This is a genomic window from Latilactobacillus fragifolii (assembly GCF_905332535.1).
GTDB lineage: Bacteria > Bacillota > Bacilli > Lactobacillales > Lactobacillaceae > Latilactobacillus > Latilactobacillus fragifolii.
On the sequence record NZ_CAJOCF010000005.1, the window covers coordinates 57672 to 115342 of the forward strand.

59 protein-coding genes, 1 pseudogene and 1 riboswitch (2 of these 61 cut by a window edge) are annotated in these 57671 nt (G+C 42.4%); of the genes and pseudogenes, 46 read left to right on the top strand and 14 right to left on the bottom strand.

Annotated features, from left to right (window positions below):
• The 3 genes from J7Q78_RS07425 to J7Q78_RS07435 all read left to right on the top strand — a co-directional run.
• On the top strand, positions 1-126 hold the end of the coding sequence (locus tag J7Q78_RS07425) for an MATE family efflux transporter (RefSeq protein ID WP_208422630.1). The gene continues 1236 nt to the left of window position 1, outside the view; 126 of the gene's 1362 nt are visible here — the last part of the coding sequence; its start codon lies beyond the left edge, outside the window; it ends in the stop codon at positions 124-126.
• Positions 119-925 (top strand): DNA/RNA non-specific endonuclease, encoded by an 807-nt coding sequence (locus tag J7Q78_RS07430; protein ID WP_208422629.1) that lies wholly within the window; start codon positions 119-121, stop codon positions 923-925. The genes J7Q78_RS07425 and J7Q78_RS07430 overlap by 8 nt, the downstream gene beginning before the upstream one ends.
• Positions 926-1197: 272 nt before the next feature.
• A complete protein-coding gene (locus J7Q78_RS07435; protein ID WP_208422628.1) occupies positions 1198-1833 on the top strand; it encodes a pentapeptide repeat-containing protein in 636 nt (211 codons plus the stop codon).
• A 78-nt stretch (positions 1834-1911) separates the two neighbouring features.
• Here J7Q78_RS07435 and J7Q78_RS07440 read toward each other — a convergent pair whose 3' ends face one another.
• On the bottom strand, positions 1912-2451 hold the full coding sequence (locus J7Q78_RS07440; RefSeq protein ID WP_208422627.1) for a dihydrofolate reductase family protein: 540 nt from the start codon (positions 2449-2451) through the stop codon (positions 1912-1914).
• A 138-nt stretch (positions 2452-2589) separates the two neighbouring features.
• Between J7Q78_RS07440 and J7Q78_RS07445 the strand changes: the two genes are divergently transcribed.
• The 18 genes from J7Q78_RS07445 to dhaM all read left to right on the top strand — a co-directional run bounded on the left by J7Q78_RS07445 (position 2590) and on the right by dhaM (position 18664).
• Positions 2590-3555 (top strand): hypothetical protein, encoded by a 966-nt coding sequence (locus J7Q78_RS07445; protein WP_208422626.1) that lies wholly within the window; start codon positions 2590-2592, stop codon positions 3553-3555.
• Between the two features lie 12 nt (positions 3556-3567).
• The gene (locus J7Q78_RS07450) at positions 3568-4266 is read left to right on the top strand and encodes an NAD-dependent protein deacylase (RefSeq protein WP_407929560.1); all 699 of its coding nucleotides are present in this window, start codon (positions 3568-3570) and stop codon (positions 4264-4266) included.
• A gap of 4 nt (positions 4267-4270) precedes the next feature.
• Positions 4271-4558 carry a chorismate mutase gene (locus tag J7Q78_RS07455; protein WP_208422624.1) on the top strand — a complete coding sequence of 96 codons (288 nt, stop codon included), beginning with the start codon at positions 4271-4273 and terminating at the stop codon, positions 4556-4558.
• 132 nt (positions 4559-4690) lie between these two features.
• Positions 4691-5203 carry an NUDIX domain-containing protein gene (locus J7Q78_RS07460; protein ID WP_208422623.1) on the top strand — a complete coding sequence of 171 codons (513 nt, stop codon included), beginning with the start codon at positions 4691-4693 and terminating at the stop codon, positions 5201-5203.
• Positions 5200-5523 (top strand): hypothetical protein, encoded by a 324-nt coding sequence (locus J7Q78_RS07465; RefSeq protein ID WP_154243144.1) that lies wholly within the window; start codon positions 5200-5202, stop codon positions 5521-5523. The genes J7Q78_RS07460 and J7Q78_RS07465 overlap by 4 nt, the downstream gene beginning before the upstream one ends.
• Before the next feature lie 10 nt (positions 5524-5533).
• On the top strand, positions 5534-6379 hold the full coding sequence (locus tag J7Q78_RS07470; protein WP_208422622.1) for a DUF72 domain-containing protein: 846 nt from the start codon (positions 5534-5536) through the stop codon (positions 6377-6379).
• A 130-nt stretch (positions 6380-6509) separates the two neighbouring features.
• Positions 6510-8543, top strand: coding sequence for a methionine--tRNA ligase (metG, locus tag J7Q78_RS07475; protein ID WP_208422621.1), 2034 nt, complete (start codon positions 6510-6512; stop codon positions 8541-8543).
• 160 nt (positions 8544-8703) lie between these two features.
• A complete protein-coding gene (locus J7Q78_RS07480; protein WP_208422620.1) occupies positions 8704-9480 on the top strand; it encodes a TatD family hydrolase in 777 nt (258 codons plus the stop codon).
• Positions 9477-10046, top strand: coding sequence for a ribonuclease M5 (gene rnmV, locus J7Q78_RS07485; protein ID WP_208422619.1), 570 nt, complete (start codon positions 9477-9479; stop codon positions 10044-10046). The genes J7Q78_RS07480 and rnmV overlap by 4 nt, the downstream gene beginning before the upstream one ends.
• Position 10047: 1 nt before the next feature.
• Entirely contained in the window at positions 10048-10941 is an 894-nt protein-coding gene (rsmA, locus tag J7Q78_RS07490; protein WP_208422618.1) for a 16S rRNA (adenine(1518)-N(6)/adenine(1519)-N(6))-dimethyltransferase RsmA, read from the top strand.
• Between the two features lie 84 nt (positions 10942-11025).
• Positions 11026-11277 carry a Veg family protein gene (locus J7Q78_RS07495; RefSeq protein ID WP_004270360.1) on the top strand — a complete coding sequence of 84 codons (252 nt, stop codon included), beginning with the start codon at positions 11026-11028 and terminating at the stop codon, positions 11275-11277.
• A gap of 224 nt (positions 11278-11501) precedes the next feature.
• On the top strand, positions 11502-14063 hold the full coding sequence (locus J7Q78_RS07500; RefSeq protein WP_208422617.1) for a YhgE/Pip domain-containing protein: 2562 nt from the start codon (positions 11502-11504) through the stop codon (positions 14061-14063).
• Between the two features lie 48 nt (positions 14064-14111).
• Entirely contained in the window at positions 14112-14555 is a 444-nt protein-coding gene (locus J7Q78_RS07505) for a MarR family winged helix-turn-helix transcriptional regulator (RefSeq protein WP_235688081.1), read from the top strand.
• A gap of 123 nt (positions 14556-14678) precedes the next feature.
• The gene (gene ispE / locus J7Q78_RS07510; RefSeq protein ID WP_208422615.1) at positions 14679-15536 is read left to right on the top strand and encodes a 4-(cytidine 5'-diphospho)-2-C-methyl-D-erythritol kinase; all 858 of its coding nucleotides are present in this window, start codon (positions 14679-14681) and stop codon (positions 15534-15536) included.
• A 190-nt stretch (positions 15537-15726) separates the two neighbouring features.
• Entirely contained in the window at positions 15727-16563 is an 837-nt protein-coding gene (purR, locus tag J7Q78_RS07515) for a pur operon repressor (RefSeq protein WP_004270382.1), read from the top strand.
• 140 nt (positions 16564-16703) lie between these two features.
• Complete coding sequence (gene dhaK, locus J7Q78_RS07520) at positions 16704-17699, top strand: dihydroxyacetone kinase subunit DhaK (protein ID WP_208422614.1); 996 nt, start codon at positions 16704-16706, stop codon at positions 17697-17699.
• Between the two features lie 12 nt (positions 17700-17711).
• Positions 17712-18296, top strand: coding sequence for a dihydroxyacetone kinase subunit DhaL (dhaL, locus tag J7Q78_RS07525; RefSeq protein WP_208422613.1), 585 nt, complete (start codon positions 17712-17714; stop codon positions 18294-18296).
• A complete protein-coding gene (gene dhaM, locus J7Q78_RS07530; protein ID WP_208422612.1) occupies positions 18293-18664 on the top strand; it encodes a dihydroxyacetone kinase phosphoryl donor subunit DhaM in 372 nt (123 codons plus the stop codon). Before dhaL ends, dhaM begins: the two co-directional genes overlap by 4 nt.
• Before the next feature lie 37 nt (positions 18665-18701).
• Here the strand turns inward: dhaM and dhaS are convergent, their stop codons facing one another.
• Positions 18702-19277: a dihydroxyacetone kinase transcriptional activator DhaS gene (gene dhaS / locus J7Q78_RS07535; protein ID WP_208422611.1), complete on the bottom strand. Its 576-nt coding sequence runs from the start codon at positions 19275-19277 to the stop codon at positions 18702-18704.
• A gap of 52 nt (positions 19278-19329) precedes the next feature.
• A pseudogene (locus tag J7Q78_RS07540) lies at positions 19330-19961 on the bottom strand (L,D-transpeptidase).
• 133 nt (positions 19962-20094) lie between these two features.
• Between J7Q78_RS07540 and glmU the strand changes: the two are divergent.
• Entirely contained in the window at positions 20095-21483 is a 1389-nt protein-coding gene (glmU, locus tag J7Q78_RS07545) for a bifunctional UDP-N-acetylglucosamine diphosphorylase/glucosamine-1-phosphate N-acetyltransferase GlmU (protein WP_208422610.1), read from the top strand.
• Positions 21484-21891: 408 nt separating this feature from the next.
• A complete protein-coding gene (locus J7Q78_RS07550) occupies positions 21892-22863 on the top strand; it encodes a ribose-phosphate diphosphokinase (RefSeq protein ID WP_154243130.1) in 972 nt (323 codons plus the stop codon).
• A 175-nt stretch (positions 22864-23038) separates the two neighbouring features.
• Here the strand turns inward: J7Q78_RS07550 and mscL are convergent, their stop codons facing one another.
• Positions 23039-23428 (bottom strand): large conductance mechanosensitive channel protein MscL, encoded by a 390-nt coding sequence (gene mscL / locus J7Q78_RS07555; protein ID WP_208422609.1) that lies wholly within the window; start codon positions 23426-23428, stop codon positions 23039-23041.
• Between the two features lie 182 nt (positions 23429-23610).
• On the opposite strand from mscL, the gene J7Q78_RS07560 reads away from it, so the two are divergent.
• Positions 23611-24351, top strand: a complete 741-nt coding sequence (locus J7Q78_RS07560) for a TerC family protein (RefSeq protein ID WP_154243128.1) — start codon at positions 23611-23613, stop codon at positions 24349-24351.
• Positions 24352-24400: 49 nt separating this feature from the next.
• Here the strand turns inward: J7Q78_RS07560 and J7Q78_RS07565 are convergent, their stop codons facing one another.
• The 4 genes from J7Q78_RS07565 to J7Q78_RS07580 are packed head-to-tail and all read right to left on the bottom strand — an operon-like array spanning position 24401 to position 28512.
• The gene (locus J7Q78_RS07565; protein WP_208422608.1) at positions 24401-25453 is read right to left on the bottom strand and encodes a YdcF family protein; all 1053 of its coding nucleotides are present in this window, start codon (positions 25451-25453) and stop codon (positions 24401-24403) included.
• A gap of 11 nt (positions 25454-25464) precedes the next feature.
• Positions 25465-26292 carry a sugar-phosphatase gene (gene yidA / locus J7Q78_RS07570; protein ID WP_208422607.1) on the bottom strand — a complete coding sequence of 276 codons (828 nt, stop codon included), beginning with the start codon at positions 26290-26292 and terminating at the stop codon, positions 25465-25467.
• A 15-nt stretch (positions 26293-26307) separates the two neighbouring features.
• On the bottom strand, positions 26308-27657 hold the full coding sequence (locus J7Q78_RS07575; RefSeq protein ID WP_154243119.1) for an HD domain-containing protein: 1350 nt from the start codon (positions 27655-27657) through the stop codon (positions 26308-26310).
• A 24-nt stretch (positions 27658-27681) separates the two neighbouring features.
• Positions 27682-28512, bottom strand: coding sequence for a lipoyl protein ligase domain-containing protein (locus J7Q78_RS07580; protein WP_154243118.1), 831 nt, complete (start codon positions 28510-28512; stop codon positions 27682-27684).
• Between the two features lie 165 nt (positions 28513-28677).
• Between J7Q78_RS07580 and J7Q78_RS07585 the strand changes: the two genes are divergently transcribed.
• A complete protein-coding gene (locus J7Q78_RS07585) occupies positions 28678-29118 on the top strand; it encodes a DUF1934 domain-containing protein (protein ID WP_208422606.1) in 441 nt (146 codons plus the stop codon).
• 88 nt (positions 29119-29206) lie between these two features.
• The gene (gene rpoE, locus J7Q78_RS07590) at positions 29207-29767 is read left to right on the top strand and encodes a DNA-directed RNA polymerase subunit delta (RefSeq protein ID WP_328798347.1); all 561 of its coding nucleotides are present in this window, start codon (positions 29207-29209) and stop codon (positions 29765-29767) included.
• Positions 29768-29852: 85 nt separating this feature from the next.
• Here rpoE and J7Q78_RS07595 read toward each other — a convergent pair whose 3' ends face one another.
• The gene (locus J7Q78_RS07595) at positions 29853-30809 is read right to left on the bottom strand and encodes an ROK family protein (protein WP_154243115.1); all 957 of its coding nucleotides are present in this window, start codon (positions 30807-30809) and stop codon (positions 29853-29855) included.
• Positions 30810-31080: 271 nt separating this feature from the next.
• Here J7Q78_RS07595 and J7Q78_RS07600 point away from each other — a divergent pair, with 271 nt between their 5' ends.
• The 4 genes from J7Q78_RS07600 (at position 31081) to J7Q78_RS07615 (ending at position 35595) form a co-directional block, all read left to right on the top strand.
• Positions 31081-32673, top strand: coding sequence for a CTP synthase (locus J7Q78_RS07600; protein ID WP_154243114.1), 1593 nt, complete (start codon positions 31081-31083; stop codon positions 32671-32673).
• Between the two features lie 414 nt (positions 32674-33087).
• Complete coding sequence (locus tag J7Q78_RS07605; protein WP_154243113.1) at positions 33088-34347, top strand: UDP-N-acetylglucosamine 1-carboxyvinyltransferase; 1260 nt, start codon at positions 33088-33090, stop codon at positions 34345-34347.
• 152 nt (positions 34348-34499) lie between these two features.
• Positions 34500-34763 (top strand): type B 50S ribosomal protein L31, encoded by a 264-nt coding sequence (locus J7Q78_RS07610; RefSeq protein WP_154243112.1) that lies wholly within the window; start codon positions 34500-34502, stop codon positions 34761-34763.
• 154 nt (positions 34764-34917) lie between these two features.
• Positions 34918-35595 (top strand): Rnf-Nqr domain containing protein, encoded by a 678-nt coding sequence (locus tag J7Q78_RS07615; RefSeq protein WP_235688083.1) that lies wholly within the window; start codon positions 34918-34920, stop codon positions 35593-35595.
• A 49-nt stretch (positions 35596-35644) separates the two neighbouring features.
• On the opposite strand, the gene J7Q78_RS07620 is transcribed toward J7Q78_RS07615, so the two are convergent.
• On the bottom strand, positions 35645-36886 hold the full coding sequence (locus J7Q78_RS07620; protein ID WP_154243111.1) for a multidrug efflux MFS transporter: 1242 nt from the start codon (positions 36884-36886) through the stop codon (positions 35645-35647).
• A gap of 27 nt (positions 36887-36913) precedes the next feature.
• Positions 36914-37648, bottom strand: a complete 735-nt coding sequence (locus tag J7Q78_RS07625) for an SMI1/KNR4 family protein (protein WP_208422604.1) — start codon at positions 37646-37648, stop codon at positions 36914-36916.
• A gap of 145 nt (positions 37649-37793) precedes the next feature.
• Here J7Q78_RS07625 and J7Q78_RS07630 point away from each other — a divergent pair, with 145 nt between their 5' ends.
• From J7Q78_RS07630 to J7Q78_RS07675, 10 genes are all read left to right on the top strand, one after another.
• Entirely contained in the window at positions 37794-38357 is a 564-nt protein-coding gene (locus J7Q78_RS07630) for a LemA family protein (RefSeq protein WP_154243109.1), read from the top strand.
• Between the two features lie 13 nt (positions 38358-38370).
• Positions 38371-39270, top strand: a complete 900-nt coding sequence (gene htpX, locus J7Q78_RS07635; RefSeq protein WP_154243108.1) for a zinc metalloprotease HtpX — start codon at positions 38371-38373, stop codon at positions 39268-39270.
• Positions 39271-39397: 127 nt separating this feature from the next.
• Positions 39398-40636, top strand: a complete 1239-nt coding sequence (locus J7Q78_RS07640; protein ID WP_208422603.1) for a DUF3114 domain-containing protein — start codon at positions 39398-39400, stop codon at positions 40634-40636.
• A gap of 122 nt (positions 40637-40758) precedes the next feature.
• A complete protein-coding gene (locus tag J7Q78_RS07645) occupies positions 40759-42138 on the top strand; it encodes a UDP-N-acetylmuramoyl-tripeptide--D-alanyl-D-alanine ligase (protein ID WP_208422602.1) in 1380 nt (459 codons plus the stop codon).
• Between the two features lie 250 nt (positions 42139-42388).
• The gene (locus J7Q78_RS07650; protein WP_154243105.1) at positions 42389-43939 is read left to right on the top strand and encodes a DEAD/DEAH box helicase; all 1551 of its coding nucleotides are present in this window, start codon (positions 42389-42391) and stop codon (positions 43937-43939) included.
• 139 nt (positions 43940-44078) lie between these two features.
• On the top strand, positions 44079-44432 hold the full coding sequence (gene acpS, locus J7Q78_RS07655) for a holo-ACP synthase (RefSeq protein ID WP_208422601.1): 354 nt from the start codon (positions 44079-44081) through the stop codon (positions 44430-44432).
• A 4-nt stretch (positions 44433-44436) separates the two neighbouring features.
• Positions 44437-45579 carry an alanine racemase gene (gene alr, locus J7Q78_RS07660; RefSeq protein WP_208422600.1) on the top strand — a complete coding sequence of 381 codons (1143 nt, stop codon included), beginning with the start codon at positions 44437-44439 and terminating at the stop codon, positions 45577-45579.
• Between the two features lie 77 nt (positions 45580-45656).
• Positions 45657-45917 carry a hypothetical protein gene (locus J7Q78_RS07665; protein ID WP_154243102.1) on the top strand — a complete coding sequence of 87 codons (261 nt, stop codon included), beginning with the start codon at positions 45657-45659 and terminating at the stop codon, positions 45915-45917.
• A gap of 21 nt (positions 45918-45938) precedes the next feature.
• Positions 45939-46304, top strand: a complete 366-nt coding sequence (locus J7Q78_RS07670) for a type II toxin-antitoxin system PemK/MazF family toxin (protein WP_154243101.1) — start codon at positions 45939-45941, stop codon at positions 46302-46304.
• Positions 46305-46406: 102 nt separating this feature from the next.
• A riboswitch (PreQ1 riboswitch) is annotated at positions 46407-46451 on the top strand.
• A gap of 6 nt (positions 46452-46457) precedes the next feature.
• The gene (locus J7Q78_RS07675; protein ID WP_208422599.1) at positions 46458-46985 is read left to right on the top strand and encodes a QueT transporter family protein; all 528 of its coding nucleotides are present in this window, start codon (positions 46458-46460) and stop codon (positions 46983-46985) included.
• A 44-nt stretch (positions 46986-47029) separates the two neighbouring features.
• Here the strand turns inward: J7Q78_RS07675 and cbpA are convergent, their stop codons facing one another.
• The 3 genes from cbpA to J7Q78_RS07690 form a co-directional block, all read right to left on the bottom strand.
• Entirely contained in the window at positions 47030-47707 is a 678-nt protein-coding gene (cbpA, locus tag J7Q78_RS07680) for a cyclic di-AMP binding protein CbpA (RefSeq protein ID WP_076790056.1), read from the bottom strand.
• Positions 47708-47956: 249 nt separating this feature from the next.
• Positions 47957-49336: a L,D-transpeptidase family protein gene (locus tag J7Q78_RS07685; protein ID WP_208422598.1), complete on the bottom strand. Its 1380-nt coding sequence runs from the start codon at positions 49334-49336 to the stop codon at positions 47957-47959.
• A 208-nt stretch (positions 49337-49544) separates the two neighbouring features.
• A complete protein-coding gene (locus tag J7Q78_RS07690; RefSeq protein ID WP_407929561.1) occupies positions 49545-50528 on the bottom strand; it encodes an L-lactate dehydrogenase in 984 nt (327 codons plus the stop codon).
• Positions 50529-50750: 222 nt separating this feature from the next.
• On the opposite strand from J7Q78_RS07690, the gene pth reads away from it, so the two are divergent.
• From pth to J7Q78_RS07720, 6 genes are all read left to right on the top strand, one after another.
• The gene (pth, locus tag J7Q78_RS07695) at positions 50751-51308 is read left to right on the top strand and encodes an aminoacyl-tRNA hydrolase (RefSeq protein ID WP_208422667.1); all 558 of its coding nucleotides are present in this window, start codon (positions 50751-50753) and stop codon (positions 51306-51308) included.
• A gap of 87 nt (positions 51309-51395) precedes the next feature.
• Positions 51396-54926 carry a transcription-repair coupling factor gene (gene mfd, locus J7Q78_RS07700; RefSeq protein ID WP_208422597.1) on the top strand — a complete coding sequence of 1177 codons (3531 nt, stop codon included), beginning with the start codon at positions 51396-51398 and terminating at the stop codon, positions 54924-54926.
• Positions 54927-54947: 21 nt separating this feature from the next.
• Entirely contained in the window at positions 54948-56540 is a 1593-nt protein-coding gene (locus tag J7Q78_RS07705; RefSeq protein ID WP_208422596.1) for a putative polysaccharide biosynthesis protein, read from the top strand.
• Positions 56540-56806: an RNA-binding S4 domain-containing protein gene (locus J7Q78_RS07710; protein ID WP_154243094.1), complete on the top strand. Its 267-nt coding sequence runs from the start codon at positions 56540-56542 to the stop codon at positions 56804-56806. The genes J7Q78_RS07705 and J7Q78_RS07710 overlap by 1 nt, the downstream gene beginning before the upstream one ends.
• A 155-nt stretch (positions 56807-56961) precedes the next feature.
• The gene (locus J7Q78_RS07715; RefSeq protein WP_208422595.1) at positions 56962-57360 is read left to right on the top strand and encodes an FtsB family cell division protein; all 399 of its coding nucleotides are present in this window, start codon (positions 56962-56964) and stop codon (positions 57358-57360) included.
• Positions 57361-57479: 119 nt separating this feature from the next.
• A protein-coding gene (locus tag J7Q78_RS07720) for a S1 domain-containing RNA-binding protein (protein WP_004270775.1) crosses the window boundary here: on the top strand, positions 57480-57671 show its 5' portion. It continues 249 nt past the right edge of the window; 192 of the gene's 441 nt are visible here — the first part of the coding sequence; the start codon lies at positions 57480-57482; its stop codon lies beyond the right edge, outside the window.

A 57671-nucleotide genomic window follows, 5' to 3' on the forward strand; every position in this document is an offset into this window, starting at 1 on the left:
GCCAGTTTAGCTAACCCCCTCGCTTGGCTTGGTTCATGCTTGGTACTATTGAGTTCCTATTTCAAGACAATGCACCAATTGAAACACCGTGAAGCAGGTAAAAATAGGGAGGAACAGGATGTTTAAAAAGTATTTAGTGGTCGGCTTATCATTGACCATGTTGGCATTAGGTGGCTGCCAGGCGACCCAATCCAGTCAACCGGTGCACGAGAATGCACCAACGATTGCGAATAAAAAACAAGTTGCAAAAACAGCGGCAACTTTGGCTAAGAAGACGTTTAAGTCAGGTGGTAACGCCTATTTAGAAGTGAACCATAATCAGTCAACATTGGACGTGCGCCAGTGGCAAACTGAACGCATCAAGTACGGCGCGTTGGATGATTTAAATCGGACAACGACTAACACGGCTTTCTTATCCAAAGAAACCTTAGGCCACTCAAACACTCGTCACCGTCAAACGTGGCAACCGACCGGCTGGCATAATCAACCTGTGATGATTGATGGACAACGGGTCTTTCCTGAAAGCCGCGGGCATTTGATTGCATATGCGATTTCATTTAATTTCAACCGCGATGGCGTTTTTCAAAAAGGAGAACTCGGCAGTAGCAACAATCCTAAGAACTTAGCGACACAAACGGTCTTTAGTAATCAACGAACAATGCAGATTTTCGAAGACCAAGTGCGCCAAGCACTCATGCAAAATAAAAAGGTGATTTACCAAGTGACAACGGTGTTCCGCGGCAATGAATTAATGCCTCGCGGTTACTGGGTCCAAGCCATTTCAACCGATAAAAAGTTAAACTTTAACGCGTATGTCTGGAACGTACAGCCTAAGATGCAATTTGACTATGCAACCGGTCGCGGTCGTTATGATCGGACGATGACGGTGGTCGATCAATATGCCGGCAACGCTTATCAGAATTAAGCACAATCGCCAAAAAAGGCCGTCTCAATTAATTTTGAGACGGCCTTTTTGGCGATTGTGAAAATATATTTTGTTAGGGCAGTGAAGGCGCAAAAGTCGTTACCGAATTCAGCACGTTATGGTAACGCATTGCCGCTGCTAAGTATCGGTAAGGTTGGTATCATGCACTGCTAGTGAAGGGGCCGTTGTCTGCTTCGCAGATTTTAGCAAATTGAGGTCGTCGGCGACCATCATTTTCTGTATACTAATAACAACAGACAGGAGATAGGCAGATGACAGATAAAAAAGCACAGGGCCCGCGGCTCAATCCACAACTTGAGACGGCCCAACGCACCCCATTTGAACCAGATGAGACTTACGATGGCTTGTTTTTTGAAGAACTAACGTTGAACCAAGCTGAACTTGAAATGGTGTTTTTCAAGGGTTGCTTATTTAAAGATTGTCAGTTTGAACAGGTTGATTTTACCAACTGTGATTTTCAAGATATTCAATTCGAACATTGTGCGCTGTTAAACTGTTCATTGGCCAACGATGCTTTTCAACGTGTCGCATTTAATGGGTGCCAGTTAATTGGGACTGATTTTGCTGAGGCTGGTTTGAATGATGTCACGTTCGATACTTGCCAAGCAGACTACACCGGCTTTAATTTTACGCGGATGCGGCATGTGGACTTTAAAGATTGTCATATGCAAGAAGTCTCACTCGGGCAAGTTGATTGGCAGTGGCTGACAATGGTTGGCAATCAATTGGACGGGATGGACATGACTGGCACGAATTTGAAAAACCTTGATATCAGTCAGAATCAATTCGAAAAAGCGACCTTCACGCTCGAATTATTGCGTGGGGCGACCATCAGTACGGAACAGACATTGGTTATTATGAGTGCCCTCCGGATTAATGTCCGCTAGCTCGTTATTAGTTTGACGGCGGCATAACATACAAAAGGTGGCGACCAGTTAGTTGGTCGCCACCTTTTTGCCGCTATTTTAATAGTTAATCTTGTACGTTAATTCGACAAAATGACCGATTTGACGGCTATTGATAAGCGTCAATGGCATATCGGTCAGATGCGTGCTGACAAGTGAAATGCCGTCACCTAAGAGAACTGGGGCAATAGTGATGATGAGTTCGTCGACCAGATGCGCTTTAAGCAATGTGGTGAAGATTTCCGCACCACCCACGAGCCAAATATTGCCGCCAGCCTCTTTTTTTAATTGACGCATGAACTCGGGGATATTCCCAGCAACGACATGTGTTCGATCTTCTGTATCATGCAATGTTTTGGAGAAGACATAGCTTTTTTTATCTTGGTAAGGATAGGTGCCGGCTAATTTAAGACTTTGTTCATACGTCTTACGACCCATCACGACGGTATCGACAGTCTGTTGAAAAGCTTGAATCGCAACATCAGATTCGGATGAATCGAGTGCAGCTAGCCAGGCAGTACTACCATCTTTTTCAGCGATGAAACCATCCAGACTCTGAGCAAGGTATAAAATTACTTTTCGCGAATTTGGTTCTGTCATAGTCAACACGTCCTTTAAATTAAGATTACCTTTATTATAACAGTTTTAAACGTTTTCACATATTCTAAACCGTTGGTAATTTTGCTGGATTTAGCTTATCATGAGAATCAAAGTTGTTTAGTTTAAAGGAGATTAATAATGACAATGAATGAATTTTCCCCAGAAATCGAAAGCTTAATTGAACAAGTCCAAAAAAACTATCCGCAACCGATCAAAATTCGCGTTGCCGATGAAGCATCCGGGATGTTGAAGCACGATCAGGCACAACGGGTGTTAAACAATGATGGCAGCCTCGCGATTTTAATTACCGATGCGACAGCGGCTGATTATGCGCTATCACATGAATTATTACATTTACTACTATTATCAATCGGATTTCCACAAATCATGACCGATGTCACAACCCAGGATGCCCAACTTGATGAACAATTGGTTGTGACCGGCACAACATTGTATAATGCAGCGGTGCATATGGTAATTCAAAAAGAACAAGCAGCACACGGCTTTGTGACCACCGAAGCGAAACAAGCCTATCTTGAAGGACTCCGCGATAACTTAACCTTGGAAAAAGACGATCCCGAAAATAAATGGGTCATTTTCCGCGTGTTAACACTGTTAGATGCGCTCATCTTCTTTGATGGCGGTAATCAACAATTGTTAAAGCAATGGACGGCTGATTATCCAATTGCGTTGGCCCAAGCCGAAATCCTCTATCGGGTTTTGGCGCGTAAAACAATCGATTCACCATTCACGTTACGGCGGGCTGTGATTAATTTGTGGGTTGCGTTTGACCGTGTGTTATCAACCCTTGGTTTTGCTGAAACCAATCTCCAGCAACTCTTGACGTTGACGCCGGTTTTAAGTGAACGTCAACTACGATTAGAAGTGCGCCAAGTCTACGATATTTTACATTCCGAAAATTTATTTGCGACGGCAACGAACCAAAAAGCGTATGTCGGGATTGGTAAGAGTGATCAACAAAATGCATTTGTCTTAGGGCTTCCAGAGGACAAGGCAACACCGGAATATTTCAAACGGTTATACGATTTACCAGTGCAAGCCTTTTTAGATGAAATTGGGATGCCTTATTCATTACGTTCATAAAAAGGAGTGATGGTGATGACCTTTAAAACGATGTTGCAAGCGGCCCAGCATGTTGTGTTTTTAACGGGGGCGGGGGTGTCAACGGCTTCTGGCATTCCAGATTATCGGTCTAAGACGGGGCTCTATCAGCATACGGCTAATCCGGAATATCTATTAAGTCACACGAATTTGATTACCCATCCAGCTAGCTTTTACGAATTTGTCACGCAGCAGATGTATTTTCCAAATGCGAAACCCAATATTATTCACCAAGTAATGGCGACATTTGCGAATCAAAAGGGCCAGATTATTACCCAGAATGTTGATGGCCTCCACACTAAAGCACGGGCGCGCGATGTCATTGAATTTCATGGTAGTTTATACCGTGTCAGCTGCCAAAAGTGTGGCCAATCAGTGCCTTATCAGGCCTATTTAAAGGATATGTATCATCAAGATTGTGGTGGGATTTTGCGGCCAAATATCGTTTTATATGAAGAACCGATTGATCCGACGGTGATTGAACAGGCCATTCAAGCGATTGAAGCGGCGGATTTAATTGTGGTGGTTGGGACATCATTTCGTGTGTCCCCCTTTGCAAGTTTAATTGAATATCGGCGCCCAGATGCTCAATTAGTGGCGATTAACCAAGAAATATTGCAGTTTGAAATGCCAGTCACCATGATTCAAGCGGATGCGGCAACCGTTTTTGCCACACTAGCAACTAAGGAGTGAGCACATGTTAACGGAACACTATCAAAAAATTGATGTAATTGATGCCCAATTAGCGGCCTTATTTGAAGCGCGGATGCAAACCATCAAGCAGATTGCGACGATTAAGCACGAACAAGGAATCGGCTTGACCGATATCCAACGCGAAAAAGCGGTGCTAGATGCGCGCCTGGCTGCAGTTGAGGATCCGGCACTCGAAGCATACGTAAAAGATTTGTACCAAACACTGATTTTAATTTCGAAACAGTACCAAGCAAGATTGATGAAGGCGATGAAAGAAGCAGACGAAAAATAAGATGGAAAGAGCGAATCGGAGACGAGATGCTCTTTTTTTAATTAATGCGCAATGGCCGACCGCGCCAGTCAGCATGCTTTGGCTTAATATGCTAAAATGAAACTAATTTATGAGATGTGAGGCGCTTGAACTGTGACTAAACGACGCTATAATTTAGCGGTAATTCGCTATCGCGGGACATTACTATTATTGAATCGGCTTAAGCCGCCATTTGCTGGGCTTTGGAATGGTATTGGGGGTAAAACAGAACCCGATGAGACGCCAGTCAGTGGCATGCAGCGGGAGTTATTTGAAGAAACCGGACTACAGACCAACCAATACACCCTTCAAAATGTAGGCTGGATTGATTGGCATATTGATGGTGCACCGATTGCGCCGATTGATATTTTTCTAGTCGATATTTTACCAACGGTGCAACTACCACTTTATCCGGTGGGGATGCGCGAAGGGGTACTACAATTATTTGAGCCAGAGTGGGTACAAGCTGCTGATAATCAAGGGATAGTGGCCGACTTACGGGCCATTTTACCAACCGTTTTAAGCGGTCAGCTCAATCGGTATCACACGGATTTTCATGAAGAGCAGATGGTTTTCTTCGAAGCAAGTCCAATTACTAAGCCAAGAGAAGGAGCGGAAACACTATGATGACAAAGGATCAAACGATGATGGTCTTGATGGTTTTAAAGAAGAAGTTGCAAGGCATTCGATTTTTTAGAGTCGTCGAAGAACTATTTTCGTTGTACATTATTTTTAAATTCTTAACGGCAACTGATCAGGTGGATCTTTTAGGAGTGGCGTTTTCTGAAGAACGGGCCATCAGCTTAATGTTATTACTGTTGGTCATCGACTTTAGCCTATCACGGATTCGGTTAAATTATAAACGCATGGGGCAACAATTAATTGTGACCTTAAAGGATTTAACGGAACAAGAAGCTTTGTTTATTCAACAATTTCAACGGTTCTAGAGGTGCGGATATGATTACAATTGGCTTAACCACCTGGTCCGAACATCAGTCACTAATGCCGACCAAAAAGCAATTAACATTAAACGATTATGCCCAGTTTCTACCAGTCGTCGAAGTCGATAGCTTTTATTATGGCTTACGAGCGCCAACGGTTAGCGCTAACTGGTTGACGCAGGTACCAACTAGTTTTCAATTCATTGTTAAAGCACACCAGGCAATGACGCGCCAAGAAGACTATTCCGAGTTCACGCGTACTGAAAAAGAATTGTTTGTGCGTTACCGTCAATCGATTGAACCATTGATTGAAGCTGGTCAATTACAGGCGGTCTTATTTCAGTTTCCGCCATTTTTCCAACTTAATCAGGAAAATAGTCAGTATTTACGGCAAATTCGAATATGGTTACCGGATGTGCCAATTGCTGTCGAGTTCCGGCATCAATCGTGGTACGATGCCGCCTTTAAGCAACAAATGTACGCCTTTTTGCACCAGTTAAACATGACACACGTTATCACAGACGAGGCGCAAACCCCAACCAACAGTGTGCCGTTTGAACCGGTTGTCACCAATTCGGCGTTTGCAATGTTGCGCTTGCATGGCCGCAATATGGCCGGCTGGCAAAACCCAGGGGCGCAATGGCGCAAGCAGCGAACGCTGTATCGTTATCGTCAAGATGAATTACAATTTTTTGTAGCTGCTGTTCGGCAGATTGAAAATCAAGCGGAACAAGTTGCTGTCATTTTTAACAATAATTCTGGTGGAGATGCTGCGGATAATGCTTTGCAATTACAACAATTACTTGGACTAGAATTTCCGGATCTAGCCCCGAAAGCCCCCGAACAGATGGATTTATTTTAATGCAGGCTTAGTGTGAGTTGTCGTTTAAATGACTGCTCTTTTGTGCTATACTTTGATTACTTATATGGCATTATTTAAGCAAGTCGAGAATTGTTGCAATTCTCGTTTTTTTAATTAAGGAGCGAACCTCATGGCAGAGACAAAACCAACATTTTACGTAACGACCCCAATCTATTATCCATCTGGTAAATTAACGATTGGTAACTCATATACAACCATTGCCGCCGATGTCATCGCGCGTTACAAACGTTTGATGGGATTTGATGTCTTCTTCTTGACGGGGACGGACGAGCACGGTTTGAAACTCGAACAAAAAGCAGCTGAAAAAAACATGGCCCCTCAAGCATACGTTGATGGGATGGCCAAAGATATCAAAGCATTATGGCAAACACTGGAAATTTCAAACGACAAGTTCATTCGCACAACGGATGAATATCATGTCAAAGCGGTTCAAAAAATCTTCGACAAGTTATTAGCACAAGGCGACATTTACCTTGGTCAATACGAAGGGTGGTATTCTGTTTCTGATGAAGAATACTTTACTGAATCACAATTAGCAGAAGTTTATAAAGACGACGCAGGGCATGTTATCGGTGGGAAAGCCCCATCTGGTCATGAAGTCCAACGGGTCGCTGAAGAAACCTATAAGTTTAAGATGAGCAAATATGCTGATCGCTTATTGGCTTATTATGAAGAACATCCCGATTTCATCGAACCAGCATCACGGCGTAACGAAATGATCAACAACTTCATTAAACCAGGATTGGAAGACTTATCGGTTTCGCGGATCTCATTTGATTGGGGGATTCACGTTTCAAGTAATCCCAAACACGTGGTGTACGTGTGGTTAGATGCGTTAACAAACTATATTACGGCGCTTGGTTATGGTTCAGATAACGACGAATTATTCAACAAATACTGGCCAGCTGACGTGCATTTGGTTGGGAAAGAAATTGTGCGTTTCCATACGATTTACTGGCCAATTTTCTTGATGGCGCTTGACTTGCCATTGCCAAAACAAATTTTTGGGCATGGTTGGTTATTAATGAAAGACGGCAAAATGTCTAAATCAAAAGGCAATGTGGTCTATCCTGAAATGTTAGTGGAACGTTATGGCTTAGATGCTTTACGTTATTATTTAATGCGTGCGATTCCATTTGGCAATGATGGGACGTTTACCCCGGAAGACTTTGTCAGCCGAATTAACTACGATCTTGCCAACGATTTAGGAAACTTATTGAACCGGACCGTTGCAATGATTAATAAATACGATAATGGCGCAGTGCCAACGTATCAAGCTGACGTAACGCGATTTGATACGGATCTACAAAAGACAGCCGGCGAAACAATTGAACAATACACGAGCTTAATGGATCAATTGAAGTTTTCGGATGCCTTAGATACTGTTTGGCAATTAATTAGTCGCGCGAATAAGTACATCGATGAAACAGAACCATGGGTTTTGGCAAAAGATGACAGCCGCAAAGCTGAACTCGATAGTGTCTTAGCTCACTTGGCTGAGAGCTTACGGATTGTGGCCCTCTTATTGCAACCGGTGATGACGCATGCGCCACGTGACATATTTGCCCAATTAGGGCTTGTTTTTGATCAAACTGCGCAACGCGAATTGGTTTATGGGACTTTCCCAGCCAACATTCAAGTGGTTGCTAAAGGAACGCCAATTTTCCCACGGTTAGACTTGGATGAAGAAGTGGCGTACATTAAGGAGCAAATGAGCCAAGCGCAACAAGCTGGCTTAGTGAACGAAAAAGTGAAGGCCAAACAACAAGCAGCTGAATTCGACCCAAAAGCAACAACGTTAATCAATGAAAAAGATGCCATCAAGTTTGAAGATTTTGACCAAACAGAAATTCGAGTGGCTGAAATTAAGGCCGTTGCCAAGGTTGAAGGCGCTGATAAATTGTTGAAATTCCGGTTAGATGCTGGTGATGAAGGTGATCGCCAAATCGTTTCTGGAATTGCTGAATTCTATCCAGACTATGAAGCTTTAGTAGGCAAGAAAGTTTTAGCCGTAACGAACTTGAAACCACGTAAATTACGTGGTGAATTGAGTCAAGGGATGTTGTTATCAGCAGAACACAATGGCCAAGTTGCGTTGGCCATTGTCCCAAATAACTTGGTGAATGGCTCACAAATCGGGTAATTTAAAATAACAGCAACGTCAAAAGGGCTAAAAGGCATTTACATTCTGTAGGCCTTTTAGCCCTTTTCTGAGCCTTTGCTAAATGGTCATGTGAAGAAGACCTTTAGCGTGGGTTTGAAACGGGTTTGCTGTCAAACGAGGACCCTAAAAGGAGATTAAAATGCAAATTTTTGATTCACATACGCATTTAAACGATACCCCGTATGCGGGGCAAGAAGCAGATTTTATCGCGCAAGCGGCTGAACTGGGCGTTGTTGAAATGGCGATTGTTGGTTCAGATTCAATTTTAAATGAGGGCGCGTTACGCTTAGCGGCGCAATATGAGCCACTGTCAGCGATTATCGGTTGGCATCCTGAATCAGCCAAAGATTACCACAAGGCTGAAGAAACCTTACTGATTGACCAATTACAACGACCAGAAGTGGTGGCATTAGGTGAGATTGGTTTGGATTATCATTGGGATACTTCACCCCGTGAGGTGCAACAAACCGTTTTTGCACGGCAGATCGAAATTGCTAAATCCTTGCATTTGCCAATTTCAGTGCACACGCGGGATGCGTTAGAAGATACTTATAAGATTCTAAAAGAAACTGATGTCCGCGATTGTGGTGGGATCATCCACAGTTTTAACGGTAATGTTGAATGGATGAAACGCTTTATGGATCTTGGCATGCAGATTTCATTTAGTGGTGTGGTCAGTTTTAAAAATGCGCACGATGTCCATCAAGCAGCCCAAGCATGTCCCTTGGACGTGATGCTAGTTGAAACCGATGCCCCATATTTAACGCCGACCCCTTATCGCGGGAAGCAGAATCAACCAGGCTACACACGTTATGTGGTAGAAGCGATTGCTAGACTCAAAGATGAGGCACCAGAAGAAATTGCGGCAGTAACGTATGCGAATGCCCACCGGATTTTTAAGTTAGGAGTACTATGAAAAAAAAAATTCAAGAAGTCATTGTCGTTGAAGGGCGTGATGATACGAAACGGTTGCGGGAAGTTTTCCCAGATGTTGCCACCATCGAAACTCGCGGCTCAGCGATTAATGAAGAAATTATCGAAAAAATTGCACTTGCCCAAGAAAAACGGGGGGTGATTGTCTTTACCGATCCCGATTTTCATGGGGAGAAAATTCGTAAAATTATCTCCCAAAATGTGCCTGGTGTCGAACACGCCTTTTTACCACGGACAGAAGCTCAACCTGAAAAAGCGGGCGGTAGTTTAGGCGTTGAACACGCAAAGCCAGCGGCGATTATCCAAGCACTTGAGCATCTATTGACCCAGGATGAAGAAGCAAACGAACAAATCAGCCAATCTGATCTATTGATGGCTGGCTTGATTGCAGGGCCCGATGCGAAGCGGCGCCGTGAATTACTAGGCGAGATTTTACACATCGGTTATACCAACAGTAAACAACTCTACAAGCGGCTTAAGATGTTCCAAGTGACACAAGCTGAATTTGGTGCCGCACTACTACAAATTAAACAGGAATTAGGAGATTAAGATGGAAGATATTGCAAATCCCGAGCGTACCCGAAAAATTCTCAAACGCTACGGCTTTAAGTTTAAAAAGAGCTTAGGCCAAAACTTCTTAACCAACATTGCCATTTTGAAACAAATCGTTGCAGCTAGTGATATTACCAAAGATGACGATGTGATTGAAATCGGCCCAGGGATTGGTTCTTTAACGGAACAAATTGCCAGAAAAGCACATCAAGTGCTAAGCTTTGAAATTGATGAGCGCTTAATGCCGGTCTTGAAAGATACCTTGAATCACTACCATAACGTTACGATTTTAAATCAAGATATTCTTGAGGCGGATTTAAAAACAATTATTGCGGAACAGTTCGATGGCAAGCACCAGCTTAAAATTGTTGCCAACTTGCCGTATTACATCACCACACCGATTATGTTGCACTTGCTTGAAGCGGGGCTACCAATTGATCGGATGGTCTTAATGATGCAAAAGGAAGTGGCTGAACGAATCAATGCTGAACCAGGTTCAAAAGCTTACGGCTCATTAAGTATCGCCGTTCAATGCCACTCAGAAGTGAATTTAGCCTTTATTGTACCTAAGACGGCCTTCATGCCACAACCGAACGTCGATTCAGCAATCGTTGAGTTAGTTGGCCGCAAAGAACCGCTTGTGACAGTTGCCAATCAAACGTTATTTGATCAATTGGTCCGTGGGGCATTTGCACAACGCCGAAAGACGTTATGGAATAATTTGCAAAATCAATTTGGTAAACAAGATGAGGTCAAAGCAGCTTTAACGACAGCTTTAGAAGCAGTCGCAATCGCACCGAGCACACGTGCAGAACAATTGAGTATTCAACAATTTGCCCAATTGAGTGACGCTTTGAATAAGCAACCCATTTTTGGCAAAAAAATTAAGTAAGTAATTGCCAAATCGTTGGTACAATGGTATAATTGCAAAATTTTCGTTTATATGGTATACTATTCCTCGAAGAGGTGAAGCATAATGCCAACCACACTTGCCAATATTAAGAACGGTCTCGATGGGCATATCGGAGACAAGTTAATGGTTGTCGCTCAAGCTGGGCGCAAAAAAGTTACAAAGCGAAAGGGAATTCTCAAAGAGACCTTTCCAGCAGTATTTGTAGTTGATTTAGATCAGGATGAAAATGCTTTTGAACGTGTTTCATACAGCTATGCTGATTTGTTAACGAAATCGATTGAGATTGAGTTTGATGAAGAACCAATTGTCTTATAGTTAAAATAGAAGAATCGAGTAACACCCAACAAATCAGTTGGGTGTTTTTTTTTGCTCAAAAAGGTGATTGCTGGATTGTGACATACTTCATAGGGTTGATTAATTATTGACATTCGCTTAATAAAACAATATCATATAGAATGTTTATGACGTATACAAAAAGGAGAAAGAACATGTTTGGCAATTGGAGAGAGAGCAAAGTGCAGTTGGGCGGATTTATTATAATGATCTGTTTAATTCCCATTTTATTATTATTAATTATATTTAATTTTATTAAGTACGAACAGACAACTAATATTAAACATATGAAAGTTGCAATTGTAAATCAAGATCAAGCCGCAACATTTCAAGGGAAAAAAGTGGCAGTTGGTCAACAGGTATTAAAAACGTTGCGCAATGACCCCCAAGTCGATTGGCAATTTGTTAGTGCTAAGGATGCCAAAGCAAACTTAGCGAGCGGCCGATATGCGATGCAAGTCGTCTTACCGAAAGACTTTTCGAAAAATGCGACAACTGCGTTAGATAAGTCACCTAAGGTTAGCTTGTTGAAAGTGGAAACATCTCAGAAAAATAACTACATGGCTGGCATGATTACCACCCAAGTTGTGAACCAGATGAAAGGCAGTGTCGTCCAAAAAATTCAAGAAGCTTATAATCAAGCCTTGTTGGGGGCGATCGGTACATTAGGCAGTGGTGTACAGGACGCGAGCAACGGTGTTAAAAAATTAAACGCAGCCGCCGGTCAATTATCAAATGGTAGCCAACAAATCTATGATAATCTGAATGTGTTGCATAGCGGGACACAACAATTGGCAGCTGGTAGTGCGCCTTTGGCAAGTGGAGTGCAGCAATTAACAACCGGTTCAAGTCAGCTTGCAACTGGGCTTGTTGATTATACAAAGGGGGCAGAACAACTTAACACAGGCCTCAATCAATTAGTAGCGAATAATCAAACCATTCTAGCCGGTGGGCAACAAATTAGTGGTGGTGTCACTCAATTGACGGACGGCACACAGCAGTTGAGTGAGAAGTTAACGGCAGCCGCCGATGAAATTGAAGCGAGTCTTGACGGGAATCAGGAGCAATTGACGCGATTAAAGACGGGCTTAAAGGATTTAAATACTGGTATTCAAGCACTAGATCAAAAAGTGAACCATTCTAATAACGATAATTCGGCAATCATCAAGGCGGACTTATTGAAGATTGCCGATCATGCTAACAATACCGGGACGCTTTTACAAGATAGCGGTGCTAATTTAAGTCAGATTAACGATAAAGTTTACAATACCGCTAAGCCGGATAGTGTAGCAAACAGTTTACAAGATGCGGGAAAGCAATTGCAATCATTACAAGATTTAGTCCTTCACAATAATAAGTTGGCAATATTTTTAATCCAGAATCCAACCGTTTTAAAATCGTTACTCGCCATTGGGGATGCAGCTAAGGCGGACTTAGTCAATGCGGGGAGTCAACTGCAATCTTCCGGGGCGAATATGAAAGCCATTCAAGCCAACTTAGGCACAATGGGGAACGATATGCGCGATACCGGCGTTCAATTGCGGGCCGTTTCAGATGAATTGGCAAAGACGGCTGATAATATGGCCCAATTAAAAGCAGGGATTGCCAAGATGGCAAGTCAAGAGCAAGCGCCATTAGCGTTAAATGGCGCTGCTCAAGCCATTGACACATTGACAGCGGGGTTAGCCAAAGTCGATACTGGTCTGAAACAAAAAGGAAACCCAAGCAATCCTAATACTTTAGGTGCTATTCAGGCCGCAGATACCATTCATGATGGGTTAGTACAGATTCAAGCTGGATTAAAAGGCCAAAACGGTCAGCTTGGTTTAATGCCAGGGTTAACTACCTATCTCAACGGTGTTTCAACTGCGACTGCGGGGAGTAATCAATTAGTTGCAAATAACAATAAGCTTCATGCCGGTGGACAACAGCTAACGAGCGGTTTACAAGCATTAAATCAAAAAGTACCAACCCTTGTTTCGGGGATCACACAATTAAACGATGGTTCAGGTTTATTGGTTGATGGTGCTGGTCAATTAACAACGGGTTTAGGCCAAGCTGGTGCCGGGATTAACTTGTTAAATATTAAGTTGAGCGATGGTAGTAAGCAAGTTGCCCACCTTTCAACGGGTTCAGCAAATGTCGAACATTTCGTACAACCTGTTAAAGATCAATTATTATCAGATACAAATCATGGCGCATTAATTAACACCTTTGCACCACTGGTATTAACGCTTGTCTTCTTCGTCGGGGCAATGTTAACGCAATTAACACTTTATCGCTACGGTGAAACATTAGCAGACAGGGGACTTAAACAACGGATGCTAGTCGTTGCCGGAGTAGTGATTGCCCAAGCAATATTAATTGATAGCTTTGCAACCATCTTTGGGTTGATAATTGCCCAACCGGTTGCCTTCTTTGGCTTAAGCATCATGACGAGTGCGGTCTTTACGCTTGCGTGTTTAGCATTGGATAAGCGCTTTGGAACGATGGGGATTTTAATCGCCTTCGGGTTATTGTTCTTACAACTCATCATCACAGGCGGACTCTTCCCGAACGACATGTTATCAGGCTTCTATCAAGGAGTAGCACACTTTTTACCAGGAACCTACACGATTAGTGGGTTTGAACAAGCTGTTAATGGTAACAATGCCCAATTCGGATTAGTCTTAATCATTTTATTTGTCTTTTGTGCAGTCTTCTTCGCCGGGTTATTCGGTGGTCAGTTGAAACAAAAGTTAACGCAAACCCCAAATAGTCAAGCTTAAGAATTTGTGGTACAGTTAAGGAAAGCAAATAAAAAGGTGGGAAATATTGTGGAAGATAGTCAATTGTTGGATGAATATGTTGAACTTTACATGTCGGCGATTAAATATGTCGAAGACTTGGTTTCTGAACCAACGCAAGCTTACCAATTGTCTTTTGAACAATATCTGATTATGAAAGAAATTGCTGATGATAATTCAGTGAGTCTAATTGATATTGCCAAAAAACGTGGCGTAACACGCGGTGCAATTTCTCGACAAATTCGTGTTTTACTTAAATTAGACTATATTACCCAAGAAATTGATCCCAACGATCGCCGCCGTTTAATTTTAAATTTAACGCCAGCTGGTGCAAAAACAGTTGCCGAATTAAATCCGAAGATTCATAATCGTTTTGCATCATGGATTGAGACGTTTGGTAAAGAAAATGCCAAGCAAATGCTTAACTTAATGAATGAATTTAGACATAAGATTATGGTAAAAGATAATCAATAATATGGACAAAAGAGCACTGACATTCAGATGTCAGTGCTTTTTTATCCGTTGTTAAAAGGTTGGTTTTTACAAGCAGATATGAGTATAATGAAACAATTAAATGCTAGGTAAAAGGTGAATGTGATGCAACGAATTGAAAAAGCACCTGCTAAAATCAATCTCAGTTTAGACGCGCTCTTTTTGCATGACGATGGGGAACCTGAGTGGCAGATGGTGATGACGTCGATTGACTTGGCGGATTATGTTCAGATAACATTACGTGATAACCCCGCAATTGAGGTCCGCACATCAAGTGGTTTTTTACCAGAAGATCAGCGTAACCTGGCCTACAAAGCAGCTCATTTATTACAACAGACGTATCAGATACCAACGGGGGCCTTGATTGAAATTGATAAGCATATTCCTGTTGCGGCTGGCTTGGGTGGCGGCAGTTCGGATGCGGCCGCTGTTTTACGGGGCTTAAACGAACTATGGCAACTCAATTTAACGCGCGCGCAATTAGCACGATTCGGACTGCAAATTGATTCGGATGTGCCATATTGCGTATATGGAGAAACCGCCCTTGTCACTGGCAAAGGCGATCAGATTAAACCACTCGGCGCATTACCGAATTTTTGGGTGGTTGTCGTGAAACCAGAAGTCAGTGTTTCAACGCCGCGGATTATTCGGGCATTGGATTGCGACCAGATTCAACAGCATCCCGACACTGAAGCATTGGTTGCAGCCGTTAAAGCTGGTGATTTGAATGCCATGACGCGCAATATGGGGAATGTTTTGACGCCAATTACGACGGAACGTTATCCAGTTATCAACCAATTAAGTGAGCGGTTATTGCAATTTGGGGCGGCTGTTGCCCAGATGAGTGGTAGTGGGCCAACTGTGTTTGGTATCTGCCGTCAGTATTCACGGGCCCAACGAATTTATAATAGTATGTCCGGATTTTGTACTGAGGTATATTTAGTTAAACCATTAAAACGTTAATAAAACGCCGACAATCAAATGATTGAGGCGTTTTTACTTGGCGTAAAAATTGGTTTAACGGGATAAAAGCGAACAATGGCGCTCTTTTTTGAAAAAAGACTAGGATTTAACCGAAGATTTCTATATAATTGGCTGGTAGGCAGTTTTTTTCGGAAATAATAGTAAAGTAAACTATGGAGGAGTATTCAACATGAAAGTTAGAAGAAGTGATCGATTAATCGATATGACACGCTATTTATTAGAAAGACCACATACGTTGATTCCATTAACCTTCTTTTCAAACCGTTACGAATCAGCTAAGTCATCAATCAGTGAAGATTTATCGATTGTGAAGCGGACCTTTTTTAACCGGGGGACGGGGATTTTAGAAACGGTTCCGGGTGCAGCTGGTGGGGTGCGCTACATGCCAATGATTAAACAAGATGAAGCAGAAGCTTTTATCGCTGAGATGGCTCAACGGCTTTCAGAAAATGATCGCTTATTACCTGGTGGTTACGTTTATTTATCAGACTTACTGGGACGGCCAGAGGTATTACGGCAAGTAGGGCGGTTAATTGCCAATCAATATGTGGGAAAAGAAGTAACGGCTGTTATGACGGTTGCCACGAAGGGCATTCCGATTGCCCAGAGCGTTGCGATGTATTTAAATGTGCCATTTGTCATTGTGCGCCGTGATTCAAAAATTACCGAAGGTTCAACGGTTAGTGTGAACTATGTTTCTGGTTCATCAGCGCGTATCGAAAAGATGGAACTTTCAAAGCGTAGCTTACCTGAAAATTCCAAAGTCTTAATTGTTGATGACTTCATGAAAGGTGGCGGCACAGTCAACGGGATGAAGAGCTTGATTGAGGAATTTGATTCTGAAATGGTTGGCATTTCGGTCTTTGCTGAATCTGATTTTGAAGGGAATCGGATGGTTGATGATTACACTTCAATTTTGAAGGTCGATAAAGTTGATATTGAAAATAAAACGTTAAGTGTCAGTTACGGTAATTACTTAACAAAAAATGCAGATCGCTTAGCTTAAAGGACTTACTAGCACCCGGACCGGTTAATGGTTCGGGTGTTTTTTTAATTTGCGGCGCTTTTGGACAGTTTCCAAGCTTTGTCCGTTGCATAAATGATAGCGTTAACATAGACTGTAACTATATTCAAGAGGAGGTTACTATGAAAAAGATAATGAATGATCCAAGCCAAATTGTAACGGAGATGGTTCAAGGTTTAGTGCGGAGTTATCCAGACCAACTCAAACAAATTCCAGGGACCGAAGCAGTGCTGAAAATTGCTGATCTAAACCATCGGCCCCAAGTCGGGATTGTCAGTGGAGGCGGTAGTGGTCATGAACCAACGCACGCTGGTTTTGTCGGTGATGGCATGTTGACGGCTGCTGTGTGCGGACAAGTCTTTACCTCACCAACTCCCGATCAAATTTATGCAGCGATTAAAGCCGCTGATGCCGGCCGCGGGGTATTCTTAGTGATTAAGAATTATTCCGGGGATGTCATGAATTTCGAAATGGCTAAGGATATGGCGGCGATGGACGATATTGATGTCCGCTCAATCGTTGTTGATGACGACATTGCTGTTGAAAATAGTACGTATACGCAAGGTCGTCGCGGGGTTGCAGGCACCATTTTTGTTCACAAGATTCTGGGCGCCTATGCGCGGCAAGGCGCTGGTATCGAAGCCATTGAAGAATTAGCGCACCAAATTACACCGAATATCAAGACAATCGGAGTCGCATTGTCAGGAGCAACTGTTCCTGAAGTCGGGCAACCTGGCTTTGAATTAGCCGCCGACGAAATCGAATATGGTGTAGGAATACACGGTGAACCCGGCTATCGACGGGAAAAACGCCAAGATTCGAAACACTTAGCAACTGAACTGGTAGGTAAGTTAAAAGAAGCCCACCACATGACGGCTGGCGAGCATTTCGCGGTAATGGTCAACGGCTTAGGTGCAACACCACTGATGGAACAATATGTCTTTATGAATGATGTCTTGGACCTCTTAGCTGCTGAAAATGTTGAAGTCGACTTCACAAAAGTCGGTAATTATATGACTGCTTTAGATATGGCTGGTGTGTCATTAACGATAATGAAATTAATTGAACCTGGTTGGGTTGCTAAATTAGATGAACCAGTCACAACGATTGGTTGGTAAAGGAGGTATATAATGTTAACGGCTGAAAATACATTGAAATGGCTTGAATTATTTGATGCCAAAATTCAAGCTGAAAAAGATTATTTAAGTGAACTTGATACACCGATTGGTGATGGGGACCATGGTAATAACATGTCGCGTGGCTTATTAGCTGTGCATGACGCATTAACCAAGCAACAGCCAACCGATGTCCAAGGTATTTTAAAAACGACAGCGCTGATGCTCATCAGTAAAGTAGGTGGCGCTTCTGGGCCGCTTTATGGGACGGCCTTTTTAGAAATGGCTAAACTAAGCAGTACGACGCTTGAAGTTGGGCCATTACTGGCAGCCGGTTTAGAAGGCATTCAAAAACGGGGGCATGCCCAAGTGGGTGAAAAGACCTTGATTGATGTTTGGGCACCGGTTGTCAAAGCAATTGAAGCGGGCCTCTTAGAGGTGTCTGTGATTGAAGCGGCTGTTGAATCGACTAAGGATATGCAAGCAACGAAAGGGCGGGCTTCTTATGTTGGAGAACGTTCAATCGGGCATATTGATCCTGGGGCAGCTTCCAGTGGCTACCTATTTACCACAATGTTAATGGCGAAGGTACTATCATGAGTGAATATGGTGTAGTGATTGTGTCGCACGTGCCAGAAATTGCCCTTGGCGTTGCGCGTTTAATTAAAGAAGTTGCCGCCGATATTTCAGTAACGACGGCTGGTGGCACGGACGAAGGTCGTATTGGGACGAGCGCGATGAAGATTCAAAGTGCTTTTGAAACTAATGCCGGGCAAGAATTATTAGCTTTCTACGACTTAGGCAGCGCTAAGATGAACCTCGAAGTGGCTCAGGAACTAACGGATAAGACAGTGCATCTATATGATGTCGCGTTAATTGAAGGGGGCTACACAGCTGCCGCGTTGTTGCAAGCGGGGACGGATTTAGCCGCCATTGAAACGCAATTGGCGCCATTGAAAATTAAATAAGCACGCAAAAAGAGACCCTGTTAAGGGTCTTTTTTAATTACCGTTGTTCATATAAATGCCCTGTCCGTAGTAACAGGCCGTTGATGGTGTCTGTTAGCGTCATTTTTAGAGCAGTGACTACTTTTGAAACGGGTTGAGGATGGCGACAGCGGAGCCAATCAGCGGTGTAAGCAACTAATGCATTGGAAAGAAAACTGAGTAAAAAGGCTTGATAGTCGGTGGACAATGTAATATGGTGCGCGCTAGCGAGATCTTGAATAATCCGATTGATAAGTTGATGGACGTGGTGAATAAAATGACGTTCGAAGGCGTTTTGCCCTTCAATCGATAAAGCGTTTTGATAGAAGGCACGGTTGGTGTTAAAGTAGTTGAACAGTTGTGTCAATACTTGTGTCCAATGAATATAACTGAGATGCTCGTCGATGTAGCCGCCGATTTCTTGATCGTAAAGCCAATCTAATAACGCATATTTATCGGGGAAATAGTCGTAAAAAGTTTGGCGCCGGATACCAGCTTTATTCATGATGGTGGTGACGCTAATTTTATTAAAGGGTTGTTCAATCATTAATTGTTTAAAAGCCGTCGCAATTATTTGTTGGGTGGTCTGAGTCATCAGGGCATCTCCTTGTAGCTAGTAGGATTAAGAAAAAAAGTCGCCATTCAAGCTAGTGAATGACGACTTTTGTATTGTATGGAATCGCGGTGTAGAACCATTGGGCATCGGCTACTGATAAACGAATGCAACCGTGTGAATTAGCTTTTTGGCCCAATTGTTCAGCTTCTTCTGGGATGAAATGCCCAGCTTTATCTGTGGGCACACTGTGAAAGAGATAAATACCATGGTCTAGGAAAGACCGCTAGTATTTAGCGCCTTCCTCGGAATTTGTATTGAAAAATGAGCCGCCATGTTCGGCTTCTATATAGAATGTCCCGGTTGGGGTGGGGGACTTAGGTGAACCAGTTGAAGCGTACATTGTGTACAAAAAATCATTGCCGTTTTTAAGGTAAACCGTTGGCGTGCAATTGAAACATCAATCCATAAATCGGGTTGCTCCGCTAAATTAGGATATGGTTTGTTTTCAGAAGGTGCCCGCCAGTCAATTGGTGCCGATTGGACCGCTTTTTTGGATTTTATTGATGGTTGCCGCGCGTGGGATTGTGGTTTGGTAGAAGACGTGACTGTAACTTGGTGTGTTTGGTGTCGGGATATGGTCGACCAATACCCGCCAATGAGCAAGGCCAAGGCAACAATAATGCTGCCGAGCATTAATCGAGTGTTGTTGGTCAGCTTTGACATATCCGACTTCCTTCCCCAATCAATTACTTCCAGTATACGGGATAAAGCGCTAAACTTCAATGTGGATTAGCTTGCCCTAGCCTTTTATTTAAGCTAAAATAGACCAGTAATTACGAATGACGAGGAGCTTATGATGGTTAATAAAAATGCAATTATTTTAGCAGCGGGTAAAGGTACTCGTATGAAGTCAAAATTATATAAAGTATTACACGAGGTTTGTGGTCGACCAATGGTTGATCATGTTTTAACCCAAGTTGAAAGAACGAATCCGACCAATATCGTCACAATTGTTGGGCATGGTGCCGAAAAAGTGAAAGATTACCTTGGTGGCCGCTCACAATATGCATTGCAGGCCGAACAATTAGGGACGGGGCATGCGGTTTTACAAGCAGAAGCTTTGTTGAAAGATGAAGACGGCATTACCATTGTGGTCAGTGGGGATACACCGCTTTTAACCGCGGAAACGTTTGAAAAATTATTCGCATACCATCACGATAAGGGCGCTAAAGCAACGATTTTAACAGCAACGGCCCCCGATCCAACGGGGTATGGCCGGATTATCCGAAATGATATCGGCATTGTTGAAAAAATTGTTGAACAAAAAGACGCCAATGATAAAGAAGCAGCTGTTAATGAAATTAATACAGGTGTTTACTGCTTTGACAATCAAACATTATTCCAAGCATTGCATGAAGTCACGAATAAGAACGCCCAAGGTGAATACTACTTAACGGATGTGGTTGAAATCTTGAAGAAAAAAGGCGAAATTGTTGCGGCTTACAGAATGCCAAACTTTGAAGAATCAATGGGGGTTAATGATCGAATTGCCCTTGCTGCTGCTACAAAAGTGATGCGCAAGCGCATCAATACAGAACATATGCGCAACGGTGTCACATTAATTGATCCAGATAATACCTATATCGAAGTTGGTGTTACGATTGGTAATGATACAATCGTTGAACCAAACGTCGTTTTAAAAGGGAACACCATTATTGGTTCGGATTGTTTTGTTGGGGCGGGCTCAACACTTATTGACGCAACAATCGAAGACAACGTTCAAATCACAAGTTCAATGATTGAATCAGCTATGATGCATACGGGCGCTAACATCGGGCCTAATAGTCACTTACGGCCAAACGCTGAAATTGGTGAAGCCGTGCATATTGGCAACTTCTGTGAAGTGAAGAATGCCAAAATTGGTGACCGGACGAAGATTGGTCACTTAAGTTATGTTGGAGATGCCACCTTAGGAACTGACATTAACGTGGGGTGCGGGGTAGTCTTTGTTAACTATGATGGCGTGGCTAAGCATCATGCTAACGTTGGCAGTCATGTCTTTATTGGTAGCAACTCAAACATCGTTGCACCGGTTGAAATTGCAGATCACACATTCATCGCAGCTGGTTCAACCATCACGGATGATGTGCCAGAAAAAGCAATGGCCATCGCTCGTGCTCGACAAACAAATAAAGCAAATTACTGGGCAAAATTACCAGTGGCAAACGATGAAGAATGGCAATAGCATTCACCAATATACCGGTTAGCTTCTGACGATTAATTTAAGAATGACCATGATGGCGGGGTTCAATCATCATGGTCATTTTTAGGTTAATTAGACAAAGCGGTTGGAGGCTGTCTGATTCATCTAACAATTTGCAACAAGCTTCACAATTGAATGCCGCTTTGAAACGCCATGTGTAAATTACTGCTAACACGTTGGAAATGAATCATGAAATACGTGATAATTTAATTGTAAAACCGAACCTATTAAAGCAATTAGAGCGGTTAACTTTTTCTTTTTCTCTCACGTTTCTAATGAACAGCGCTTACTTAACAACATTTGTGAACTTTTTAGGTTTTAATCTTGATTTCCGAGATGAAAATGCCTAAACTTTAAGTAGGTACTAACATAAATTTTTTGGAGGCTGACATGTCTGAACAATATTTCGACCCTAAGTTGAAAATCTTTGCTTTGAACTCTAATAAGCCCTTAGCTGAGAAAATTGCAGCTGAAGTTGGGGTTCCTTTAGGAAAATCTTCTGTTAAACGGTTTAGCGATGGTGAAATTCAGATTAATATTGAAGAAAGTATTCGTGGCGACGAAATTTTCATCATTCAATCAACATCTGCACCCGTTAATGATAACTTGATGGAAATCATGATTATGATTGATGCATTGCGCCGTGCATCTGCTAAAACAATCAATGTTGTGTTACCTTATTACGGTTACGCACGGCAAGATCGTAAGGCTCGTTCACGTGAACCGATTACTGCTAAATTAGTGGCTAATATGTTAACAATGGCCGGGGCTAATCGAATTTTAGCATTGGACTTACATGCCGTACAAATCCAAGGGTTCTTCGATATTCCAGTTGATCACTTGATGGGTGCGCCTTTATTAGCTGATTATTTCTTGAGCAATGACTTGGCTGAAAATGCGGTTGTTGTTTCACCTGATCATGGGGGCGTTACACGGGCTCGTAAATTGGCTGATTTCTTAAAGACGCCAATTGCAATTATCGATAAACGGCGCCCAAGACCGAATGTTTCTGAAGTGATGAATATCATCGGGAACGTTAGCGGCAAACGCGCAATTATTATTGATGATATGATTGATACTGCCGGCACAATTACGTTAGCTGCGCAAGCATTGAAAGATGCCGGTGCAACAGAAGTCTTCGCATGTTGTACACATCCAGTATTATCTGGTCCAGCGATCCAACGCATCGAAGATTCAGTCATTAAGCAAATGATTGTTACAGATTCAATTAGCCTTCCAAAAGAAAAATTAATTGATAAAATGGTACAAGTTTCGGTCGGGCCACTTATTGGGGACGCCATCAAACGAATCCATGAAAACAAACCAGTCAGCCCATTATTTGAAAACAGATTCAAAAGATAAGCGTGCTAACGCGAACGGGTTGGCTTTGAGGATTAACAAAAATTGGGAAGCATGGTGTTCTTTAGCCGTGATTTCCATTTTTCGGTTAATCAGAAAAGATAGTTCGAAAAAGCCCGTTTCAATAAGTTAACAAAAAAACGCCTGAACAATTTGTTCAGGCGTTTTTTTTGTGACTTTATTTTTCTTTATTAGCTAATAAATCGCGAATTTCTTTTAAGTAAACTTCTTCTTTAGTTTCGACGATGGGTGCTTCTTCTTCGGTCTTCTTGCCCATGTCACGAACTTTGTTGAACCCTTTGACGATTAAGAAGACAATGAATGCGATGATTAAGAAGTTAATCACATCGTTTAAAAAGTTCCCGATTCCAAAAACAGCCTTGGTGCCAGGAATGGTCAGCGCAATACCGGATAAATCTACTTGGCCAACGAATAATGAAATAATGGGGTTGATTAAATTCTTTGTTAATGAGTCCACGATACTTTTTAAGGCGGCCCCCAAAATAACCCCGACAGCCATGTCTAACACGTTACCACGCATAATAAATTCTTTAAATTCTTTGATCATGAAAACGACCTCCATTAATATTATGAATTATTGCTACAAAAAGTATACCGTATTTCTAGAGTCTATCAAATAAAAATGTTGTTTCAGGGATATATTTGACAATAAATTTGTGATTTTCATGAAAAATCGTTAAGATAGTTACAGGAATTAAATTATAGAAATGAGAGATAGAGGAACCTTAAATGAATTGGATTGTACAATTGTATCAACCATTCTTCGAACTTAGTAATTGGCAAACGGTCATTACATCGTCTGAAGATTGGCTTTTAATTTTGACGTTAGTCATCATGGAATGTTTACTCTCAGTAGACAATGCCGTTGTCTTAGCAGCACAGACACAAACTTTACCCACAAAAATTGAGCAAGAGAAGTCGTTAGTGTATGGCTTATGGGGCGCTTACGTTTTTCGTTTCATTATTATTGGTGTCGGCACCTACTTAATTCATTTGTGGGAAATTAAAGTTGCCGGTTCGTTATATTTAATTTACTTAGTCATTGCTTATTTCAGAAAGCAGGGGCATCCGAAACAGGCGAAAACACCAGCGGCTAGTTCTAAAATTAGTAGCCCCCATCGTTTCTGGCGTACAGTTGCTTCGATTGAATTGATGGACATTGTTTTTTCGATCGATTCTGTATTAGCGTCCTTGGCAATTTCGAGTAATCCAGTCATTGTTTTGATCGGGGGCATGATTGGGATTATCTGCATGCGGGGGATTGCCCAACTTATTGCCCAATTGATGAAGAAAATTCCGGAATTAAATCCGATGGCCTACATTTTAATTTTCTTCATTGCGATTAAATTATTTTTATCAATTCCAGCAATTGACTATGAAATTCCGAACCTAGTGTTTGCCGGAATTGTGTTCGGCGTTATTCTATTAACGTTAATCATTCACTATATCCGCGCAGCACGGGCTAAATAGATACAAAAAAAAGACGTTGTCGACAATTTATAGACAACGTCTTTTTAGCTTACAGATGACTAAGTAAAACATTCAAGACCGCAAATGCAATACTTATAATTGCGACTAAAATAAATTGATGCTGTTTCATTTTAAGAATCGCGATGAATTCACGGATAACCGCATTCGGTAAGAAGTAACGCGATGTTTTAGCCCCAATACCATCAGCTTTTAAATGGGCTTGTTTTGCAAAAAGCCCAGCACGAAATGTATGGTAATTGTTGGTTGCAAAAATAATTTTAGGGTTTGCTTTAGTGGTATCAGCCATGATAATGTCTTTTGAAAATTGCATGTTTTGTAACGTATTGACCGATTTTTCCTCGGTGAGGGTGTCTTGAGCCGGAATGCCTTGCTCGATCGCGTAACGTTGCATGGCGACTGATTCAGGTAATTTTTCATCCGGACCTTGGCCGCCTGAAAAGACCAGTTTGGGTGCTGGGCGGCCTTTTTTGACTTGTTTAGTATAAAACTGAATGGCGCGATTAATCCGACTGGCAAGTAAAGGCGGGACAAATTGGCCATCGATTAAACCGCTCCCCAAGACGATAATGTAGTCTTGTTGATAACGGGGCCGGTTGAATTGGTAGATGATAAGTGAGGTGAGGTATACATAAAAGAACAATGGAATATACAAAAGAAAGACTGATACAATCGTGCTGCCAAATACGCTAACGTCGGCGGGAATGTGTAACCAACGAGTGATGGTTGGGACGAAAAATGAGCCAATAATGGCTAACGCAATGAGCAGGGTTAGCATATTGGATAAAGTGTGACTTTCCTTTTTCCAGACAATATACGCGTTCCATAGCAGTAAGACAATGCCGAATAGGTAGAAAAACATGAGGATTAAGATGACGACAATCGCAGCGGCAATTGCGATATCATTGAGCGTTTCATTATTGAGCCGAATGACAATAAGCGCAGCGTCTATTAAGGCGCTGAAGAGGAAAAAGTTAAACACGATGCCGTTGACTAATTGGCGTTTTTCAAACCGCTGGAGGCCAATGAATAAAATCAAAAAGAAAAGGGGGATTGGGTAGATGAAATCAATTAACGTCGACATAATGACTCCTCTTAGGCTTGACTTTCAAAGGCGTAGGTTTCAATAGCGTATGCCACACCGTCTTGGCCTTCATGGTTACTCTTAGTAACAACCTTAGCAATTTGCTTCAATTCAGGAATGGCATTATCCATTGCCACTGGTAAGCCAGCGTATGCTAGCATTGACAGATCGTTGCCTTGATCGCCGATGGCCATGACTTCTGATTGATCAATGTTTAAGGCGTTTGCTAAGTCGCGCAACCCATTTCCTTTACCGGCATTCTTGTTGAGCACTTCGAGGAAGTAGGCTTCACTTTGCACAAATTGATAACGATCGAAGAAGTCAGCGGGAATTTTGGCTTTAGCTTCAGCTAAGACAGCGGGTTCGTCGATGAGCATCACTTTTGAAAAGGCCTTGTTAGGGGCAATTTCATCGACATGGCGGAAACGGACCGGCATGTTAACCAGCGCACTTTCACCGACTGTATAAGGACTGATATCGCGGTTAGCAGTGTAGATGAATTGATTATCTTCGGCGTGTAAATGAGAACCGATTTGGCGAGCGAGGGTTTCGAGTTCAAGATATTGGTCATAATTGAGAGTATGCCGAACTAGAATTTCACGGGTTGCCGTATTTTGAACCAAGGCTCCGTTAAATGTAATCACGTAGTCAGTGGCTTCAGTCAAACCTAGTTCGTTTAGAAAAGGCGTGACCCCAGTGAGCGGGCGCCCAGTACATAACACAACTTTAATACCATGTTTTTTAGCGGCTTTCACGACTTTGATTGTTTTAGGGCTAAGGCTGTTATTTTCATTTAATAAGGTACCGTCCATATCGACAGCGACAAGTTTGATTGACATTATAAGAACTCCTTTTTAGTGGTTGGGATTGATTGCACCGTTACGTAAGTATGCTTTGAACTGCTGGTACGTTGGCGCGAAAACTTCGATATCATTTTCGTTGAGCATTTCTTTAGGAAAGTAAAAGCGTTCATCGCCGCTAAATCGGCCTGAAATGGCGGCCACCAAATCACTTAATGATGATAATTCTTCAAGGTGCCCATCAGATTGCATGATTTCGATTTGAGTTTTGGGGGATTTAGCGGAGGGATCATAGGCATCGTAAGGTAAGTCGAAACTGTTATTGACGGCGGTGTAATACTCACTGTTATAACCAGCTTGCTCAGTCAGAGCCCGTAGTTCTGGTAAAACACGTTTTGTCTGTTGATTAAACGTAACCGATTTGAATGGGCGCCGGCTTAAAAAGCGATCGGCCAAATCATTGAGCACTGAATCTGGATAGTCCAACCAATATAAAAAATAGGTATTTAAAACGCCATCGTCTAATTTTAAATAGTCTTGTAAGGTGAAATGCTGTTCGAAAAACGGAATCAATAATTGCGGTGCGAGACTCTGATGATGATCGGGCTGTTGATAAAGAAATTTCGCACGTTGCAAGAGTTTTTGCAAAACGACTTCCATACCGCGTGAAACAGGATGAAAATAGACTTGTTGATACATCTGGAATCGACTGACGATGTAATCTTCAACAGCATGCATGCCATTTGCTAAAAAGGCAATGCCCTTTTCGTAGGGTCGCATGACTCGTAAAACACGGGTCAAATCGAATTCACCATATTTAGTGCCAGTATTATAAGCATCTCGTAATAAGTAATCCATACGATCGGCATCAATCTGACTAGAAATCATCTGGACAACCTGTGGATTCGGATAAGAGTGATCAATCACACTAGCGACCTTTGTCGGAAAATCATCCGCAACTTGGGTTAAGACGCGATTAATAGCAGTTTCCGGGTTGGTGATAATTTGGCGCGTAATCAATTCATGGTCAGTGTTAAAGATATGTTCGAAAGTGTGGGAATAAGCACCATGACCGATGTCGTGCAACAAAGCAGCACATAAGGCAACTAAGCGTTCATCATCGTTCCAAAGCCCATCACCAGCAACTTGACTAGGATAGTTAAGTTGGAACTGATCGCAGATCTGGCGGGTGATTTCATAAACGCCTAATGAGTGAGTGAACCGGGAATGTTCAGCGCCTTGGAAAACCGAGGAAGTGGTGCCGAGCTGTTTGATTCGCCGAAGACGTTGGAATTCAGGCGTGTCAATTAAATCGAGAATCACTTGATACTCGACGCGGATATAGTTATGCACAGGATCACGGAATACTTTTTCACGTGATAGTTTAATAGCAGTGTTAGGCACAATATCATCTCCTTTTTGAGACCGTTAAAGTTGATAACGGTGGAGTGCAGTTTGATTTTTAAGTAGTAATTGGTGATAAGCATTCGTTTGTAATTGCGGTGCGAGGTCGACTAGCTGGGGTTGTTGAACAAGCTGACAAAAGGCGGTCTGTAAGTGCGCAATGGCTGTTGCCACCGTCAATGGTGTGTTTAACAAGTCGGCGAGGTTGGCCATGGTGGCAGGGATGACTTTTGGAAAAGACCACCGGCTTTGACGGTGTGCTTGGCCAGCGGTGTAAAAGCTGTGCATGAGTTCGCCACGGGCCTGTTGATTGCCTGTAATACTAGCATATAAGAATACGGCAATGCCATTTTTGGCACGTCGTTGGGCAATTCCGGCAAACTTTCGACCATGAATACTGAGATCGTATTCGCCGGGACAATAGGAATGGGTGACTTCGAAATGCTCAATCGTAACCGGATACGCCGCAAAGGCCGCGGAGAACAACTGGTGCATGAGGGCGTAAGCGGCATTGATGCTTAATTGATCAGCCATATTGGGCAGGTAGAAGCTAACGTTCAAAACACCGGCATTGGCAACAATCCCTAAACCACCAGCGTTGCGCACGAAATGGGCATAATGTGCGGCATCTAATGTAGCCACTGCTTGTGGATAATCAGGTAACTTGGTATCCATCATGCCTAAAATAACATTGTCGGCAAGCGTCCAAAAATGAATGATGGGTTGTTGTCTCTCGCGGCTCAACGCTAAGAGACTATTAGCATGGGCAAAAGCGCGTGGGCCAGCCGATTTTTCAAAATGTTGGATTAAAATGGCCCAGTCTTGATTGACAGATAAAGACGTTAAATCATCCATGGCAGTCACCTCTAAAGATTAGAAATACTCCTTAATTATAGCGTAAATTCTAGGCGCTGTCTGCAATCGGGACGTTGACCAAAGCGAATTGGCGGATTATTCTAGCGCTCGAATTTTGAATGGCTTATAATAGAACTACTTAATTAAAATTAAAGGAAGTTATTTATGGCAAGTCAAAGCGGAATTCCAGTCAAGGTACACCTTGAAACGCAAATAGAACAAGACGGGCAACTTGAAAAACATGTTTTTGATGAGGACGGCCAAGTTGTTAAAATGGGCGAATCACTTTACTTACGTTATCTAGAACACGGTGGTGAGCAGGCCACAGCGGTGCGGTTTAAACTAGCTGCCGATGGTCAAATTCAATTGACGCGTGGTACAGAAAAAGACGCGACGCAATTGCGGTTATACTTTAAACAAGGTGAAGATCTCGGATCAATCTACCAAACGAAATATGGCAACATGCCGGTGCTCACAACCACCACTCATTTATTATCGATGGTCAAAGAACAACCGTTATCAGGTGAAATCACGGTCCATTACCAACTCACCATCAATCACCAAGCAGTGGGGGATTACAAATTGCGATTGATTTTTACTGCTTAAGCTAGTATGATTAAGGATAGACTGTTGAAAGGACGTGTACTGGTTGAAATTAGACGTTTTTAAAGGCCAAAATAAAGAAGAACTATCAATGATTGAAGTCGCACATGCAATTTTAGAAGAAAAAGGCGACACGATTGCATTCGCTGATTTAACGAATGAAATTCAAAACTATTTAGGCAAAAGTGATGAAGAAGTGCGTGCACGCTTATCACAATTTTATACGGATTTAAATGAAGATGGTAGTTTCATTTCTTTAGGCGAAAACGTTTGGGGCCTTCGTTCTTGGTACCCATATGAATCTGTCGATGAAGAAGTTAACCATCCAGAAGATGAAGAAGATCAACCAACTAAGAAAAAACGTCGTAAAAAGGTTAATGCATTCTTAGCAGATGTTACTGATGATGACGATGTAATTGATTACAGTGATGACGATCCAGAAGACGAAGACTTAGATGCTGACGACGATGTTGATTTAGCCGTTACAGATGACGTTGTTGGTGATGACTTAACTGAATACAAAGCTGACTTACAAAACATCGGTGATAATGACGATGATGAAGACGACGATTCCCTAGAAGATGGGATTGAAGGTCAATTATCTGAATTTAGCGATGATGAAGATGACAAAGACGACGATGACGATCTTTAATGAGACGTTTTAGTTTCGTTGGCAGCAAAAAAGAGGGGCGCCAGTTGGCTGGCGCCCCTCTTTTTTGAGTTAAAGGGATTCTGTGTTAGTCCTTAGATGTTATTGAGCTGATTGGACATTCGCGTTTGAGAAAATGATAAACAGCACCGATTAAGTTGGCGTTTTGATTGAAGTGACAAATTTCAATGTGTGGGACAGGGATGGGGGCTGTCGAACCTGCACGGCGTTGCCAGTAACGCTTAATACTACTATTATCATCGGCTAAAAGGGTGTCAATTGCAGCGTTTAATTTCGGTAGTAGGTCAGCCCGTTGACTAATTCCGCCGCCAATGCCAATAATCTCGGGGGCATAAGCGACGTTTAAGAAGAGCATGATTTCCGCGAGGGCGGCATACATCTGAGTCACCTCTTGAGTGGCGATGGGATTACCTTGATCGGCGAGTTCGAAGGCCGTTTTACCATCGATGGTATTGGGCAATTTAAAATTACGCAGTGCGACCGTTTTGCCAATTTGAACGGGCGAGACTTTTGAATTATTGAGGGTTTTGATGGTATCCGCGATGAATTTATCGAAGTTATCGATTTTATCAGCAATGGTTTTGAGAATGGTACCATTTTCGACGATGGATAAGCCAATCCCAGAACCGATGATTGTGAATAAGGCACTCAGATGACCTTGGCCAATGCCAGCCGTCATTTCCGCGAGGGCTGCACTATCGGCATCGTTTTGGAGGGTGACCGGTAGATTAAGACGTGTTGCAAATTCAGTTTGAAATTCACCAAGATGTAAAAATGGGACATAACTCATGCCATGGATGATACCAGTCTGTTCATCTGGATTACCAGGACAACTTACCGCAATCCCGATTAAGTGAAAGTTGGTCGCGAATTGATCACGTAATTGTTCAACTTCAGTATAGAAGCGATTGCGTGTTAGTGGCGTAGGAAATTGCGCTTGTTTAATTAATTGGTGATTCGTCCAAATCCCGTATTTGACAGCGGAACCGCCGATATCTAGCGCTAGTAACGCATCTTGTGGCATGATGGGCCATCCTTTCAAAATAAGTCATGCAAATAGTGTAGCATAGGCGATTTAAATTCGGCGTAGAAATGATTAATTTTTTTGCTTGACGCTAATTGCCGTTTCTTGTATTATATTCTTTGGGCGCTTTGCAATTACTTTAATTGCGAAGCCAGAATCGGTTAACAAGCTCCCTGTTCATTTTTGAATAGGGAGCTTGTTTTTGTTTTTTGTTGTTTCCCAAAAGCATGAATGTTTAGCGTAATGCTAAGAAGAAAAGGAGAATATTGATATGACCAAATATGTTTTTGTAACAGGTGGCGTTGTTTCTTCACTGGGTAAAGGGATTGTTGCGGCTTCACTTGGTCGTTTGTTAAAGAATCGTGGCTTAAAGGTAACGATTCAAAAATTTGATCCATATATCAACGTGGACCCTGGGACAATGAGTCCATACCAACACGGTGAAGTTTTTGTAACAGATGATGGTACTGAAACTGATTTAGATCTTGGCCATTATGAACGGTTTATCGATAATAATTTAAACAAATATTCTAACGTGACGACCGGTAAGATTTATTCAGAAGTTTTACGTAAAGAACGAAAAGGTGAATACCTTGGCGCAACTGTTCAAGTGATTCCCCATATCACAAACATGATTAAAGAAAAAATCATGCGGGCTGCAACAACGACCGATTCCGATATCGTTATTACTGAAATCGGTGGGACGGTTGGTGATATTGAATCACTACCATTTTTAGAAGCACTTCGTCAAATGAAGGCGGATGTTGGCGCCGAAAACTGCATCTACATTCATACGACCTTGGTGCCTTACTTGAAGGCTGCCGGTGAAATGAAGACTAAACCAACCCAACACAGTGTTAAAGAACTCCGGGGAATCGGAATTCAACCAAATGTCTTGGTATGCCGAACTGAAAAACCAATTCCTGATGATATGCGTAACAAGATCGCTCAATTCTGTGATGTTGAACCAGAAGCTGTTGTTGAATCACGCGATGCTGAATCAATTTACGACATTCCGTTGTTGTTGAAGAACCAAGGCTTAGACGAGTTTGTCTTGAATCACTTCAAGATGACAGCCCCAGAAGCTGACATGACAGAATGGATTGACATGCTGCACACGATTAAGCATCTAGAAGGCACGAAACGGATTGCTTTAGTCGGTAAATATATCGAATTACAAGATGCCTACATTTCAGTGAACGAAGCACTACGGCATGCCGGTTATGCTTATAACACGGATGTTAAAGTGACGCCAATTCAATCAGAAGATATCACCAAAGAAAATGTTGCTGAGACATTAGCTGGTTTCGATGGGATTATTGTTCCAGGTGGTTTTGGTGATCGTGGGTTGGAAGGCATGATTCTTTCAATTCAATATGCGCGTGAAAATGATGTACCATACCTTGGAATCTGTTTAGGGATGCAAATGGCAAGTATCGAATTTGCCCGCAACGTTGCTGGTATCACAGACGCAACAACTGGTGAAGTACATCCAGAAGCTGAACATAAATTAATCGACATCATGTCAGACCAAAAAAATCTAGAAAATATGGGTGGGACGCAACGTCTAGGTCTATACCCATGTAAATTAAAACCCGGTACAAAGACCGCTGCCGCTTATGATAACCAAAGTGTTATCCAACAACGTCACCGTCACCGTTATGAATTCAATAACGAATACCGTGAATTGTTAACCGACAAAGGCTTAGTCTTTGCCGGGACTTCACCTGACAACCGCTTAGTTGAAGTGATTGAAATTCCAGAAAACAAATTCTTCGTGGCCGCTCAATACCACCCTGAATTTCTATCACGGCCAAACAAACCGGAAGGCTTGTTCAAGGCATTTATTGGCGCAACGATGTAAGGTCGGCTGACTCAAACGGGTGAGCTTTAAAAGAAAAAATGCCCCTTATAACTTTTTTAGTTATAAGGGGCATTTTTTGTATCGAAAACAGTTGTGAAAATAATGCCCTACATTTTGAAAACCTTTGCATTCTATGGTGTCCATTGCGGGCTTTTATACGAGGGGCGCTTTTCCTGAATATGAAAATTAAAAAGTCAATGATATTTCTAAATGCCTTGTAATTTATGTGCTTATTAATTATTATTATACATGTATGACTAATTATCAACGGCGTTGAGTGGAATGAAGCCGTTCTCTAAATTTAAAAAACTAAAAAACTTAAAAATATCAAAAGCGCCTTCTGGTTTATACCACAGGAGAAGTGGGGGACTGAAGGCGGTTCTTTTGTTGCAAAGCGAACGGGGAAAACTAAAAATGAAAAAAATGTTAATTCAAGGTGGCAATCTCTTGTCTGGGGAAGTCACAATAGGCGGTGCAAAAAATAGCACGGTTGCGATTATTCCCGCGGCTATTTTGGCAGAGTCAAAGGTTGTTTTGGACAGTGTCCCGCACATTAAAGACGTCAATAGCTTACTATCAATTCTAGAAGAGATGTCGGTCTCATCGACATTTGAGGGGGATACAGTTGAAATCGATCCAACCCATATTATTTCAACGCCATTACCAAGTGGGAAAATTCAAAGTTTACGGGCCTCTTACTATTTCATGGGGGCGCTATTAGGCCGGTTTGGCGAAGCAATTGTTGGTTTGCCAGGCGGGGATGATATTGGGCCCCGACCAATTGATCAACATATTAAAGGATTTGAAGCACTAGGGGCCACCGTGACGAATAACCACGGGGCCATCCAAATCAAGGCGCCAAATGGCTTGCATGGTGCTAAAATTTATCTCGATATGGCATCAGTTGGGGCAACAATTAATTTATTGTTGGCCGCTGTCCGTGCTGAAGGCCAAACCGTTATTGAAAATGCGGCTCGCGAACCTGAAATTGTGGATATCGCCACTTTTCTAAATAATATGGGGGCCAAAATCCGCGGTGCGGGGACTGATATTATCCGCATTGACGGTGTTGAACACCTATACGGGCGCAATACGCACACCATTATTCCTGATCGGATTGAAGCAGGCACTTATTTAAGTATGGCTGCAGCGATTGGTGATGGCGTGAACATCAAGAACATCATCAGTGAACATATGGACGCTTATCTCGCTAAATTAGAGGAAATGGGCGTTAAGATGGACGTTAAGGAAGACAGTATCTTTGTCTACCCATCACCTGATTTAAAAATGGTTCAAATTAAAACAATGCCTTACCCGGGCTTTGCGACTGACTTGCAACAACCACTCACCCCGCTCTTGTTAAAAGCCCAAGGCGAGGGGCTTGTGGTGGATACACTTTATCCTAAGCGGACACGCCACGTCCCAGAATTAATTCGGATGGGTGCAGACATCTCAATTGAAAATGATGTGATTATTTTACACCATGCTGATAAGTTACAAGGTGCTGAAGTATCAGCCGATGAAATTCGGGGCGGTGCTTGTTTAATGATTGCTGGTTTAATGGCCAATGGCGTTACAACGATTAATAATGCAAGTAATATTTTACGGGGCTATGACCGAGTGGTTGATAAACTAACCGGTCTGGGAGCAATCGTTAAAATGGTTGAAGAATAAGTTAACCATCTATTGTTTTTTGTGAGCATTCATGCTAATATTTAATGGTTATGTAAACAAATATCTCTGACATAGCAAATATCTCAGGGCAAGACTTAAGTTGTGCATCGGAATTGATGCAGATAACTTTAGCAAAAAGGAGCGGAAAAGACATGAAACAAGGTATTCATCCAGATTATCACAAGGTAGTATTTATGGATTCATCAACTGGCTTCAAGTTCATTTCAGGTTCAACTGCTAACTCAGCTGAAACTGTTGAATGGGAAGACGGTAACACATATCCATTAATCCGTGTTGAAATTTCATCAGATTCACATCCATTCTACACAGGTAAACAAAAGTTTACTCAAGCAGATGGGCGTGTCGATCGTTTCAACAAAAAATATGGTTTTACAGACAAGAACGCTGCCAAATAATTATTTTGGGAACCGGGGAATTTTTCCCTGGTTTTTTTTTACCCCAAAAGTGCCATGTTAGCCAACGATTAAAAATGATTCTTTACGAAGGATGCCGATTTATGCGGTCGTCGGAATGTGGTACGATATCATTTAAATGGAAAGGATGAATAACATGGCAAAACAAAAAATAAATTGGCGGTGGGTGGACTGGCTTTATGTCTTCACCATTGTGAGTCAATTAATTTACATTGGCTATTACTTAGAACAAATGCTGACCAATCCAAGAGATAACGGAACATTATCGTTTGCTGTTTTACAAGTGGTTGCAGGACTTGTGATTGCAACCTTACCGATTATTATTGAGCGGTTTATGCCATACCGTTTTCCAGAGGTACTATACGCAGTTTATTTAATTTTTGTGTACTGTTCAATTCTATTGGGGACGGGTTTACATTTTTATAGTCGCTTATATTACTGGGATAAATTCTTGCATGTTTTGAGTGCTGGGTTATTGGCGGGATTAGGGTATACGGTCTTTAATGTGTTGATTTCGAAACAACTGCGCCAAACTATTTCAGCCTTACTGATGAGTTTATTTGCCGCAACCTTTGGTAGTACGATTGGGGTATTGTGGGAGTTCTATGAATTCACGGGTGATCGTTTATTAGGATTAAATATGCAACGTTACATGGCAAATGGCCACCTTTTATTAGGGCAAGCAGCCCTGTTAGATACGATGGGGGACTTATTAGCAGATGTATTAGGGTCGTGCCTCATCGCAATTATCGGATATTTCTGCATTAAGCATAACCGTGACTGGTTAGATAAACTGACATTTACGAAAAAATAACAACAAAAAGTGGTGCTTCTTATTTTGGGAGAAGCACCACTTTTTGTTGTTATTTTTGGATTTCGTGTTCGTCACGTAAAACTTTGGTATTCTGGCGGACCCAGAAGAGGTTGACGATAACGAGGACGGTTGTCGATAAGAAGACCCCACTATAGCCGAATAGACCAGAAACACTAGAACCAATCAGCGGTCCGGCAACATTGCCCATCGCTTGGAAAGATTGATTATAACTAAAAATCCGACCGGCAGAACGATGTGGCGAGTACTTTGCGAGAATTGTTTGGACTTGTGGCAACAATGCGGCATCAACAATCCCAACTAATAAACGCAATGCGCCGAGTTGCCAAACGTTTTGGACAAAGGCTTGTGGGACATAGACGAAGACGGCAAAGACTAAGCCACTGAGTAAAATTTTTTCGGAGCCAATGCGATCCCCAAGTGCGCCAAAACGGGGGGCGGCAATTAATGTCGCAATCCCCGGGATGGCCGCGACAATCCCGCTGACTAATGCGACGTTATTGCCATGGTGCATTAGTTGGCGAACATATAAACTTAACAGCGGACTGATGGAGTTGTTAGAGGCTTGGATAATCATTGTCGTGACGAACATCCCGATAATTAAATGGGGGTATTTTAATTCGTGGATCAGTTGCCGACCAGGAACTTGATCGCCTTTTTGGATCGGTGTGAAATCTTCGTGAACAAATACTAGACAAAGAATAAACACGATGAACAAAATAATACCGGTAATAAAGAAGGTCGTTCGATACCCCGTTGCTTGGGCAATAATGCCCCCTAATAAGGGCCCTAATAATGTGCCAGAAACGTTTCCGGTCGTAAGGGTTCCTAAGGCTTGGCCGCTTTTTTCTTGAGGGGCTGAAGTGGCGATTAAGGCGTTTGAATTACTGATGTATCCTGAGAAGAACCCTTGGAGGAGCCGTAGCCCGATTAATTCATAAACGTTTTGGACTAAGCCCATCGCCCCCAGAACAATTGCCATCCCTAATGAAGCGCGGAGTAACATTAATTTACGCCCGCGGCGATCGGCAATTTTGCCCCACCATGGTGAAATCAGGGCAGTGACTAAGAATGTGATGGAATAGGTCAATCCACTCCATAAACTCAATTGAGCCGTTGTAAAATGGCCGAGTGTGTCAATGTACAGTGACATGAATGGCATAATTAAACTAAAAGCAACGCCGGCCATGAAATTGCCAAACCATAAAACAACGAGGTTCTGTTCCCATTGTGCCCGGCGTCTGAATAAACGTTGACGAATGTGCGTTAACATAGTGGCATCATCTCGATTCTAAAAAAGTTAAAGTGAAGACCACGCTTTTTGATGTGCGTGATAGGCGTCTTTTAAATGTGGTAGTTCTTCAAAAAGAGTAGCGAGTTGGGCGCTTTTAGCCTGTGGTAGCTGACGTTTGAAGTACAAGCGTTGAGTGTCATAGGCGGTCAATGCGCTTGCTTGTTGCGCTGGTGTCCCATGTTCGGCAAAATAAAGGAGCCAATCAAACAGCCATTCTTTATCAGCATCGGCTTCATAATGCGCCAGTAGGGCATCTAGCTGGGCGCCTTGTGCGACTAATAAGTAATGGTTACGTTGCAAAGGGGTTAATTGATGGTCAGGATTCAGATCAATTACTTTGGGACCTAACTGTTCGAGAAAACTGGTCAGCGAATCAGCAACGGTTAACCATTGATCGACCTCAGTATCTATGTAGCGAATCGGTGGTTCAGCTAAGGCTTGTTGGCAATCAAATACGAAATATTGCTGTTGATGCTGACTAAAAGGCACTAAGTAATCGGGTAATTCAGGCGCTTGGATGACGGCTTCACCGTTGTGGGCAATCCCAGCTAAATAGTGACACTCAACGTCAGCGAGACCGTCACTGGTTGGCTCACGCGTAGGAAGGCTAAAGTTAGTTAGAAAACCGCCATTGGTTGTTTGGCAGAGGACCCGGTAACTCATTGGAATTCGTGGCTCATCGGCAATCATCCGTGGTGCAGTTAAGCCAACATTTGCAATTGCTGGCTGGGCAGTAAACATGCAAGTATCCCTCCCAAAATTGATAACTCTTTAATTTTACCATTTATGTCAAACCAAGGTTTTCTTAAGGTTGACAACCTATTCTTTATTTGTTGTAACGAGTCTGATAATATGAAGACAACATTAAAGAAAAGAGGATACGCATATGTTGTGGTTTATTATTATCATTATTTTGTTAGTGGTCGGCGCCGTTGTTTTTTACATCAGTACCTACAATAACATGGTTAAGAGTCGGAACTGGACCGATGAAGCATGGAGCCAAATCGATGTCCAACTCAAACGCCGGAACGACTTGATTCCAAACTTAGTATCAACTGTGAAAGGGTATGCTAAGCATGAACAAGATACGCTGGAAAAAGTCATCAAGATGCGGAATCAATTGGTTGAAATGCCAACTGATAATCGACAAGCAACAATGGCGGCGTCTAACCAGTTAACGGATTCATTGAAGAGTGTTTTTGCGTTATCAGAAAGCTATCCGGATTTAAAGGCAGACGCAGAATTTACGAAGTTAATGGAAGAATTGACGAATACGGAAAATAAAATTGCGTATGCGCGTCAATTATTTAACTCAAGTGCAACACGTTATAACAACCAAATTCAAACGTTCCCTGGCAATATTTTAGCAGGTGCCCACAATTTCCAAAAGGTGGCTTACTTAGAAACCCCAGTTGAGGAAAAAGTAGCACCTAAAGTTTCCTTTGAATAGGGTGTGATTGGGCATGTTATTTGAACAAATCCAAGAGAATAAACGTAAGACAGTCTATGTGATGATTGGCTTTTTCGCCCTAGTATTGGCAATTGGCGCAGCGCTAGGTTATTTATTTATGCGTAATCTGATTAGCGGTGTCGTGGTGGCGGCCATTTTAGCCGCTATTTACATGGCAATGATGATTGGTAATTCGACCAACGTCGTGATGCAAATGAACCATGCGATTGAAATCCACGATGCTCGCGAATATCCTGATTTATGGCACATTGTTGAAGATATGGCGATGGTGGCCCATGTACCGATGCCACGCGTCTTTATTGTTGATGATCCTAGTCCAAATGCGTTTGCGACTGGTAACGATCCAGAACACGCTGCAGTGGCAGTAACGACTGGTATCATGGCGCGTCTGAACCGTGAAGAACTTGAGGGGGTAATTGCCCATGAAGTCTCACATATTCGTAACTATGATATTCGGTTACAAACGATTGCCTTAGCACTTTCTGCGGTGATTTCAATGTTGGTAAACATTGGTAGCAACATGTTATGGTGGGGTGGCGGACGCAGTCGGGATAACGACCGTGAAGAAGGGGCAAGTAATGTCATCGGTTTAGTTTTTTCAATCCTGTTATTGATATTGGGACCTTTGGCGGCTAGTATCGCACAGATGGCGTTGTCACGAAATCGGGAATACTTGGCCGATGCATCTGGTGTTGAATTAACGCGCAACCCGCAAGGTTTAATCAACGCATTATTAAAGATTGCTAATAGTGAGCCAATGCAAGCTGCCGATCCATCGAGTGCGGCCTTATATATTTCAGATCCGTTTAAAGGACTTAGCCGGCCGGGTGCTCATTTATTTGATAGTCATCCCCCGATTGAAGACCGCATCGCTAAATTAAGAGCGATGTAATGTTTTAAGAGTATGAAGCGTCAGCTGTAGATAATAGCTGACCGAACACGTTTTATGAAGCGGGCGGCAAAATTCATTTTTGTCGCCCGCTTTTTTTGTATAATAAAGAAAAAGAGGAGTGATTAGTGTGCGACTATCTCCAATTCAGCAGTTAATGGCCTTGCAATCGGCCTTAATAACACAATGGAATGAGGCGGCCAGTGAACAGATTGCCAATTTCGATTTACCGATTGTGCGTGGGCAATTACTATTGGCATTGCATGCGCGCCACCAGCTAACATTATCGACGCAACAACGCACAATGATTCAACGCGCCATCATCACGACCATGGCAACTAAAACCGATGGCGCCGAGTTGACGCGCCTTTGGCGGCAAACACTACCGCAACGGTATCGAATTGTTAATCAGGCGGAAGTAGTGGCCCATTTTGAACAGTTAGAGCGTGCTAATTGGGATGTGGCGAGTTTACGCGCTTATGCCATCTATTTAACGGAGCAACTTGCTGCGCAACCAACAGCGCTCAAAACTATTTTACAACGTAATTGGCAAGCCTTGCATCAAGTCGGCTCAGCACTTTATCAGGTGCTTTTTGCAGCATATGGGGATCAAACTGCCCAACCAGTGATTAATAATCAACGGCTTAATTTAGTGCTGACCCATTTAGGGGCGCAGTTGGATGCGCATGCGTTTTTGCAATTGACGGCGCACGATTATCAGCTTGACCCAGAATTAGCGCCTGATGCCCCTTTTTTAGCGACCTTCGCGCAAAGTGTGCAACGGGCGTTTGCTGGTCGTATTTTAACCGATCAACGGATTCACCAATTGAGAATGTATTTTGACCGGCAGAACCTGCGCTATATTCGCCGCTATTTTCAACAATCTGGGGAAACAGATGAGCAAGCCTTAAGGCGGTTTGTGCAAAAACGGCAAGCAACCCAACCGCATTATTGGCTACGACGTGAACCAGCTCGGCTCCATAATAAATACCGTCACAACCAGCAACCCTCAACACCGTGGAATCGTAAGCGACTGACACCGGATTTTCATAGTGAATTTATTTTAGCGCCGTCTGGGACATTCATCAGTCAATGGCAAGTGCTTAAAGTAAAAGCGGATGGTTTGATTGATAGTAATCCTGCCCATTATCATCTCGATGATTGGACCAGTCAGCAATTGCTAAACGGCGAATCGTTTAATTACGCTAATCGAAATAATCGGCAACACGCCTATTTGGATAGTAAACCACCGCTGCAAAATGATCATGCCCTGCGCAAAGCGGCGTTTAAAGGGTGGCGAAGTCCAACTAAGCAACAATATCAGCCTGATGATAAACAAATTGATGACTATTCACAGTGGTATCCTTAACCAGCCGTTCATCAGTTTTGGGGCTTTTTAGAAACTATGGTACAATATTGCGTAGTATTTTAAGTCATAACTAAAAAAAGCGTGCGCAAAAGCGTGCACAGAGTAATAGGAGTTATTGATCAATGAAAATGCAGTTGGGTGAAATTGCGCGAGTCACTGGGGCTAAAAACGAGATTGAACAGTGGGCAACGATTGAAGTGACGAATGTTGCGTTTGACGCACGTCAATTAAATAAGGGCGCTTTGTTTGTACCATTAGCCGGGACGCGTGACGGTCACGACTTTGTTGGGCAAGCTAAGGAAAATGGGGCAGTGGCGACTTTTTGGGCGGCCAATCATGATGCACTGCCAACCGATTTTCCCGTATTAGTGGTTGCAGATCCACTAGCGGCCTATCAGAAATTAGCGATGCATTATCTCCAGAAAATTAATCCCAAGGTGGTTGCGATTACTGGTAGTAATGGTAAAACAACGACGAAAGATATGACAGCGGCGGTCTTGGGGAGTCAATACAATATGCACAAGACGCAAGCAAACTTTAATAATGAAATTGGTGTGCCGCAAACGATTTTATCGATGGAAGCCAATACTGAAATTTTAGTAATTGAAATGGGAATGGACCGCCCTGGTCAATTGACAGCACTTAGTGAATTAGCTATGCCAGATGTGGCGGTGATTACGATGATTGGTGAAGCACATATCGAGTTTTTCAAGTCGCGCGATAAGATTGCCGATGCCAAGATGGAAATCACGAATGGGCTTAAAGAAGATGGCTTATTAATTTATGCTGGTGATGAACCGCTATTGAATGAACGAATTGGTGAACTGACAACCAAGACATTCGGTAATTTGACGACTAACGACCTATACCCGTTACAAGTCCGCGCTGGTGAAACGAAAACGGCATTCAAGTTGAATGCTTGGCCAGACATAACGTTTACAATCCCGATGATGGGCGCCTATAACGTCAATAATGCATTGGCCGCCATCTTAGTTGGGCAACAATTCCATATTAAACCAGAACTGATGAAAAAAGCCTTGGCGAATTTCGAAGTCACGAGCAATCGAACAGAATGGCTTGTTGGTCAAAAGGGCGAACGGATATTAAGTGATGTGTATAATTCAAATCCTACGGCAGCTAAAGAGGTTTTACACAACTTTAGTCATTTTGAGACTGATGGGCGTCGAATTGCTGTCTTAGGTGATATGTTAGAATTAGGAACTGCGAGCAAAAAACTACACGAAAGCTTGGCACAAGAATTAGATCCGACGATGATTCAAGATGTTTTCCTATTTGGTGATGAAATTGAACCGTTATACATGACATTAAAAGAACGTTATCCAGCAGCACATTTACACTACTTTAACCGCCAAGAACAGGCTGCATTAATTGCCAGCTTGCAAGCGACAATCCAATCCAACGATTTAGTTGTTTTGAAGGCAAGTCACGGCTTACATTTAGAAAAAGTGGTGGCTGCTTTACAAGATACTGAAACGAATTAATGATTAACAATTGATAGACAACGGCACCGATCCGCTGTTTAGCGATTGAAGCTATAACATTCGATTAACAATTAGCGGATTTTCGTTTGCTAATTAAGGTATAGCATGATAAGCTATTAAGGAGCTTTTTTAGTGAAAAAGGCTTTTGAAAACAATTATATTACAAGACAGATTTTTGAAAATGGTGCAATTGACGAAGTGGACCTGTTTTGTAATGGTATGTTTTTTACAAAACAAGGAGGAACACTATTTGAAATTTGCAGAACTAGGTTTATCAGAACCAATTATGAAGGCCATCGAACGCGCTGGCTTTGAAGAAGCAACACCCATCCAAAGTGAAACAATTCCATTGGCATTAGCTGGTAAGGATGTTATCGGGCAAGCACAAACAGGGACCGGTAAGACTGCCGCTTTTGGGTTACCAATCTTACAAAACTTAGACTTAGACAATCCTAACATTCAAGCATTGATTATTTCACCAACTCGTGAATTAGCAATTCAAACCCAAGAAGAACTTTATCGCTTAGGTCGCGACCGTAAAGCGAAAGTCCAAGTGGTCTACGGTGGGGCAGACATTCGGCGTCAAATCCGTTCTTTAAAAGATCACCCACAAATTCTTGTTGGGACTCCGGGGCGTTTATTGGATCATATCAACCGGCGGACAGTTAAATTAGACCACGTGAAAACATTGGTCTTGGATGAAGCTGATGAAATGTTGGACATGGGCTTTGTCGATGATATTGAAAGTATTATCAAACAAGTGCCAGACCAACGGCAAACGCTGTTGTTCTCAGCAACATTGCCAGCTCCAATCATGAAAATCGGTAAGAGTTTCATGACTAATCCTGAAATGATTAAAGTAAAGTCCAAAGAATTGACGGCTGACTTAATCGATCAATACTATGTTCGGGCAAAGGACTTTGAAAAATTCGACATTATGACGCGTTTATTCGATGTTCAATCTCCTGAATTAACATTAATCTTTGGCCGGACAAAACGCCGTGTTGATGAATTAACACGTGGTTTGAAGGCCCGTGGTTATAATGCTGAAGGGATCCATGGTGATTTATCACAACAAAAACGGATGAGTGTCTTGAAATCATTCAAGGCTGGCCGTTTAGACATCTTAGTGGCAACCGATGTTGCTGCCCGGGGGCTTGATATCTCAGGTGTAACCCATGTTTATAACTACGATATTCCTCAAGATCCTGATAGCTATGTTCACCGGATTGGCCGGACAGGGCGTGCCGGTAAGTCAGGTGTTTCTGTCACATTTGTAACACCAAATGAAATGGAATACTTGCATATCATTGAAAACTTAACCAAGAAACGGATGTTACCATTACAACCACCGACAGAAAAAGAAGCCTTTAAGGGCCAATTAGCTGCAGCGGTTGCCGACATCAATTCAATGATTGAAAAAGGCCAGTTGGCTAAATTCAGTGAAGAAGCTGAAGAATTATTGAAACAATTCTCGGATGTTGAATTAGCTTCAGTTCTGTTGAAGACAATCAGCAAAGAATCAGTGCCGGTTAAGATTACGCCAGAACGCCCATTGCCTTCACGTAAAAAAGGTGGCAATCGTAGCGGCAACCGGAATGGTGGCGGCAATCGTCGTGGCGGCTATCGCGGTGGTAATCGTCGTGGAAATGGCGATGGCAAACGTCGCGGTAACGACAACAAAGATGGCCGTCGCAATAGCGGTAACGGCGATAGTAGCAAACGGCGTAGTAATGACAGTCGTAAGAAGACTGATGGCCGTTCAAAACGGAACTTTACAATTCGCACAAACGATAAATAAGCTTTTTTTAAAACAGCGGTTGGCCAACTTGGTCGGCGGCTGTTTTTTTTACATGCTAATTGTGACAGAGATGTAAGTTCTGTCGCAACCTTTTTTGTGGTACACTAATTGAAAATAGGGTGAACTAGGGGCGAAGCCGATGATTGCTGGATTAGGCATTGATTTAGCCGAAATTGATCGATTTGAAAAAGCACAGAGCAAGAATAGTCATTTTGCTGAAAAAGTATTGACGGCCAATGAATTGGCATTGTTTCGGCGTTACACGGGGCGCCGGGCGTTCGAATTTTTGGCGGGGCGGTTTGCGGTAAAGGAAGCTTTTAGTAAAGCCTATGGGACTGGGATTGGCCCAGTGCCACTACAAGCAATTGAAACGTTAAACGATGTAAAGGGCAAACCGTACATCAAGCAAGATTTATTTGAAGGTGCCGTCCATGTATCGCTTTCGCATACAACGACGTTAGTGATGGCAGAAGTTATTTTAGAAAGAGGTTGAGACGATGACAGTCGGCTACTTACGACCAACACGCATTCTAGTTGATCAAAACGCAATTTATGAAAACATTCAAAATGAATTAAAGGATTTAAACGGCACCGATGCGGTGATTTTTCCGGTGTTAAAAGCCAATGCTTATGGTCACGGCATGATTCCTGTTGCAGAAGTGGCCCAAGCAGCTGGTGCCGCAGGCTTTTGTGTGGCTATTTTAGATGAGGCCTTAGCTTTACGGCGGGCTAATTTTACGGAACCAATCTTAGTGCTTGGGATTACTCAACCAACTGAAATCGAATTAGTAATTGCTAACCAAATCTCCATCACAGTAGGATCATTAAAATGGCTACAAGCGGCTTACAAAATTGCTAAACAAATGCCTTATCCACAACCAATGCACATTCATTTGAGTGTCGATAGTGGTATGGGACGAATTGGCTTTAGAGATGCGACTGAATTATTAGCAGCGGCCACATTTATTAAAACCCACGCTAAATATTTCGATTTAGAAGGGATTTTTACCCATTTTGCCACTGCGGATGATCCTGATGATACTTATTTTAAAGAACAAAGTGCCCGGTTCAATGAACTAGTGGCCGTGTTGCCGCAACGGCCACGATTTGTTCATGTTTCGAATTCAGCCACGAGTTTATGGCATTCTGCTTGCAATGAGAATTTAATTCGAATGGGAATTAGTATGTACGGATTGAATCCTTCCGGCAATGCGATTCCTGAATTACCGTATGCACTGAAACCGGCGCTAAGTCTCGAATCAGAATTGGTCTTTGTTAAGCAAGTTGAAGCTGGCAGCAAGATTGGTTACGGTGCCACTTATGAAGCCAAAGAAGATGAGTGGATTGGTACGGTGCCGATTGGCTATGCCGATGGCTGGTCCAGACGGATGCAAGGGTCAACTGTTTTGGTGGATGGGCACCGATGTGAAATTGTCGGCCGGGTCTGCATGGATCAATTGATGATTCGGTTGCCTAAGCAATATCCAGAGGGGACCAAAGTGGTTTTTGTTGGTAAAAGTGGTGATGACGAGATTACTTTACAAGAAATCGCAGATTATGCGGGGACAATTCACTATGAAATTATCTGTGGTTTATCTGATCGGTTACCACGGGTTTATAGTGGGCTTGATGAACATTAAGGATTAAGAATTTGATTATCGCCAGTTCTGTGGTAGGATGGATAAAGGTTAAAGTGTTGATTCGGAGGTTGATGGAGATGAAAGCTAACCGTGAACAACTATCCGTTAAATTAGACGTTGAGTTGGTCCAAGCAATTAAGCAGTATTGTGAGGTGTATGCCCTTGATGAGAACGATTTAATTCAAGATGCACTCCACGAATTCATGGCGACTAGACAGGCCAAAGTCGATCATGTCATTAACGGGTACGCTGAGATGGCTAGCATCAATAGTCAAATTGCAGCTGAATTTAACGCTTGCGAAAGTGAGGCATACGCACACATTCGCATAGTTGATTGATCCTAATTGGAGGGAGAACAAGTGGGAGCATTAATACAGCGTGGCGATATTTTTTATGCGGATTTATCACCAGTGGTCGGTTCAGAACAAGGGGGCATGCGTCCTGTTTTAATCATTCAAAATGACGTGGGTAATCACCATAGTCCCACTGTAATCGTTGCCGCGATTACAGCAAAAATTCAAAAGCCGAAATTACCAACACACGTTGGGATTACGGCAAAGGACAATGGCGTCGAACGCGACTCCGTGATTTTGTTAGAACAGATACGAACGATTGACAAGCAGCGCCTGAAAGATCACGTCACTCACTTAGTGGCGGATAAGATGGCGCAAGTTGATCGGGCGCTCACCATTAGTGTTGGACTTAAACCGGTCTTAAATCCTTAATACATAAATACCCAAGAAGAAAGAACCCACTTACAAAAGCGGGTTCTCTTTTTTTAACCTTTATCAGCAGCTGTTAAGTATGATATGATGGTAGCTGTTCGAAAAAACGTGGTTCGTAACCATCCCACGCAAAAAAACTAGGAGGATTCAAAAATGACGAATCAAAGTCGATTAAAAACGGTGATTCTAAACGGATTGGTGGCAGCACTGTACGTTGTTTTATCGTTATTCCCAGGGATGTTGGGATTTGCTTCAGGGGCCATCCAATTTAGAATTTCGGAAGGCTTAAACCATTTGGTGGTTTTCAATAAGAAATATCTATGGGGCGTTTTCGGTGGGGTAGTAGTGTTTAATTTCTTTTTTAGTTCTGAAAATAAGTTACTTGATACGCTTTTTGGGGGCGGCCAAACCTTATTGGCACTACTGGTATTAACCCTTGTGATGCCTTATTTAAAACAAACTTGGCAAAAAATGGTGGTCAACATTCTCTTGTTCACCGTTTCGATGTGTCTGATTGCCTGGATGCTAGTGTTAACAGGTTCAACTGCTAGCACGCACCTTCCATTCTGGCCAACGTATATCTCGTTAGCGCTATCAGAAGCGCTCATTATGGCGATCACCGCACCAATCATGTATGCTGTGGATAAAGTTGTGCACTTTGATGCGCAAATAAAATCATAAACATTAAAAAAGGGCAGTCCTGATTAGGACTGCCCTTTTTGGCGTTAAACTAAATCATCAAGTTTAGAATCATCCCGTAGCGCTTTACCGGACTGTAAATCATCGATTTCAGGCACCCGGTAGCCTTTTTTCTCGAGCTTATAAACAATCTTTTTCAAAATCTCGAGATCAAGTCCGGCAGGTAAGGTGAAAAGGGTTCGGCGAACAAATTCATCTTGTTTAGCATCTAAAGTGATGCAACTGGCGATTGAGGTGTATTTAGCAATGATTTTCGACATGGCAACTAAATCACCTTGTTCACCAGAAGAAAGCACAGTAAGTACATAACTACTTAATTCGAGGTTCCAGGCTTCAGAAAGCATGTTTAATAACGTGCTGTGCGTGAGAATTCCGTAAAAATTGCTATCTTCGTCTAACACGGCGATGTATGGCAAATCTTTAATGTTAAAGAACACTTTGAAAAAAGGAGCATCAACTGGAATATACTTAGTCATGTTCTTTAATAAGCTGGTCACAGGAAGTTGCATATCGCCCCCTTGCGATTTATGCCGATAGATGTGCATCTTATAGATGTTACCGCGAAAGATTTTACCGCTGGCATCTAGGACGGGAACACAACGGTAACCAGACTCTTCTAGTAGTTGTAATGCTTCTTCTAAGGTCACCGATTCAACAATCGTGGTGAGACGTTCTTTAGGTAAAACTAGGGATTTAATGAGCATAGTTTTTCTCCTTAGATTAAAATTCTCTCATATACTAATGTTATCATAGCATACCACTGAGCAGATTAAAATAACTAGTTTTTCGACTTAGCGAAAACTTGATTAGTAATCGATGAGAAAAAACGTGAAAACTAAGCAAAAAAAACCGGGATAAAAAATCATTTTATCCCGGTTGGCGATTTGATAGTTGCCCTTAGTTTTTTGTAATCTGCATTGTCAGTTAGCAGATAAGCGGTAACGCACAAGATTCTAAATGACAACGACTGGAATGCCTTCGCTGACGGTGTCGTAGAGCTTAGCCATTGTGCCAGGTGGGGTATTGATACAGCCATGTGAGCCATGTTCTTTATACCAGTCACCACCATACTTCGGTTGCCATGGCGAATCATGGATCCCAACGCCCGTCTCGTCGATTGGTAGCCAGTAATTAACGGGACTTGCGTATTCGCTGACACCATCGAAGTTCTTCCCCTTCAATGTAGCGTTGCGTTCTTTCTTCCAAACGCTCCAAACACCGGTTGGGGTGACTTGTGGTGGGCGGGCTGAAACAATATCAGTGTCGATGGTCACCTTGCCATTTTGATAGAGCCACATGTGTTGGGCTTTCAAATCGATTTCGATATAAGTTGAACCAACACTACGCGTTTTCTGATCAGTCCCGGAGCCGCGAATAACAGCTGTTCTTGAAAAATCTCTGCCCTTAGGCACTTCGGTCATCAAGGCATTGATTTCATCGGCAGGGGAGATACTCCAACCATAAATGCCAGCAGGGACAGTGACGGTGCCTTCCTTTGTCGAATTGAAGGTCAATGGTTTGTCAAAAGTATCGTATTTGGTCTTTAATTGATAAACGTATCTCGTAACGGCAGCCTTGTCGAGACTAATGGTGCCGTTGTTATACGTTAACCAACTTTGAATGGCTTCTTTCGGCACTTGAAATAGATTGCCATTGACTGAATAGCTGATTTTTTCATTAGCAATCGTCTTCAACTGGTCGGCAGCTTTTTTCAATTGCTTATCCGTTGATTTTACTTCAGGTTGCGTATAAGCGTTCTTTAAGTCGATTGTTGCTTGGCCTTGGTTGATGCCATGGGCAACCGCTTTTTTAAACTTAGCGGTATCAATTGTATTCCCGTAGACTTCTTTGACGAGATTGAATTGATGATTCTCAAGGTTAATGTGGGCATTTTCTGAAGGTTGACGATTAGCATTGACCTTTTTTAGGGTTTGTGTCGAGAATTTGTCAAAATCAGTAGCGTTTAAAATAAGCGCGTCCTCTGATTTAGCTGTTTGTTCACTGGCAAAGACATGGCCGGGCCAAGACCAACCGTTTTGGGTTTTTTTAATCTTTTCCAATAACGGTTTAAAATTATGGCTAAAGCCAGCTTCTTGACCACTAAAAGTTAATAATGTTTGCTTGTTATCCTTTAGCGTATATTTTTGCCGATTGACTTTTTTTAAAAGTTCTGTGTTAGCATCGGCTACTGATCGGCCACTAATATTGACACCGGCAACCGTTGTATGTGGCAAGAATGCTTTTTGATAATGAAGACTGACTGCCGCGTACCCTCCAACAAGGACAACAGCTGCTACGCCAAGTACGATGTAGGCTTTCTTCGTAAGTTTCACAACCTCAACTCCAATCTCTGCATGGGTTAATCATACCCCAGTATTACGTAAAATACAAAGGTGTTAACTAATAGTAAGCATACAAGATATCCCCCCAAAAAGAAATATAAAAGTACTATTTTTAATAAAAATTGGCAATTGATAAGATTAACACCATAAAAAAACGACTCCCATCCAATGAGAGTCGTTTAACCAAAAAGCGCAGTGCTTATTGGCGAGTTTCGATATCTAATTCAGCAAATGCTTTTGTAACGATATCTTTTAATTGTTTTGCAGAGTTGTGCATGCTTTCCATTTCGTGGTCTGTCAATGGAATTTCAAGGATGTTGGTGATACCTGAACGGTTAACAACAGCAGGTGAACCGATAAAGATATCGTTCAAGCCGTATTGACCTTCCATGTATACAGATAATGGTAAGACAGCATTTTCGTCGTCTAAGATAGCCTTAGTAATACGAGCTAAAGCAGTACCAATTCCGTAGAATGTAGCACCTTTTAAGTTAATGATTGTGTAAGCAGCATCGCGAACGCTTTCGAAGATCTTAACAAGTTCTTCTTCTTTAATTTCTGGATGAGCTTTAACCCATTCAGAAATCTTGATACCACCGATGTTAGCATGTGACCATACAGGGAATTCTGTATCACCATGTTCACCCATGATATAAGCATGGACCGAACGGGCGTCAACGTTAACCATTTCAGCGATATCTTTACGGAAACGAGCTGAGTCAAGTGATGTCCCTGAACCGATAACGCGTTCTTTAGGGAAACCTGATAGTTTCCATGTTGCATATGTTAAGATATCAACTGGGTTAGCAGCAACTAAGAAGATTCCGTTAAAGCCAGATTCAACGATTGGGTCAACAATGGTCTTCAAGATTTTAAGGTTTTTACTTACTAAGTCTAAACGTGTTTCACCTGGTTTTTGGGGTGCACCAGCTGTGATAACAACAACGTCAGCATCTTTTGCATCTGAGTATTCAGCAGCATAAATTTTCTTAGGAGAAGTGAAAGCTAATGCATCAGATAAATCAATTGCATCACCTTGTGTTTTTTCTTTAAAGATGTCGACGATACCAATTTCTTGTGCAATACCTTGTAAAGTTAATGCATAAGCATAACTAGAACCGACAGCGCCGTCGCCGACGAGGATAACTTTTTGGTGATCTTTTTCAATGTTTGCCAATATAATGACGTCCTTTCTGTAAATCAATTCTTCATTTCGAAAACCAGTATAGCATAATTTACACCAAAGTTCGCGATTTTAGTAAAATTTTCAGAAAACTATTTCTTTCACAAAGTGAGAAATAAATTGAATATGGTATAATAGTTCTTAATATCAACTGGCGACTGGGGAGAATTGACTGCTCAGAATTTTTGCGTGATAACGCCAGTCAAAAAGAGGACGTTAATGATGAAGATGATTGTTGGCTTGGGAAACCCAGGCAGTAAGTATGCAAAGACAAAACACAACATTGGGTTTATGGTAATTGATCGATTATGCGAACGGTTTAATGTGACGTTAAATAAGCATGATTTCGAGGCTGAATACGGGAGCTTTAAATATGAAGGTGAAACGATTTTCTTAGTGAAGCCACTAACATTTATGAATGATTCCGGTCGTTCAGTCGGGCCCTTGATGAAATATTATCAGGTTAATTTAGAGGAATTAGTGGTTATTCAAGATGATATGGACTTAACGCTAGGCAAGCTCCGGTTACGGCAAAAAGGTTCTGCCGGTGGCCATAATGGGATTAAGAGTATCATTGCAAGCGTGCAAAGTTCGGAATTTAAGCGGGTCAAGGTGGGGATTCAACACCCGCAAAAGAGTACAGTGGTCAACTGGGTCCTCACCCCGTTTGATAAAGACAGCGCACCAATTATCAATCAAGCACTAGACCGGGCGTGTGAAGCGTTAGAAGACTGGTGCCAAAATGATGACTTCATGAAGACGATGAATAAATTCAATTAGCGGGCAACACGAAGTTCAACACAAGCGTCAATTTTAACAAGCACGTTTCAACGCTCCATTATAATAAGAAAGTAAAGGAATTTTTACATGGATTTAATGACGATGTTGGGACAAACCCAACAGGTGCAATCCGTTTTAGCGCATCAACAACCAGGAATTAAACAACTGCTTACAGGGCTTTCCGGATCAGCGAAAACCCTGTTTTTGGCGACACTTTATAAACAACAACGGCAGCCCTTATTGATTGTTGAAAGTAATACGTTTCAAGCTAATCAAGTTGCTGATGATTTGAGTAATTTACTCAATAGTGATCAGATTTACACTTTCCCAGTTGAAGAAGTGATGGCTGCTGAAATGGCGGTTAGTTCACCTGAATCTAGAGCGGAACGCGTGCGGACATTGAGCTTTTTAGCAACTGGCAAAAAGGGTATTGTGATGACATCCGTCGCGGGTATGCGGCGGTTATTACCGACAGTGCGCCAATTTCAAGACAGTCAACTCACAATTAATATTGATAGTGAAGTTGATCCACAGGCACTGGCTGCTCAACTCGGTGAAATGGGTTATTTTCGGGATAAGTTAGTTGGTAAACCAGGTGAGTTCGCAATGCGGGGAGATATTATTGATATCTTCCCATTAGATGCTGAAAATCCGGTTCGAATTGAACTCTTTGACACAGAAGTGGATTCACTTCGGTCTTTTGAAGCGGACACCCAGCGGAGTATTGAGAATCTAGATAGTGTTCAAATTATGCCAGCCACTGATTTACTAGCCAACACAGCGCAATTGGAAATGGCTGGCTCAGCACTACAAGAAGCCTATGCAGCAGTTATGGATAAAATAACGGATAAAACTGAACAAGAACAATTAGCGACAAATTTTGAAACGCCAATTGAACGGTTGTTAGCCGGAGAACGCGTTGAGAATTTGGCATTGTTTGTCGATTATTTGTATCCCGACCAAACGAGCCTCATTGACTACTTTAAAAAGAACGGTTTAGTGATTTTTGATGACTATCCACGCATTGTAGAAACGCAACGAATCTTGGCCGAAGAAACGGCAAACTGGCAAACTGACATGCTAGAAACCAACCGCTTATTACCAGAACAACAACTTATGCTAGACGCCCAGGCACTCATCAAAAAAGACGCCCATGCCCATCTATACTTATCATTATTCCAAAAAGGGATGGGAAGGTTAAAACTCGATGTGCTAAACAACTTACCAGCACGGACAGTACAACAGTTTTTCAGCCAAATGCCGCTTTTGAAAACTGAGATTGCCCATTGGCAAAAGCAAAAGCAAACGGTCGTTGTACTCGTCTCTGATTCAAAACGGGTGAAGAAGATTGATCAAACATTCCACGACTTTGAAATTGATGCCGTCATTGCCAATAAAACACAATTAGAGGCGGGACGGACGCAAATTATCCAGGGCGCACTTCAAAATGGGTTTGAACTACCGGATTTAAAACTGGTGGTCCTAACTGAAAAGGAATTATTCAATACGGCGCCTAAGAAAAAAGTTCGGCGGCAAACGTTGGCCAATGCAGAACGATTAAAGAGTTATAACGAATTAAAACCAGGTGATTACGTGGTCCACGTCAATCACGGGATTGGTGAATACGTTGGCATGGAAACCCTAGAAGTGGACGGGGTTCACCAAGACTACATCACCATCTTGTATCGGGATAACGGGAAGTTGTTTATTCCAGTTACGCAACTCAATATGGTACAAAAGTATGTCTCAGCTGAGGCCAAAACGCCCAAGATTAATAAGCTTGGTGGTAGTGAATGGCAAAAAACCAAGGGCAAGGTTTCGGCGAAGATTGAAGATATCGCCGATGATTTAATTGAACTTTATGCACAGCGGGAAGCTGAAAAGGGTTTCGCTTTCCCCAAAGATGACCAATTACAGGCCGAATTTGAAGGTCAGTTCCCTTATCCTGAAACAGACGATCAATTACGCAGTACCGCTGAAATTAAGCATGATATGGAACGCGTTCGACCAATGGATCGGTTATTAGTTGGTGACGTTGGCTTTGGGAAAACGGAAGTCGCTTTACGGGCTGCATTTAAAGCTGTTGAAGCCGGCAAACAAGTGGCCTTTTTAGTGCCAACCACGATTTTGGCCCAACAGCACTATGAAAATATGCTGACGCGCTTTGCGGATTTTGCGGTCGAAATCGGCTTACTTTCACGGTTTAAAACGCGGAAAGAAGTGACAGCAACGCTCAAAGGTTTAGCAGAGGGCACAGTGGATATTGTGGTTGGGACCCATCGTTTGTTGTCACAAGATATTAAGTTCAAAGATCTTGGCTTGCTGATTGTTGATGAAGAGCAACGATTCGGTGTGAAGCATAAAGAGCGGCTTAAGCAGCTAAAGGCGCAAGTTGACGTGTTAACACTAACGGCAACGCCGATTCCACGGACGTTGCACATGTCGATGCTCGGAGTGCGTGATTTATCCGTGATTGAAACGCCCCCCACTAATCGGTACCCAATTCAAACATATGTCATGGAACAAAATGCGGGGGCAATCCGTGAAGCGATTGAACGTGAGCTTGAGCGCAACGGGCAAGTTTTTTATCTCCATAACCGGGTGAGTGACATTGAGCGCACAGTGGATGAGATTCAAGCGCTTGTTCCCGAAGCGACAGTGGGGTTTGCACATGGTCAAATGACCGAAGCACAACTGGAAGGGGTCATCTACGACTTTGTCCAAGGAAAATACGATGTCTTGGTCACCACGACGATTATTGAGACCGGGGTTGATATGCCAAACGTGAATACGCTAATTGTCGAAGATGCTGATCACTATGGACTTTCACAGCTCTACCAATTACGCGGACGGATTGGTCGTAGTAGTCGGATTGCTTACGGTTATTTCATGTACCAACCTGATAAGGTTTTAACAGAAGTCAGTGAGAAACGGCTTCAAGCCATTAAGGATTTTACTGAATTAGGATCCGGATTTAAGATTGCGATGCGTGATTTATCGATTCGTGGTGCTGGTAATTTATTAGGTAAGCAACAACATGGCTTTATCGATTCAGTCGGGTTTGATCTATACTCGCAAATGTTAGGAGAAGCCGTCGCTCGGAAACAAGGAAAGCAAGTCGTTGCTAAAACGAATGCCGAAATTGATCTTAAATTAGAAGCTTACTTACCTGACGAGTATATTAATGACCAACGGCAAAAAATCGAAATTTATAAGCGCATTCGTCAGATGGATTCAGAAGCAGCCTTTGATGAAATCCAAGCCGACTTAATTGACCGGTTCGGTGATTACCCAGATCAAGTGACTAACTTACTAGCCATTGGTCAGTTGAAGATGAATGCCGATGACGCGTTAATTGAAACCATTAAACAAACTAAAGACATCATTCAAGTCACTTTATCGACGAAGGGGAGCCGTCTTGTCTCCGGTGAACAAATTTTTGAAGCACTATCGACAACCCGTTTGAAAGCAACCGTCGGGTTTGAACAAGAACAATTAAGTGTGAAGCTCGTAATCCAGCCGAAGATGCAACCGGCAGATTGGTTAAGTGAAGTGGCAACGTTTGTTGCAAGTCTCTTAAAGATAGAACATCAAAACACTGAACAATCAACGGATTAGGCACGCTAATGGAGGCCAGGCATGCAAAATAAACAGATGCAACATCTGATGAAAGGCGCAGTCGTTTTATCAATCGCGTCGTTTATCGCAAAGGTATTAAGTGCCGTTTATCGGATTCCATTTCAAAATATGGTCGGTAATACCGGCTTTTACGTGTATCAACAAGTCTATCCAATCTATGGGATTGGGATGACGTTTGCGCTCAGTGGCTTTCCGGTTTATATTTCAAAATTAGTTGCTGAGCAGGCTAATCCAGAAGAACAAACGCAATTACTGCGGCGATCATTTGCCTTGTTAGGTATTTTTGGAGCGGCGCTGTTCATTTATTTGCAATATCAGGCACCGAAGATTGCTGGGGCAATGGCCGATCCGGCGTTAACCCCCCTGATTGAAATGGTGTCGTTTATGTTTTTATTAATGCCGTTTTTGGCGGTAACGCGGGGCTACTTTCAGGGTGTTTTCAATATGGTACCGACGGCTGTTTCCCAAGTGGCCGAGCAACTCGTAAGAGTCGTGGTTATCTTGGTGGCGGCATGGTTATCGTTGAAATTACACTGGTCAGTGTATGAAATGGGAACATGGGCGATGTCTGGCGCCTTCTTTGGCGGTTTAGTGGCGACTTATCTGCTATTACGGCCAGCAGAAACCGCTTTTCAACTTAAGACGCCGCATCGTGGCGGTATCGATTTTAAGGCGTATCAACAATTAGCGAAACGTTTAGCAATTGAAGGTGGTTCAATTTGCCTCTTTGCTTCATTGATTGTATTACTACAGTTGGCTGACTCCTTTACGGTAAAAAAAGGCTTAGTGCTCAGCGGGTTATCTGAAGAACTTGCAAAGAATATGAAGGGGATTTTTGACCGTGGACAGCCCCTTGTACAATTAGGGTTAGTCGTGTCACTTGCCTTTTCGTCGACACTGATTCCTAGTTTGTCACAAGCGCGGCAACGAGGGCAACAATATCAATTTCAACAAGTTGCCAAAGCATTGATCCATATTAGCTTAGGCTTGTCGGCAGCAGCAACGACTGGCTTAATGGTTTTGATGCCGCAGATTAATTATTTCTTATTCGGCGACGCTGATGGTAATCGGGCGTTGGTCTGGTATATGTTAAGCATTACAATCATCGCGCTGATTAATGCTTGTAATTCGGTATTACAAAGTCTTGATCAGTTCCATAAAACAACGGTAGCCTTAATCGTCGGGTTAATCGTTAAAGTGGCGATTAATCAGTGGCTTGTACAACACTATCAAATTGTGGGGGCGAGTGTCGGAACTGTCATCAGCCTTAGTGTTGTGTTAGTTTTAATCTTACGGCAGTCACCGGCGGTTGTGCGCCAAGCCCTTGGTTTGCAACGTTTCGCTGGTAAATTACTCGCAATTTGTGCAGTCATGTGGCTGGGGGTGAAGGTTACGCTAGCGTTAGCACCACAATCACTAAGTTCCAGAGGACATGCCGTTTTAGGGACGGGAATTGGCGTTTTCGTTGGCGTTCTCATTTTTGGCGGGTTAGCACTACAATGGCAATTGTTCTCGATTCGGGAATGGTTGACGATGCCGGGGGGCCGGCAACTATTACGCCTTTCGAAAAAAATAAAAAGGAGAACAAAATAATGCGCTTAGATAAATTTTTGAAAGTATCACGAATCATCAAACGACGCTCAGTCGCTAAAGAAATTGCGGATAAGGGCCGAATCATGATTAATGATCGCCCAGCAAAATCGTCAAGTAACGTTATTGTGGGCGATAAACTTGAAATTGGGTTTGGTAATAAGACAATGATTGTCCGTATCACACAGATTATTGAAACCACCAAAAAAAGCGATGCAGCTGAAATGTATGAAATTTTGGCAACCAACCAAACTGAAAACTTCGATTAGTGAAAAAACACTAGCCTGATGTATACGGGCTAGTGTTTTTTTGACTTTTGTTGAGCCGCTTAATAAAAGTCGTTAAGAATCTAGGATGTTAGTTGACGACCTTTTTGTGAAATTGCTATAATGAACTTAAATTCTAGGATGGGGGGTACTTCTAAGTGAGTCGAAAAATTGCGAAAATCGAGAATGCATTTACCCAACAACAAACAGCACAAAAAAGTGCGCAAGATAAGGCGACCTACGTTAAGCGTGTGCATAAACGCCGCTTGTGGGCCTTAGGAATTGTTGCAGTGTTAGTCGTCTTAATTTGTGGTGTGCAGATTTTCCAAACCCATCATTCATTGGCTAAGATTAAAGAAGCAACGGCGACTAAAGAAAAGACATTAAAAAAGGCTAAAGCCACTGAATCTGATTTAAAGATTCAAGTCAAGCAACTGCATGATAATGACTATTTAGCCAAATACATTCGGTATAAGTATTACTATTCTAAAGACGGTGAAACCATCTTCAGTTTGCCCCAAGACAAGGCGCCTAATTTGAATCAGCAACAAAAATAATTCAGAATACAACCTTGTTTCAAAGGCAAAGCGTGCTATACTTATTTTATTAAATATCACACTTAAGTGATTAAAAGTTTGACGAGTTCAAACGACCATTTAGGAGGACGTAGTTTTATATGGCAGTTGAAGTTGGTTCAAAAGTTGCTGGTAAAGTAACGGGCATTACGAATTTTGGTGCTTTTGTAGATTTAGGTGAAGGCAAAACCGGGTTGGTCCATATTAGTGAAGTGTCCGATAGTTATATCAAAGATATTCATGATGTTTTAACCGTTGGTGATGAAGTGACGGTGAAGGTTATGTCCGATCAA

Excerpts from the sequence above, each read along its gene's own strand:
- J7Q78_RS07445 (WP_208422626.1), top strand. The coding sequence starts at position 2,590 with ATGACAATGAATGAATTTTCCCCAGAAATCGAAAGCTTAATTGAACAA.
- htpX (WP_154243108.1), top strand. The coding sequence starts at position 38,371 with ATGTTATTTGAACAAATCCAAGAGAATAAACGTAAGACAGTCTATGTG.
- J7Q78_RS07615 (WP_235688083.1), top strand. The coding sequence starts at position 34,918 with ATGGCAAAACAAAAAATAAATTGGCGGTGGGTGGACTGGCTTTATGTC.
- dhaM (WP_208422612.1), top strand. The coding sequence starts at position 18,293 with ATGAGTGAATATGGTGTAGTGATTGTGTCGCACGTGCCAGAAATTGCC.
- J7Q78_RS07605 (WP_154243113.1), top strand. The coding sequence starts at position 33,088 with ATGAAAAAAATGTTAATTCAAGGTGGCAATCTCTTGTCTGGGGAAGTC.
- J7Q78_RS07600 (WP_154243114.1), top strand. The coding sequence starts at position 31,081 with ATGACCAAATATGTTTTTGTAACAGGTGGCGTTGTTTCTTCACTGGGT.
- J7Q78_RS07430 (WP_208422629.1), top strand. The coding sequence starts at position 119 with ATGTTTAAAAAGTATTTAGTGGTCGGCTTATCATTGACCATGTTGGCA.
- J7Q78_RS07645 (WP_208422602.1), top strand. The coding sequence starts at position 40,759 with ATGAAAATGCAGTTGGGTGAAATTGCGCGAGTCACTGGGGCTAAAAAC.
- J7Q78_RS07455 (WP_208422624.1), top strand. The coding sequence starts at position 4,271 with ATGTTAACGGAACACTATCAAAAAATTGATGTAATTGATGCCCAATTA.
- J7Q78_RS07585 (WP_208422606.1), top strand. The coding sequence starts at position 28,678 with ATGGCAAGTCAAAGCGGAATTCCAGTCAAGGTACACCTTGAAACGCAA.
- dhaK (WP_208422614.1), top strand. The coding sequence starts at position 16,704 with ATGAAAAAGATAATGAATGATCCAAGCCAAATTGTAACGGAGATGGTT.
- J7Q78_RS07610 (WP_154243112.1), top strand. The coding sequence starts at position 34,500 with ATGAAACAAGGTATTCATCCAGATTATCACAAGGTAGTATTTATGGAT.
- dhaL (WP_208422613.1), top strand. The coding sequence starts at position 17,712 with ATGTTAACGGCTGAAAATACATTGAAATGGCTTGAATTATTTGATGCC.
- alr (WP_208422600.1), top strand. The coding sequence starts at position 44,437 with ATGACAGTCGGCTACTTACGACCAACACGCATTCTAGTTGATCAAAAC.
- dhaS (WP_208422611.1), bottom strand. The coding sequence starts at position 19,277 with ATGACTCAGACCACCCAACAAATAATTGCGACGGCTTTTAAACAATTA.
- J7Q78_RS07495 (WP_004270360.1), top strand. The coding sequence starts at position 11,026 with ATGCCAACCACACTTGCCAATATTAAGAACGGTCTCGATGGGCATATC.
- mfd (WP_208422597.1), top strand. The coding sequence starts at position 51,396 with ATGGATTTAATGACGATGTTGGGACAAACCCAACAGGTGCAATCCGTT.
- J7Q78_RS07710 (WP_154243094.1), top strand. The coding sequence starts at position 56,540 with ATGCGCTTAGATAAATTTTTGAAAGTATCACGAATCATCAAACGACGC.
- J7Q78_RS07500 (WP_208422617.1), top strand. The coding sequence starts at position 11,502 with ATGATCTGTTTAATTCCCATTTTATTATTATTAATTATATTTAATTTT.
- J7Q78_RS07665 (WP_154243102.1), top strand. The coding sequence starts at position 45,657 with ATGAAAGCTAACCGTGAACAACTATCCGTTAAATTAGACGTTGAGTTG.
- J7Q78_RS07705 (WP_208422596.1), top strand. The coding sequence starts at position 54,948 with ATGCAAAATAAACAGATGCAACATCTGATGAAAGGCGCAGTCGTTTTA.
- J7Q78_RS07465 (WP_154243144.1), top strand. The coding sequence starts at position 5,200 with ATGATGACAAAGGATCAAACGATGATGGTCTTGATGGTTTTAAAGAAG.
- J7Q78_RS07630 (WP_154243109.1), top strand. The coding sequence starts at position 37,794 with ATGTTGTGGTTTATTATTATCATTATTTTGTTAGTGGTCGGCGCCGTT.
- J7Q78_RS07480 (WP_208422620.1), top strand. The coding sequence starts at position 8,704 with ATGCAAATTTTTGATTCACATACGCATTTAAACGATACCCCGTATGCG.
- cbpA (WP_076790056.1), bottom strand. The coding sequence starts at position 47,707 with ATGCTCATTAAATCCCTAGTTTTACCTAAAGAACGTCTCACCACGATT.
- mscL (WP_208422609.1), bottom strand. The coding sequence starts at position 23,428 with ATGATCAAAGAATTTAAAGAATTTATTATGCGTGGTAACGTGTTAGAC.
- J7Q78_RS07435 (WP_208422628.1), top strand. The coding sequence starts at position 1,198 with ATGACAGATAAAAAAGCACAGGGCCCGCGGCTCAATCCACAACTTGAG.
- J7Q78_RS07470 (WP_208422622.1), top strand. The coding sequence starts at position 5,534 with ATGATTACAATTGGCTTAACCACCTGGTCCGAACATCAGTCACTAATG.
- J7Q78_RS07440 (WP_208422627.1), bottom strand. The coding sequence starts at position 2,451 with ATGACAGAACCAAATTCGCGAAAAGTAATTTTATACCTTGCTCAGAGT.
- J7Q78_RS07580 (WP_154243118.1), bottom strand. The coding sequence starts at position 28,512 with ATGGATGATTTAACGTCTTTATCTGTCAATCAAGACTGGGCCATTTTA.
- rpoE (WP_328798347.1), top strand. The coding sequence starts at position 29,207 with ATGATTGAAGTCGCACATGCAATTTTAGAAGAAAAAGGCGACACGATT.
- ispE (WP_208422615.1), top strand. The coding sequence starts at position 14,679 with ATGCAACGAATTGAAAAAGCACCTGCTAAAATCAATCTCAGTTTAGAC.
- yidA (WP_208422607.1), bottom strand. The coding sequence starts at position 26,292 with ATGTCAATCAAACTTGTCGCTGTCGATATGGACGGTACCTTATTAAAT.
- J7Q78_RS07565 (WP_208422608.1), bottom strand. The coding sequence starts at position 25,453 with ATGTCGACGTTAATTGATTTCATCTACCCAATCCCCCTTTTCTTTTTG.
- purR (WP_004270382.1), top strand. The coding sequence starts at position 15,727 with ATGAAAGTTAGAAGAAGTGATCGATTAATCGATATGACACGCTATTTA.
- J7Q78_RS07620 (WP_154243111.1), bottom strand. The coding sequence starts at position 36,886 with ATGTTAACGCACATTCGTCAACGTTTATTCAGACGCCGGGCACAATGG.
- pth (WP_208422667.1), top strand. The coding sequence starts at position 50,751 with ATGAAGATGATTGTTGGCTTGGGAAACCCAGGCAGTAAGTATGCAAAG.
- J7Q78_RS07560 (WP_154243128.1), top strand. The coding sequence starts at position 23,611 with ATGAATTGGATTGTACAATTGTATCAACCATTCTTCGAACTTAGTAAT.
- glmU (WP_208422610.1), top strand. The coding sequence starts at position 20,095 with ATGGTTAATAAAAATGCAATTATTTTAGCAGCGGGTAAAGGTACTCGT.
- acpS (WP_208422601.1), top strand. The coding sequence starts at position 44,079 with ATGATTGCTGGATTAGGCATTGATTTAGCCGAAATTGATCGATTTGAA.
- J7Q78_RS07550 (WP_154243130.1), top strand. The coding sequence starts at position 21,892 with ATGTCTGAACAATATTTCGACCCTAAGTTGAAAATCTTTGCTTTGAAC.
- metG (WP_208422621.1), top strand. The coding sequence starts at position 6,510 with ATGGCAGAGACAAAACCAACATTTTACGTAACGACCCCAATCTATTAT.
- J7Q78_RS07675 (WP_208422599.1), top strand. The coding sequence starts at position 46,458 with ATGACGAATCAAAGTCGATTAAAAACGGTGATTCTAAACGGATTGGTG.
- rsmA (WP_208422618.1), top strand. The coding sequence starts at position 10,048 with ATGGAAGATATTGCAAATCCCGAGCGTACCCGAAAAATTCTCAAACGC.
- J7Q78_RS07595 (WP_154243115.1), bottom strand. The coding sequence starts at position 30,809 with ATGCCACAAGATGCGTTACTAGCGCTAGATATCGGCGGTTCCGCTGTC.
- rnmV (WP_208422619.1), top strand. The coding sequence starts at position 9,477 with ATGAAAAAAAAAATTCAAGAAGTCATTGTCGTTGAAGGGCGTGATGAT.
- J7Q78_RS07625 (WP_208422604.1), bottom strand. The coding sequence starts at position 37,648 with ATGTTTACTGCCCAGCCAGCAATTGCAAATGTTGGCTTAACTGCACCA.